This window comes from Candidatus Latescibacterota bacterium (genome assembly GCA_020633725.1).
Taxonomy (GTDB): Bacteria; Krumholzibacteriota; Krumholzibacteriia; order JACNKJ01; family JACNKJ01; genus VGXI01.
The window spans coordinates 57672-114748 of record JACKDC010000006.1 but is presented as its reverse complement, the minus strand read 5'-3'; the positions used below and the strand labels follow the sequence as shown (position 1 = coordinate 114748).

The window sequence follows — 57077 nt, the reverse complement described above, 5'->3', positions numbered from 1 at the left end:
GTGCGCGTCTACGTGGATGAGACCGGGCGCGTCTACGACACCGAACTCGTGGAGAGCGCGCTGCCCGAGCTGTTCATCGTCGAGGCGTTGAAGACGGCGCGGCTGAGCCGCTTCCGCCCGGCCGAGCGCGGGGGACAGGGCGTGCGCAGCAGCCTGACGCTGCTCCTCAGTTTCCCCGCCGCCGAGGCGGCGCCGCCGGCCGAGACTCCGTCGGCCCGGGTGGAGACGAAGCCGGCGCCCGTCGAGAAGCCAGTGGCGACTCCGGTCGAGACCCCTGCCTCGACGCCGCCGGCGCAGCGCGAGGAGCGCGTCACCGAGACGACGCCCCCCGTGCGCGAAAGCGCCCCGCCGGCCGCTCCCGCGTCGAGCACGCTGCGCGTGCTGGACGCCGGCTTCGGCGCCGACGTGGAGGACCGCGTGCTGCGGGGCCGCGGGAGCGTCTTCCACGAGGGGGATCGCGTCTACTTCTGGATGGAGGTGGACGGCGCGCGCCCGGGGCAGGTGCTGCGGCACGTGTGGATCTACCAGGGGCGCGAGGTGCAGGAGATTCCGCTTAGCATGAAGGGCGAACGGTGGATAAGCTGGTCCTACAAGACCCTCTTCGCCGGCCTCGCGGGCTCCTGGCTGCTCGAGGTGCGGGACGAGAACGACCACCTCCTCGGGAGCTGGAGCTTCCACTGCGAGTGAGTTCGCCATGAAAGCCGTGCGGATCCACGAACACGGGGACCTGGACGTCCTGCGCCTGGAGACCCTGCCCGACCCCGCGCCTGGCCCCGGCCAGGTGCTCATCGAGATCAAGGCCATCGGCGTGAACCACCTGGACACCTGGGTGCGACGCGGCGTGCCGGGCCATCACTTCCCGCTGCCGATCACGCCGGGCGCCGACGCCGCGGGCGTCGTGGCCGCGCTGGGCGCGGGCGTCACCGGGCTCGCCGTGGGCGACCGCGTGGCGGTGGCGCCGGGAACGTCCTGCGGGCGCTGCGCGGACTGCCTGTCGGGACGCGATCACTACTGCCGGCACTACGGCATCCTCGGCGAGAGCGGCGACGGCACGGACTGCGAGTTCATCGCGGTGCCGGCGGCCAACGCGCTCCCGCTGCCCGAGGGTCTCGGCTTCCGCGAGGCGGCGGCCGTCTCGCTCGTCTTCCTGACGGCCTGGGAGATGCTCGTCGTGAAGGGCGGCGTGAAGACCGGCGACACGGTGCTCGTGCACGCCGCGGGCAGCGGCGTGAGCAGCGCGGCCATCCAGATCGCGCGGCACTTCGGCGCGCGCGTGATCGCCAGCGCGGGCAGCGAGGCCAAGCGCGAGCGGGCGCGCGAGCTCGGCGCCAGCGAGGTGATCGACTACACCCAGGACGACTGGCCCCGCGAAGTCCGCGCGCTGACAGGCAAGCGCGGCTGCGATCTGGTGGTGGACCACGTCGGCGCGACGACCTTCGCCGGCAGCCTGCGCGCGCTGGCCGGCGGCGGCAGGATCCTCTGCTGTGGCGCGAGCAGCGGGCCCGAGTTCACGGCCGATCTGCGGCCGATCTTCTTCAAGAACCTCGCGATCGTCGGCAGCACGATGGGCAGCCGCGGCTCGCTGCCGCTCATCTACCGCTTGGTCGCCGAGGGAAGGCTGCGGGCGGTGATCGACTCGGTGCTGCCGCTGGACCAGGTGGCCGAGGCGCATCGCCGCATCGCCGATCGCGCGCTCTTCGGCAAGATCCTGCTGGAGCCCTAGCGGCAGCGCTCGGCGCGATAGTGCGTCGGATCCGCGCCGCGGCGGCAGCGCCAGGCCTCGCGCAGCTCCGCGATGACCCAGCCGCCCGTGGCATCCAGCTCCAGCGTGTAGTCGCGGCAGAGGCCGGCCACGCTGTCGTCGGGCAGCTGCTCGAGCAGCACCGTGACCCGCGCGCGGTTGGGCGATTCGGGCGGCGTGCGCTCCACGTCGAAACGCGACTGCGGCGCCTCCCAGAGCCGCTCCCCCAGCAAGGTGCGCACGATGCTCTCCGGCTGCGTGGCCCAGCCCTCGCGCGCGGCGCGCGCCGACTCGATCCGCAGGTTCAGCGAGTCGACGGGCAGGGTCTGCCAGGACAGCACGCGCTCGCGCCACAGGTTCGCGTCGGGGACGTCCAGCCCGCGTGGCCACGCGAGCAGCGCCACCGCCACGAACACCGGCCACGCCAGGTGACGTCCCCGGCTGACCAGCGCCGTGATCGCGCCGCTCACGAGGAAGGTGAGCGAGAGCGCGAGCAGCAGGCGTTCGCGCGCGCTCTCCAGGTCCTCGCCGGCCTGCAGGACGAGCGCGGCGGCCAGGCCCAGCCAGGCCACCGAGCTCAGGTGCCAGGCGAAGCGCAGCGTGCGGCGGGTGAAACGATCGCTGCCGAAGAGCCGGGGCAGATCCTGACGGCGAAGGAGACGGATCAGGATGAAGCGCTCGCCCAAGCTCGAGTGCGCCACCGCCAGCAGCACGGCCAGCAGCGCGGCGAGCCCCAGGCGCGCGCCCTCGGTCATGGCTTGAAGAAGCTGCTGCCGGAGGTGTGGAAGCTGAGCGCGGGCTCGTCGCCGCGCTTGCCGTCCTCGAAGACGTAGGTGCTCGTGCTGCAGGAGCAGTCGCGGTCGTCCCAGAGGAAGACCACCGAGCGGTTCTGCTCCCAGTAGTACCAGGTCTCGGTGACGAGATGGCCGGTCTGCCGCGACTCGGTCTCCTCGGGCGGTCCCATCTGCGTGAGGACGCGGTCCTGCTCCTTGTCGCAGCGCAGGCACTCGCTGCAGCCGGAGGCGGCGGCCACGAGGCCCAGGGTGAGGAGTGTGATGAAAGCGGCGCGGATCATGGACTGAAGCTAGCGGCAGCGGCGGTTCAAGGCAAGGCCGCGTCGCTGTCGAACCAGGCGTCCGGAGGTGTTCGCAGGAACACGTCCAGGGGTATGCCGTCCGCGCCCACGAGAAGCTTGCGACGGATGGCGTGCGTCCCGCTCAGGGCGGCCATGCCCGGAAGGCGGTCCCTGCGGCGGCCGCTCTTCACCTCGATGGCCACCGCTGCATCACCGCGGGCGATGACGAAGTCCACCTCTCGATTGCTCCCCGCCCAGTAGCGCGTGACGATGTCGCGACTCCCGCCCTCGTTGACCAGCCACGCACCGACTGCGGTTTCCACGAGCCTACCCCATGCATCGCCCGCTCCGGGACCTGTGAAGTGCTCCAGTCCCCCCATCGCGGTCATGAGGGCGGTGTTGAGCGCAAGCAGTTTGGGACTCGATCCGCGGCGCCGTGGCAGGTTTCCGGCGTGTTTCTGCAGGCCAGTCACCAATCCGGCCGCCCCGAGGAGGTCGAGATAGTGCGCAATCGTGGTCGCGTTGCCGGCGTCCTGGAGCTGTCCCAGCATCTTCTGATACGCGATGACCTGGCCCGAGTGGGCGCAGCTGAGCTCGAAAACGCGGCGAAGCAACGCCGGCTTGTCCACGCGGGCCATCATGAGAACATCTCGGCCGATGGCCGGCTCGATGAGCGCATCCCTGATGTAGCGCGTCCAGCGCTCCGGGTCCTGGACCAGTGATGCCGCGCCCGGGTAGCCGCCGAAGCGAAGGTACTGGGGTAGATCGAAACCAAAGGCGTCGCGCATTTCGGCGTAGGACCAGTGGCTCAGGGGGACGACCTCGAAGCGCCCGGCCATGCTCTCGCTCAAACCCCGCTGCACCAGCAGCGCGCTCGAGCCGAGGACGAGCACCTGGAGCGGCAGGCCGGTGGCGCTGTCTTCGTCCCAGAGGCGCTTCACCGTTTCCGACCAGTGGGCAAGTTTCTGCGCCTCGTCGAGGATCAGCAGGGCCGGGCGCTGCGGTTCGCCTGGGCGACGGCAGAGCGCGCGACCGGCTTCCCACTGCTGTTCGAGCCAGGTCGAGTCCTTCAGGCTGGGTTCGTCGGCCGACACGTAGCGGGATGGCAGGTCGAGCTGCTCGGCGAGCTGCCGGGCCAGGGTGGTCTTGCCCACCTGACGCGGTCCCAGCATCACCTGCAGAAAGCGCCTGTTTTCCTGTAGGCGCCGGAGCAGCGACTGGCCTTGATGGCGGACGAACATGCCTACTTCCAAGGGATTGCGATTTTACTCAGCATGGTAAGTAAATTAACTCAGTGTGTTGAGTAAATCAAGCAGGGATCAGGCCAGCAGATAGCGGTGGATGGCCTCGGCGAGGCCGTCCTGGTCGTGGGGCGGGGCCACGTGGTCGGCCGCCGCGCGCAGGTCGGCGGCGCCGTTGCCCATGGCGATGCCGAGCCCCACCTCCTGGATCAGCTCCAGGTCGTTGCGCCCGTCGCCGATGGCGGCGGTCTCGGCCAGGGGCACGTCGCGCAGCGCGCACCAGACGGCGAAGGCCCGCTCCTTGGACACCTCGCGCTGGAAGACCTCGAGGAACTGGGCCGGCCCGGTGGAGCCGCGGCCGACGAGCCCCAGCACGGCCACACGGCTGCCGGCCAGGTCCAGCGCCTCCATGGCCTCGCGAGCCGGGGCGATGCGGGCGGGGTGATCGATGCTGGCCAGGGCGAGGGGGGCGTCCTCGAGCCAGGGGGTCAGGCTGTCCACGTGGAGCAGCTCGCCGTCGTGGTCGCGCTCGCGGGCGGCCAGGTACCGGACGAGGGCGACGTTCTCGGCGCGGGGTTCGCCCTCCACCACGCAGGCGCCGCCCCGCGCCCGGGAGGTGAAGAGGAAGGGCGTGAGGCCGTGGGCGCGGTAGCTGTCGAGGGTGCGGGCCGCGTCGCCGCGGTCCAGGCGCAGCTCGCGAAGCGTGGCGCCCGTGGCGCCGTCCACCATGAGCGCGCCGTTGTGGAGGATGAGGTCGCTGGCCGCCAGCTGAGGATCGCCGCAGCGGCCGAGGACGCTCCGCGCCGCGCCCTCGCTGCGCCCCGTGGAGATCACGATGCGCGTGCCGGCGGCCCGCAGTTCGCGCAGGGCCTCCAGGTTGGCCGCGCTCACCGGGTGCTCGGGGTCGTGCACGTTGCTGATCAGGGTGCCGTCCAGGTCCACGGCCAGCACCCGGTAGCGGGGTCCGGGGGTCATGCGGGGGGTCCTCCTCGTCCTCAAGGTACGCCGGTGAGCGCCGTTCGCCAAGATCGCCCCATCAAGCTCGTTGAGGGTTCTGCCGATATCTGCTAGGTCTACGCTGCTCCGTCGAAAGGTCGTGTCCATGTCCCCCTCGATCCACGCGATCGGCCTCCTCACCGGCGGCGGCGACGCCCCCGGCCTCAATGCGGTCATCCGCGCGGTCGTGCGCACGGCGACGCGGCACTACGGCTGGGACGTCATCGGCTTCCAGGACGGCTACGAAGGCCTGGTGACGAAGCAGTACCGCAAGCTGGACGGCGACGACGTCTCCGGCCTCCTCATGCAGGGCGGCACGATCCTCGGCACCAGCAACACGGCCAACCCCTTCGCCTGGTACGTGGGCGAGGGCGAGAACCGCCACACGGTGGACCGGGGCCAGGAGGCCGTGGACGTGGTGAAGAGCCTGGGCCTCGACGCCCTGGCCTGCATCGGCGGCGACGGCACGCTGTCCATCGCCGACGGCCTCCGCCAGCTCGGCGTGCCGGTGGTGGGCATCCCCAAGACCATCGACAACGACATCGAGGCCACGGACCAGACCTTCGGCTTCGACACGGCCGTGTCCATCGCGGTGGAGGCCATCGACCGCATCCACACGACGGCCCAGAGCCACCACCGCGTGATGGTGGTGGAGGTCATGGGCCGCAACGCCGGCTGGCTCGCGCTGCACGCGGGGCTGGCCAGCGGCGGGGACATCATCCTGATCCCGGAGATCCCCTACCAGCTGGAATCGATCTGTCAGAAGATCCTCGAGCGCAATCGCACCGGGCGGCGCTTCAGCATCGTGGTGGTGGCCGAGGGCGCCCACGAGGCCGGCGGCGAGAAGGTGGTGAAGCGGCGGATCGAGGACAGTCCCGACCCCGTGCGCCTGGGCGGCATCGGCCACGTGGTGGCGAGCCAGATCGAGGCGCGGCTCAAGCTCGAGACCCGGGTCACCGTGCTCGGCCACCTCCTGCGCGGCGGCACGCCCACGGCCTTCGACCGCATCCTCGCCTCGCGCCTCGGCGCGGCGGCCGTGCACCTGCTGGCCGACGGCAAGTCCGGCGAGATGGTGCGGCTGGAGGGGACGACCATCACCTCGGTGCCCATCGCCAAGATCGCCAATCGCCAGCGCCTGGTGCCGCCCGACCACGACCTGCTGGACCTGGGCCGCGAGACCGGCGTCTGCTTCGGCGACTGAATGACGAGGCCGGCCTCACTGCGGAGGCCGGCCCCGGGTTCACCCTGTCGGGTCGCTTACTTCACGAAGGCCAGGCCGAAGGGGTTCAGCCCCACGGTGACCTCGCCCACGTAGTCGGGCACGGGGTTCGAGCCGTGAGTGCGGTAGACCGTCACCTTGTCGGACGCTCCGCCCGAGTGGGTGAGGAAGAACTGTTTCCCGTTCGTGCTCAGCGCGAGGTTGTGCGGCACGCCGTAGGGCGAGTCCACCGGCGAGCCCACGAGGGTGTTCGTGCGGGTGCGGATCGTCCAGATGGCGTCGTCGCCGCCGCCCGAGATGTTGGTGGTGTAGAAGTACTGGCCGTCGTTGCGCATGCCCGCGCCGTGGGCGCCGGGGATGTCCAGCGCGGTCTCCTGCTCGAGCGTGAAGCGGTTCAGCACGCGGACCTCGTTCGTGTCCTGGCAGGGCACGTAGAGCCAGGGGCGCTGCCGCGCCACGGACAGGTGCGGGTCGCCGCCGACCGCCGCGCGCGCGGTCTCCTCGAAGGTGTGCGTGTCGAACTTGACCACGTAGCCGCCCTCGGCGAAGCCCAGCATCGTCACGTAGGCGCTGAGCCCCCAGAAGGGCAGGACGACGTCGTGCGGCTTGCCGCCCATGGCCACGAGATCCGCGGGCAGGGGCACGGTGGCGAGCACGGTGAGGCTGTGCGGGTCGATCACGGTCATCGTGTTGTCGACGTCGTTGCTCACCCAGAGCTGGCGGCCGAGGCCGTCGGCCCACATGTGGAAGACGCCCTGGCCCGCGGGCACGGTGCCGATGACGTCGTAGTCGCCCTTGCTGAAGGCCACGACGCGGCTGTTGGCGCGGTCGCCCACGAAGACGCGCTGGCCAACCTGCACCACGTACATGGGCTCGGGCGGGTTGTCGCCGGCGGGCAGGTCGTAGGTCTCGACGTCCAGGGTGCGGGCGTCGATCACGGAGATCGTGCCGGAGCCGCGATTGGCGACGACGGCCTCGCCGCCGTTGCCGTGGTGGCCGTCGTGGTGACCGAAGTTGCGCGAGGCCAGCGCATCCGGCGCGTCGCTGCCGTCCGGAGCAGTGGGTGCGTTGTCCTGCGAGCAGCCGGCGAATGCGACGAGGACCAGCACCATCGCGAGGGTGTGCAGCCAGGCTTTCATCCTAACCTCCCGGTTGGATTTCAGGGTAGTGAGGGCGGCGCGCCCTCCATGGGGGGATCGTGGCGGGAGGTACGGAGGCCGGGGGCGGGCGTGACCGACGATCGGCCGCGTGGGACTAGCCGCCGGCCATCGTCTTGGCGAAGTTGTCCATGACGAAGCCCCACGCGCGCTCGAAGTAGGCGAAGACCGCGTCCCAGTCCTCGCCGACGCCGTAGCCGTGATTGCTGAGGCGCACGTGGCAGCCGGCGGGCGCGTCGCTGAAGGTGAGCACGACCTGCGTGCGCTGCCTGCGGATCGACGGAAACTGCGGCGGCGCATTCCAGCTGATCGCCAGCATGCGCTCGGGCTCGTGGGCCAGCACGGTGCATCCCTCTGAACCGGATTCACCCTCTGGCACTTCTGCGTTGAAGAGGATCTCGAAGGGCCCGCCGACGCGCAGCTCCATCTTCACGCGCGGGCAGAAGAAGCTCGCCAGGCCCTCGGGGGTCGTCCAGGCGCGCCAGGCCTCGGCGCGGGGGACGGGCACGTCCACCTCGCGCACGATGGCCCTCGCCCCCGGCAGGGCGGCGAAGCGCTGCCGTCCCGCCAGGAGCGAGGGCACCATGGGCGTGAGCGTGTAGGTGTGCACGCCCGCCACCACCGACGGTTCCGCGTCCATGATCGCGCGGGCGGCGGCCTCGCCATCCACGTCCAGCAGCACCAGGCCGAAGGGCGGCGTCGCCATGACCGGCCCCGCGAAGAGGCAGCGCCTCTGCCACACGAGCGCGCGCAGGTAGACGTAGTGCGCCTCCATGGCGCGGGTCTCGTCTTCGGTCATGCCTGCGGGCCAGCCCTCGCGGGTGCCCAGGAGCTGGATGAAGAAGCCGCTCACAGTCGCCTCCGGGGTGGGCTAGCCCATGGCCGGCGTGAACAGGCCGATGAGATTGCCGTCGGGGTCGGTGAAGAGAGCGCTGGCGCCCATGCCGGGGATCGGCGTGGGTGGCTGTACGATCGCGCCACCGAGGTGGACGGCCCGATCGAGGCTCGCCTGCAGGTCCTCCACCATGACGTAGAAAGTGACGTAGGGTTTCATGCCCGCCGGCGCGGCGCCGATGCCGCCGCCGATGGCGTTCTTCTCGGCCCCGGCGGCCAGCAGGCCGTAGTCGGAGCCCCCCTCCCAGAGCTGGAACTGCCAGCCGAAGAGCTTGGCGTAGAACTCGCGGGAGGCGGGGCCGTCCTTTGCCGTCACCTCGAAGTGAACGACGGGATTGCTGTGGGCCATGAGGGTCCTTTCGATGAGCGGTCAGGCGGCACGCGCGGGCGTGCGGCCGTAGCGGTGGGTGGCATAGCCGAGGATGAATCCGACCAGGGTCCCGGGCACGATGATCTCGAGCCAGTAGTGCTCGCCATTCTCCCCGGGCATGGCCGCCACGAGGAAGGCCATGGCGAAGCCCAGCAGCGTGCCCACGATGAGCACGGTGCGCAGACTGGCCTTGCGGGCCACGACGCCGATCACGACGCCGACGATCATGCTCTTCATGCTCGAGCCCACCAGGATGCTCGTCATCATGGCCTTGACCTCGGGGCCGTAGAAGAGGGCGGTGAGCCCGTCCAGGAAGCCAAGGACGAGGCCGAGCAGAAGGCCCAGCAGCGGCTTGGGCATGTCAGTCTCCTTTGCGGTTGTGCGGCGCTCTCGCCGCTGCCCTTCTCTTGCGCGTCGTTCCGAGTTCCTTTAGTGGCGAAGCCAGAAAATCATCGCCAGACGCACCAGGACGAAGCCCAGCAGGAGCAGCAGGACGAAGCGGTGCCGGCGGGCCCCGCGTGCCAGGCGCTCTGCGAGGCCCTCCCGATAGGCAGAAACAGGCCCGTCGTCGTTCCAGGCCGCCAGGTCGGCGGACAGTGCGGCGACGCTGGGGTAGCGCTCCTCCCGCTCGGCCGCGCGGGCCTTGGCGATCACCGCGCGCAGCGGCGCCGGCGCGTCGGGGAGCACGCCGGCCATGAGCACGCCCAGCGCGTGGACGTCCGTGCGGGCGTCGAGCGCCTCGCCACGCGCCTGCTCGGGGGCCATGTAGCCCGCCGTTCCGGCGGGACGAGCCGCCGCGCCCCCGCGAGCGGCCAGCCCCCAGTCCATGAGCAGCACCTCGCCGAAAGCGCCGAGCATGACGTTCGCCGGCTTCAGATCCAGGTGCAGCACGCCGCGGTCGTGGGCGAAGGCGAGGGCGTCGCAGAGGCGGAGCAACAGGGCGACCCGCGCACGGAGGCCGGGCTGGGCCGCAGCAAGGTGGGCGTCGAAAGTGAGGCCCTCGACACGCTTCATCGTGTAGTAGACGCGGCCGTCGGCCAGGCGTCCCAGGTCGTGCACTGGCACGATGCCCGGGTGCTCGAGGCTCGCGAGGACGCGGGCTTCGTCGAGCAGGCGGGCGTCGTCGCCCGGCAGGCTCAGCACCTTGAGCGCGACCTCGCGGTCCAGCGCGCTGTCGCGCACGCGGAAGACGGAGCCCATGCCGCCGCGGCCCAGGCGGCCGAGGAGCTGGTAGCGGCTATCCGTGAAGGTGGGTTCGTCCACCAGCTCGCGCAGACGGGCGAGCTGGGCGTCGCTCAGTTCCGGATGGTCTTTCACGGCAGTTCCAGGCCCAGCAGCTCGCGGGCTTCCTCGCGGAACTCGGCGTCGCTGGCGGTAAGGGCGCGCAGGCGCTCGAGCACCGCCTCGCGGAAGACGCGCCGCGCGGCGGCCAGGCGATTGGTGACGGTGATCTCGGTGACGCCCTCGGCCTCCGCCAGTTCGCGGTAGCTCGGCCGCGGGCTGCCCCCGGGGGCGAGTTCCACGCGCGCGAAGAGGCGGTAGTCCAGGGGACGGTCCGCGGCGTCCGCTCGCGCCCGGACGGCCGCGACCCCGTGCGCCATGAGCGCGCGCAGGGTCTCGCGGGCGAAGAGGGCCTCGGGGTCGTCGCCGGCGTCGGCGGGCAGGCCGGCCTCGATGGCGTCCAGATCCACGTGCTCCGCCCCGCCGCCGCGCTTCAGGCGCCCGGCCGACTGGTCCGCGCGCTGGACGTGCCGGTCCAGACAGAGCCGCAGGAAGCTGCGAAAGCGCGAGCGGGCGGGGTCGTAGCCGGCGAGGAAGTCCTTCTCGAGCGCGCTGAGGAAGAAGCTCTGCGCCAGGTCGGCGGCGTCATCCGGGTCGCGGCGCCAGCGCAGGCGCAGGTGCGCGTAGACGGGCCGCCAGTAGGCCTCGGCGAGCAGGTCGCGGGCGCGATCGCGCGCGTCGGGCGCCGCGGCGCCGAGGTCGGCGATGGCCGAGTGGCGCGTGGGGGGAAAGGGATGGCGGTCGTCGGGGTGAAGCATGCGGCGATTATGGGGGACGGCGGCGGCGGCGTACAAGGCATCGGGGGCCGGTTCGCCCTCGCGAATTGTGTGCTGCGTCGGCGCCGCCTTGACCGTCCCGCCCGCGGAGTGCATCTTGAAGTGTCGGGCCGTACTCCTGCGGCGTCGCCCCCACCCCACGCGGCGACAGCGCGGATTCTCTGGGGGTAACACAATGAGATTCAAGCTATTGCTGGTGGCCATGATCGCTGCCATGGGGACCTTCGCGCACGCGGAGACGGTCTTCGTCGCCGCCGATGGCAGCGGCGACTACGCCACCATCGCCGACGCGGTGGCGGCGCTTCCCGACGGCGGGACCATCGAGCTCGGAGGCGGGATCTTCTCCGGCGATGGGAATCGGGACGTCGTCTTGAGCGCACACTACCTGATCAGTGGCACCGGCTCGGCCGAAATGCCCACCGTCCTCGACTGCGACGGGCACCGCGCCTTTGTGCTACAGGGCGGCTCACTCTTCGGCATCGGGCTCACCATCCAGGGGGGGCAGGCCGAGCGAGGTGGCGCGATCCTGGCGGCCGGCGGCAGCGTCGAGCTCTTCCTCTGCCGGTTCGAGGACAACAGCGCCGATCAGGAGGGGGGCGCAATCGCCGCGGACGGGGGCGACCTTCACCTCACGTCCTGCGAGTTCGTGGACAATTCCGCCTCCCAGCGTGGCGCCAGCATCGTGATGCGCGACGGCCTGGTCTGGATGCAGTCGTGCAGTTTCGTGGGCCCCGCCACCGGGGCTGCGGACTGCATCCACATCGAGAACGACTCCCCGAGCGGGGCGACGTCGTGGCTGTGGGACTGCTCCTTCACCGACATGGCAGGGCGCGCCGTCGACATGGTGGGCGCCGGTTCGGTGACAGGACGCTTCACCCGCTGCGGCGGCGGCGCCGTGAGACTGGTGGGCACTCGGCTTACGCCGTCACAGGACGTGGGGAACTGCGAGTTCATCGACTGCACCGGCGGTCCCGCGCTCGAGTTCCACGCCTTCGGGAGCACCATGGCTTCCGTGGAGGATTGCCTCTTCGTGAGCAGCGATCCGGGTTCGGCCGATCTCGGGGTGATCACGCTCTACGGGGAGGGCGGGAGCGTGACCGGCTGCACCTTCGTCGACTGCGCGGGGACCGGCGGGGTGGTTCGTGGGTACTCCGGCGACGGCCCCAGCGGTACCGGCGTGATCGAACGCTGCATCATTGCCGGGGGTGGGGCGGAGCCCGTCCGCTGCGGCGCCGGCTATGCGTTCGCGGTCAGCTGTTGCGACATCGTGGGCGGCTGGACGGGCTGCATCGCAGAACAGCTCGGCGTCGACGGCAACATCGACGCCGATCCGCTGTTCTGCGACCCGCTGCAGGGGGACTACACGCTGCGATCGGACTCACCGTGTCTCGAGGAGGCCAACGGCTGTGGTCTGATGGGCAAGCTCGCGCTGGGCTGCGAGGTCACCACGGGAGTTGCCGAGAGCAGCCTCAGCGCGATCAGGGCGCTGTACTGACCGCTAACCCCGCCGGTAGAGCAGCCGGAAGCGGCGTACCGGCGGGGTTTCGTCATCGAGGCGATCCACGGCCTCGCGCCCGACAAGGCCGCCTGCCTCCAGCCGCCGCAGCTCCGCGCGGCTGAGCGGATAGGGCGGGCCCGGCGCGGGCTCGTGCTCTTCGCGGCCGCGGCAGATCACCAGCAGCTCGCCCCCGGGGGCGACCAGCGCGGCCACGCGGTCCATGGCCTCGGGACGGATCGTCGGCGGCAGCGACTGGAAGGTGTAGATCTCCACCACCAGGTCGAAGGCGCCTTGCCAGTCGGCGGGGAGGTCGAAGAGGTCGGCCACGTGATAGCTCACGGCGCTGTCGGGGAAGCGCTCGTGAGTCCAGGCGATGGCCGTGGGCGAGAGGTCGAAGGCCGTGACGGTGAAGCCGCGGGCGGCGAGGGCTTCGGCGTCGTCGCCCAGGCCCGAGCCCACCACGAGGGCGCGGCGGCCGTCGCCGCGGACGTCCGCGGCCTCCAGCCAGTCGGCAAGCAGCGGCTTGGGGCGTCCCTCGGCCCAGGGCACCTTGTCGGCGTCGCGCGCGGCGGCCTGGTAGGTGGCGTCGTATCTGGAGAGCGCGGCGCGGTCCTGATTCATCGTGGCCTCGGCTTGCTGGCGTGAAGGGGGATCGGTATCATCGCAAGCTCCCTCCCCCGACGCAAGGAGCGGCCATGCACACGCCCGACGGCCTCCGCGATCTTCACGCGCGCACGCATCGCAATCTCGCCGATCTGATCGCGCACTGCCGCGGGCTCGAGGCCGGCGCGCTCGACCGCGTCCTCGAGGGCTTCGGCGACGGCACCGTGCGCCTGCAGATCCACCATGCCATCACCGCCGAGCGCTACTGGGTGGGTGTGATCCACGGGCGTGTGGACGTACGCGAGGACCAGAACGACTACCCCGACCTCGACGCGCTCGAGTCGCTGCGGCAGGAGGTCTTCACCTTCACCGATGGCTACCTCGCGGGAGTCGCGCCCGACGCGCTCAACTCGGCACGCGACATGACCACCTGGGGCGGCAAGGTGCACTCGCTGGTGCCGGCGCAGATCGTGTTGCGCACGGCGACGCACATCTACCACCACATGGGCCAGCTCGCCGCCATGTGCCGGCTGCTGGGACTCCCGGTCTCGCAGGGCGTGAACTACCCGATCGTGGACTAGCTAGAGCGGCTTGAGCTTGGAGTGCTTGCTGAGGGAGTAGCTGAGGCTCTCGAGGGCGATGGACAGGTTGACGTTCCGGATGAACACGCTCTCCGGCTCCTTCAGCTTGACCGGCGCGAAGTTCAGGATGGCCTTCACGCCCGCGGCGACCAGCCGGTCGGCCACGTCCTGACCCGCGGCGGCCGGCACGGCGATCACCCCGATGGCCGCGTCCCGCTCCTCCACGACGCGCCGCATCTCTTCCATGGGCAGGATCGGCACGCCGCTCCAGTTGCTGCCGGCGAGGTCGGGATTGCTGTCGAAGATCGCCACGATCGTGAAGTTCTGCCGCCGGAACTCCTCGTAGTGAAAGAGCGCGTGCCCCAGGTTGCCCGCGCCCACCAGCACCAGGCGCCAGCCGCGGTCGATGCCGAGGATCTGGCCGATGCTGTCGCGCAGCCCACGCACCTGGTAACCCAGGCCGCGGCGCCCGAAGCTGCCGAAGCTGGAGAAGTCCTTGCGGACCTGGGCGCTGGTGGTGCCGTAGCGGTCGGCCAGGGTGTCGCTGGAGACCGTCTCCACGCCCTCGCGCTCCAGATCCTCGAGGATGCGGAAGTAGTTCGACAGCCGCCGCACGGTGGCTTCGCTGATGCCCCCGCGACGGTCCATGTTGCCGCTGCTTTCGCCCCTCACGCGTCCTCTCCCTCGGGCTCGGCGCCGCCGTCGTCGACGCCGTTGTCGCTGCTGTCGTCCGGGCCGACCGGGCCATCGACCTCGCCGTCGTCGTCGCGGTCGCGCGGGATGAGCGCCACCGAGACCACCTTGTCGCCTTCGTCCAGGGCTACGATCTTCACGCCCTGCGTGTTGCGCCCCACGGTGCTGATCCCGCTCACGGCCTGGCGGATCATCACGCCGCCGCGGGTGATGAGGATGATCTCGTCCTCGTCGTCCACGCCGAGCGCCGCCACCACGGGACCGTTGCGCTTGTTCGTCTTGATGTCGATGACGCCCAGCCCACCACGGCCCTTCACCGGGTAGTCGGCCACCGCGGTGCGCTTGCCGAAGCCGTTCTCGGTGATGGTGAGCAGGTACTCCTGCCCGCGCAGGATGACCGTGTCGGCCACCATGTCGCCCGCGCCGCGCAGGGTCACCCCGCGCACGCCGCGCGCGCTGCGGCCCATGGGACGCAGCAGGTCGCAGGCGACGCGGAGGCTCCGGCCGCCGGTCTTGGCGATCAGCACTTCCTGGCCCGGGCTGACCAGGCCGGCGCGTGTGAGCGTGTCGCCCTCGCGCAGGCCCTGGGCGATGATCCCGTCGCGCCGCCGCGTGGCGAAGTCCGCCAGCGGCGTGCGCTTGACCATGCCCTCGTGGCTGGCCATCAGCACCCAGCGGTCCTGCTCCTCGAAGTCCTGCACGCGGACGAAGTCGCGCGGCTGCTCCTCGGAGCGCAGACCCAGCAGGTTGACCAGCGCCTTGCCGCGGCTGGTGCGTCCGCCCAGCGGCAGCTCCCAGACCTTCAGCTGATAGACGCGGCCCAGATTCGTGAAGACGAGCAGCGTGTCCAGGGTCGAGGCCACCATCACCTGCTCGACGAAGTCTTCCTCGCGCGAGTCCATGCCCTTCACGCCGCGGCCGCCGCGGCGCTGGCGGCGGTAGGTGTCCAGCGGCGTGCGCTTGGTGTAGCCGTGGTGGCTGATCGTGATGACCATGTCCTCGGCGGCGATGAGATCCTCGGCCTCGAAGTCGTCCAGGCTGTGGGCGATCTCCGTGCGGCGCTTGTCCGCGTACTTCTCGCGGATCTCGCCGAGCTCGTCGCGGATGAGATCGAGCACCAGGTTTCGATCCGAGAGGATCGCCTTGTAGCGCTCGATGGCCCGCTGCAGCTCCTCGTACTCGGCCTCCAGCTTGCTGCGCTCGAGGCCGGTGAGGCGGGCGAGGCGCATGTCGAGGATCGCGTTGGCCTGCAGCTCGCTGAGCGTGAAGCGCTCCATGAGGCGGGTGCGGGCCTCCTCGGTGTCCTCGCTGGACTTGATGATCTGCACGACCTCGTCGATGTTCTCGACGGCGATGAGCAGGCCCTGCAGGATGTGCGCGCGCTCCTCGGCCTTGCGCAGATCGTAGCGCGTGCGGCGGACGATCACGTCCTCGCGGTGGCGCAGGAACTCGGCCATGAGGTCCTTGAGCCCGCACTGCTTCGGCTGCAGCCCCACCAGCGCCAGCATGTTGGCGTTGAACGCCTGCTGGAGCTGCGTCTGCTTGAAGAGCTGGTTGAGGATGACCTGGCTGGCCGCGTCCTTGCGCAGCTCGATCACCACGCGCAGACCCTCGCGGTCGGACTCGTCGCGCAGGTCCGCGATGCCGCGGATCTTCTCCGCCCGCACCAGCTCGGCGATCTTCTCGATCAGCGCCGACTTGTTCACCTGGTAGGGGATCTCGGTGATGACGATCGCGTCGCGCCCGCGCTTGTACTCGGGCACGATCTCGGCACGCCCACGCACCAGGATGCGCCCGCGGCCGGTGCGGTAGGCCTCGCGGATGCCCTCGCGCCCGTGGATGATCCCGCCCGTGGGGAAGTCCGGCCCCTGGACGTGCTCGATGAGATCGTCCACGCCGATCTCGGGGTCGTCCATGAGGGCGAACATGCCGTCCACCAGCTCGCCGAGGTTGTGCGGCGGGATGTTGGTGGCCATGCCCACCGCGATGCCGCTGGTGCCGTTCATGAGCAGGTTCGGCACCACGGAGGGCAGCACCGAGGGCATCTGGCGGCTGTCGTCGTAGTTGGGGACGAGGTCGACGGTCTCCTTGTCCAGGTCGCGCATCATGTCGGCGGCCACGGGCGTCATGCGCGCCTCGGTGTACCGCTCGGCCGCGGCGGAGTCGCCGTCGATGGAGCCGAAGTTGCCCTGGCCGTCCACCAGCGGGTAGCGCAGGCTGAACTCCTGCGCCATGCGCACCATGGCGTCGTAGACCGCCACCGTGCCGTGCGGGTGGTAGTTGCCGGTGGTGTCGCCGGTGATCTTGGCGCTCTTGCGGTAGGGCCGGCCGGGGCGGAGGTTGAGGTCGTTCATGGCCGTGAGGATGCGCCGCTGCACGGGCTTCAGGCCGTCGCGCGCGTCCGGGATCGCGCGGGAGATGATGACCGACATGGAGTAGGCCAGGTACGACCGCTTCATCTCCCGTTCGATGTCGACCGTGATGATCCGCTCACCCGATGCCATCGTGCTTCCCTTCTAGCCGTCGACTACACGTCGAGGTCGGTGACGGTCTCGGCGTAGGTCTCGATGAACTGCCGCCGCAGCTCGACCTCGTCCCCCATCAGGATCGTGAAGATGCGGTCCGCCTCCACCGCGTCCTCCAGGCTCACCTTGAGGACGGTCCGGCTCTCGGGATCCATGGTGGTCTCCCAGAGCTGGTCGGGATTCATTTCGCCCAGGCCCTTGTAGCGCTGGATGTAGACCTTGCTCGGGTCCACCCCCAGCGACGCCATCTTGGCCTCGCGCTCGTGCTCGTCGTAGGCGTAGATCTCCACCTTGCCCTTGCGCAGCAGATAGAGCGGCGGCTGGGCGATGTAGATGCGTCCCTGCAGCAGCAGGTCCGTCATCTTGCGGTAGAAGAAGGTGAGCAGGAGCGTGCGGATGTGGGCGCCGTCCACGTCCGCGTCCGTCATGATGATGATCTTGCCGTAGCGCACCTTCTCGGGGTTGAAGTCGCCCCCGTAGCCCGCGCCGATGGCGGTGATGATGGTGCGGACCTCGTCGTTGCCCAGCACCTTCGTGGGCGTGGCCTTCTCCACGTTGAGGATCTTGCCCTTGAGCGGCAGGATCGCCTGGAACGCGCGGTTGCGCGCCTGCTTGGCGCTGCCGCCGGCGCTGTCGCCCTCGACCAGGTAGAGCTCGGTGTGCTCCGGGTCCCGGTCGGAGCAGTCGGCCAGCTTGCCGGGCAGGGTGCCGCTCTCCAGCGCGCTCTTGCGGCGGGCGACGTCGCGCGCGCGGCGCATGGCCTCGCGCGTCTTGGCCGTGGACAGGCACTTGGCGATGATCGCCTTGGCCTCGGTCGGGTGCTGGTCCAGGTAGTCGGCGAGGTAGTCGCCCAGCACCGCCTCGACGATCCCGCGCACCTCGCTGTTGCCCAGCTTGGCCTTGGTCTGTCCCTCGAACTGCGGCTCGGACAGCTTGACGCTCACCACCGCCGTCAGGCCTTCGCGGACGTCGTCGCCGCTGAGGGAGGTCTTGCCGTTGTTCTTGCTCTCGCGCTGCAGGTAGTTGTTCAGCGTTCGCGTGAGGGCGCTGCGGAAGCCCGACAGGTGCGTGCCGCCCTCCATGGTGTGGATGTTGTTCGCGAAGCTGAAGACGTTGTGGTTGAAGCCCTCGTTGAACTGGAGCGCCACCTCGACGCGCATGCCGTCGCGCTCCACGTCCACGTGGAAGGGCTGCTCGTGCAGCGGGTTCTTGCCCTTGTTCATCCACTGCACGAACTCCAGGATGCCGCCCTCGTACTTGAAGGTGTTCTTGCTGGTGTCGCGCTCGTCGTGGATGCGGATCTGCAGCCCGCGGTTCAGGTAGGCCAGCTCGCGCAGGCGGCTGCTCAGGACGTCGAAGCTGAACTCGGTGGTCTCGAAGATCTGGCTGTCCGGCATGAAGTGGATCACGGTGCCGCGCTGCTCGACCTTCTCGGCCCCGGAGATCACGCGCACCTCGCCCGTGGGGATGCCGCGCGCGTACTCCTGGAAGTAGGCCTTGCCGTCCTTGAACACGGTGGCCTTGAGCCACTCCGAGAGCGCGTTCACCACGCTGACGCCCACGCCGTGCAGACCGCCGGAGACCTTGTAGCTCTCGCTGTCGAACTTGCCGCCCGCGTGCAGGACGGTCATCACCACCTCGAGCGTGCTCTTGCCCTCGGTGGGGTGCATGTCCACGGGGATGCCGCGGCCGTTGTCCGTGACCTTGACGCTGCCGTCGTGCTGGATCTCCACGAGGATGTCGTCGCAGGCGCCGGCCATGGCCTCGTCGACGGAGTTGTCCACCACCTCGTAGACGAGGTGGTGCAGACCGTCCGCGCTCGTGCCGCCGATGTACATGGCCGGGCGCTTGCGCACGCCCTCCAGGCCCTTGAGTACCTGGATGTTGCCGGATCCGTAGGTTTCGCTCATTCCCTGACTACCTTCCGCCGCCGCGCCGCGAGGCTAGTGCTGCGTGAATCGGATGTCCTTGACCAGCCCGGGCCCGATGACCGCGTCGAAGCGGCCAATGAGCTGCGCCTTGAGAAAGCGCAGCTCCTGACTCCAGGCCGCGCTCTGCACCTGCACGTAGAGGACGCCGTCGCGGATGCGCAGGGCGCGGCTGCGGTGGGCGATCTCCGGTCCCACCACGTCACTCCAGCGTGTCACCGCCTCCCGCTCGCGCAGCCGCTGTCCGAGGCCGAGGCTGTCCAGAACGCCCGCGAGCACTTCGCTCGCCGGGCGGAGCTGATCGGGTCGACGTCGGCCTCGCTGCTCGGTCACGCCATTCTCCTCGTCCTTCAGGCCGCCGTGATCCGGCCCGCGTCCACGCGGAAGAGTCGCAGTTCCGCGAAGAGCTCCCGGCGCAGGTCCTCGACCTGGGGCGCAGCGATGAAGGTCTGGTAGTTCTGGCCGACGAGGTGACAGAGCTTCTCGCGGCGGTCGCCGTCGAGTTCACTGAAGACGTCATCCAGAAAGACGATGGGCCGGTCCCGCCGGACCCTGGCCAGGTACTCCGCCTGAGCCAGCTTCAGGGCCACGGCGGCAGAGCGCTTCTGACCCTGCGAGGCAAATTTTCTGGCATTACGGCCACCGATGTCAATCACCATGTCGTCCCGTTGGGGCCCGGCTAACGTGCGCTTTTTCAACCACTCAGAGTTCTCGAGCGCCTCCAGCGCGGCGGCCAGGGAGGCCGTCAGGGCTTGCTCGTCCTCGCCCTTGATCCGGGTCTGGTAGCCGAGGTCCAGGACCTCCTCGGCAGGCCCCATCTGGGCGTAGAACCGGGCGGCGGCGGCGCCCAGATCCACCAGGCCCCGGCGGCGGGCGAGGATGAGCGCGGCGCCGGTCTCGGCCAGGCGCTCGGTCCAGAGGCGCAGGTGTTCGCGGCCACGGCCGCTGCGCAGGAGGGCGTTGCGCTGCCTGAGGATGCGCCGGAGTTCCAGCAGTCGGCGCAGGTAGGCCGGGTCGGTCTTGGCGAAGGTGTAGTCCAGGAAGCGGCGGCGCAGTTCCGGTTCGCCCGTGACCAGCTCCACGTCGCCCGGGCCGAAGATCACCGTCCCCGTGAGGCCGATCAGGTCCGCCAGCCGCGCCACCTCCTCGCCATCCAGCGTGAGCTTCTTGGGACCTCCGCGCAGGCAAGAGGCGCCGAAGCGGAGCGCGCCGCCGCCGTCGTCGGCCAGGGTGCCGGCGAGGAAGTAGTGTTCCCCGTCGAAGTTCACCAGTTCCTCGTCGCGCGCGCGGCGGTGGCTGCGCCCGGAGACGAGGTAGAGGAGCGCCTCGATCAGGTTCGTCTTGCCCTGGCCGTTGGCGCCGTGGATGAAGTTCACCGCCGGATGGAACTCCAGCCGGCACGGAGCCAGGTTGCGCCATCCCTCCGCACGCAGCTCGAGGTAGCGCACCGCGGCTCAGTCGCTGAGCTTGAGCGGCATCAGCAGGCTGAAGTAGCGCTCGCCCTCGGACTGCTCGCCGGGCTCGATGATCCCCGCGTTGTCCGGTCGGTCCAGCTTGAAGCGCACCTCGTCGCTGCCCACGTGCTTGAGGATGTCGAGCAGGTAGGTCGCGTTGTAGCCGATGCTCATCGACTTGCCGCTGTAGCTGGCCTCGAGTTCCTCGCGCGCCTGGCCGATGTCCGCGCTCGCCACTTCCAGCACCAGCTGGTCCGCGTCGAGCACCAGCTTGATCTGCTTCGTGGTCAGGCTCGCCGCCAGCGTGGAGACGCGATCCGTGGCCATGAGCAGGCTGTCCGTGCTGATGCTCAGCTCCTGGTCGTTGTTCTTGGGCACGACCTGCTGGTAGTTCGGGAAGGGCCCCTCGATCAGTCGGGTGAACAGGCTCACGCCGTCGGTGCGGAAGAAGGCCTGGTTCTCGCCGATGCCCATCTCCAGTTCGCCGTCCTCGGGCAGGAGTCGCAAGAGCTGGTCCAGCGCCTTGGACGGCACGATCACGCCCTTCTGCGACGACACGGGCAGCGATTCCTCGCGCTCGCAGAAGGCGAGGCGATGGCCGTCCGTGGCCACCATGGCGATGCGCTTGCTGTCGAGCTCGAGGAAGATGCCGTTCATCGACGGCCGCGCGAGATCGGTGGAAACGGCGTAGCGCGTGCGGCGGATCATGCCCTTGAGCACGCCGGCCGGCGCGGAGAACGTCTCCACGTCCTTGGTCTCGGGCAGGCGCGGGAAGTCCTCGGGGTTCATGGTCGGGATCTTGAACTTGGCGCGACCGCAGCGGATGGACAGGCTGCCGTCCACGGCTTCGAGGGTGACCTCCACCGCCTCGAGCTTGCGGACGATCTCCGCGAAGCGGCGGGCGGGCACCGCGATGGCGCCAGGGGTGGCCACGTCCGCGTCCACCTTGAGCAGGATGGACAGGTCGAGGTCCGTGGCGGCGATGGTCACGCCGTCCTTCTCCGCGCGGATGAGCAGCGTGGACAGGATGGGCAGCGTCGACTTGCTGGGCACCACGTTCCCGGCCAGACCGGCCAGCCGACTCAGTTCGGGCTGAGACAGCGTGAACTTCACTCCAAGACCTCCTGCTGGCGTTGCGTCGTTCCGGGCGGGCTCCGGGCTCGGGGTCATCCCTCTTCTCCCTGTTTTAGAAGAAGTGCAGAAGCAGTGATAGGGGCTGTGCACAATGTGTAAAACCATGGGCGCGACTTGGCAATCCCCCATTTTCCGCGGTTCTGCGGGCCCTCGGCTTGTCCACTGCGAGTTCCCGGCGCGGGGTCTTCGCGGTGGAAGATCGAGGGCTGTATCCACGGGCGACGGTTTTCCAAAGCGCTGTCCACGGGGTTTCCACCGGTCACTGGGGATTACTGGGCGACTGGACGCGGAACTGCTGCTGCAGCTCCGTGAGGGTGTTGCGCAGATCGTGGTCGTCCTTGATCTGCTTGGCGATCTTGCGGCAGGCGTGCAGAACGGTGCTGTGGTCGCGGCCGCCGAACTCGCGTCCGATCTCGCTGAGGCTCTTCTCGGTGAGGTCCCGGGCCAGGTAGATCGCCACCTGCCGCGGGAGCACGACGAAGCTGCTGCGCTTGCTGGACTTGAGCAGGTCCACCGAGACGTCGAAGCGCTGGGCGACGACCCGCTGGATGTCCTGCAGGTTGGGCTCGCGCGGCGCCGCCTTCACGAAGTCCTTGAGCACTTCCCTGGCCAGGTCGATGTCGATCTTGCTGTTGGTCAGGCCGGAGAAGGCGAGCAGGCGGATCAGGCTGCCCTCCAGCTCGCGGATGTTGCTCCGCACGCTCTCGGCGATGAGGAAGAGCACGTCATCGCCGATGCTGATGTTGTCCTTCTCGATCTTCTTGCGCAGGATCGCCATGCGGGTCTCGAGATCCGGGGGCTGGATGTCGGCGATGAGCCCCCACTCGAAGCGGCTCACCAAGCGCTCCTCCAGCTCGCGGATGTCCTTCGGCGCCCGGTCGCTGGTCACCACGATCTGCTTGCTGGAATCGTGCAGCGCGTTGAAGGTGTGGAAGAACTCCTCCTGCGTGCTCTCCTTGCCGGCCAGGAAGTGGATGTCGTCGATGATCAGCAGGTCCACGTTCCGGTACTTGTTCTTGAACTCGAGCGTCTTGCCCTGACGGATCGAGAAGATCAGCTCGTTCATGAAGGACTCGGTGGACGCGTAGAACACCTTGGCCTTCTTGTGCTCCGCCAGGACGAAGTGCGCCACGGCCTGCGCCAGATGGGTCTTGCCCAGGCCCACGCCTCCGTAGATGAACAGCGGGTTGTAGACCCGCCCCAGCTTCTCCGCCACCGCGAGGCTCGCCGCATGGGCCATGCGGTTGTTCTGGCCGACGACGAACTCCTCGAAGCTGTAGGTGGGATTGAGCTTGAGCCCACCGCTCTTGCTCGGCGGCGGGCTGTAGCGGCGGAAGAAGCTCACGTGGCTCTTCCGGTCCTTCCGCTCTGACTGGCCATCGCCGCCGTTGACGCCCCGGGTGATGAACTCCAGCTCCGCCGGCCGACCCAGGATCTTCGCGCTGGCCGCCTGGAGGGTGGCCAGATGGTGCTCGGACAGCCAGTCCATGAAGAACTGGTTGGGCCCCTCGATGTAGAGCGTCCCGTCCTCGACGCGGGCCAGGCGGGTGGGGAGGAACCAGGTCCGGTAGCACTGGTTGTTGACCTCTGCCTGCACGGCCTCGAGGATGCGCTCCCAGAGCAGGGCGTTGTCCGTGTCCTGGGTGGTCGTCACGCCAGACCTCCGTTATCCACTTCGTGGAAAACCACACAAACAAAACCAAAACAATGGCTTACAGATATAAACCACAGGTACGCACAGACTTATCCACACTCCGGTCGGTGCGGATTACCCACAGCACTTTGTTGAAAAGTGGAAAAGGTCGGGAGCGACAGGCCTGTCACCCGGCGAAATGCGGGCAGGTCCAACCTAGCAAAGGCGACTGTGAAGATTCAACGAAAAAGGGTCAGGCCTGTGGAAAAAGTCACAAGACACCTGTAAACAACAGGTTGCGAATCCCGCTCCGAAAGACCGTTAAGAGCTTTCCACAGCCCCCCGTTTTGCTCTTGACTTCCTCCTTGAGGGTCTTTAAGTTAAGCCACTTTGTTGAAGGAGGTTAGCCTTGAAAAGGACCTTCCAGCCCAGCAACCTCAAGCGCAAGCGCAAGCACGGCTTCCGCAAGCGCATGAGCACCAAGGCGGGCCGGGCCGTACTCAGCGCCCGCCGCGCCAAGGGTCGCAAGCGTCTGTCCGTCTGATCCCCAGGCATGGCCCCGGTGGCGTCCGACCAACGCAAGGTGGGGAAGATCCCCCCTGGACGCTTCAAGTCCGTCTATGCGTCGGGACGTCGAGCCGTCGGCCAGCGGATCATCCTTTTTCACGATGAGCCGGAGGCGCCCATGGCCTTCGCCGCCGTGGCGAGCCGCAAGGTCGGCAACGCGGTCAGACGAAACCGCGCCAAACGGCTCATGAGGGAAGCGTTTCGTCTTCACCTGGGCAGGCTCCGCTGCGGCGGGGCCTACATTCTGGTCGCCCGTGCCGGGATCGAGGGAAGCAAGAGCCCCGAGGTCGCCGGCGAACTCGAGAAACTGCTGACCCGCTTGGAACTCCTATCGGAATCGATGAGCAGGAACGATGATGCTCGCTAGGCCTCTCCTCTTCCTCGTCCGGGCTTACCGCAAGTTCCTCTCGCCCGTCCTTCCCGATACTTGTCGCTACTACCCCTCCTGCTCCCACTATGCGGAGCAGGCCCTCGAGCGACATGGAGCCTTCAAGGGAAGCGTTCTCGCCGTGCGGCGGGTGGCGCGCTGCCACCCCTTCACCGCCGGCGGGAACGACCCGGTGCCCGACTAGGGCCTCGGGTCGGCGGATCTCGCAAGAGGTCGCATGGATCGCAATACCCGTATCGGCTTCGCGCTGATCTTCCTGCTGCTCGTGCTGTGGTCGCTCTGGATGTCGCGCTTCTCCAAGAAGGCGCCCGAGCAGACGCTGGCGATGGACTCGCTCGCCACCATCGAGAGCGTGACGCCGCCGCCCGCCTCGACGGACGAACCCGCGACGCCGCCCGTCGAAACCGGCGCGGCGCCCAGCGTGGAGTCGGCCCCCCGCCAGCAGGTGGTGGTGGAGACCGAACACGCGCGCTACCTCCTGGACTCGCGCGGCGCGGTCCTCCGGCGCATCGAGTTGCTGGACTACGCCGGTGTCGCCTCCGACTACGTCGAGCTGATCGGTGACGTCGCCGAGGGGGATACCGTCTCCGTCCTCGGCGTCGACCTGGATCTGCCCGGCGGCCCCTTCCGCACCGCCGGCGCCGGCTTCGCCCTGCTCGACCCGCCGTCCGGCGGCAAGCTCACCCTCAAGGGCGAGGAGGAGGCGTCGCTGCGCTTCCGCCTCAGCGACGCCGAGGGTGGCGAGCTGATCAAGCGCTACGGCTTCAAGGGCAACAGCTACGACGTCTCCCTGGGCATCGACGCCACCCTGCGCGGCGCCCTGGCCGGCGCCGATGGCGTGACCCTCGACTGGAGCCCTGGCATCGAGGTCACGGAGAAGAACCGCAAGGACGACCTGCGCTCGTTCCAGAGCGTCTTCCGCGTGGGCGAGCAGCAGGAGAAGAAGGGTCTGCGCAACTTCAAGCACGGGGAGGGCGAGCGCGCCCCCGCCCAGCGCTCGGAGGAGGGCACGGTCCAGTGGGTGGCCACCAAGAACAAGTACTTCCTGGCGGCCCTGGTGCCCGTGCAGCTCGAGACCGGGCAGGCGATCCTCGTGGGCGACGAGTCCAGGGACGCCCTGGGCTGGCGGGCGCACTATCCGCTGAACGGCCAGCCCGGCCGCTATGCGGCGCAGTTCAAGGTCTACGCCGGGCCGCTGCTCTTCGACACGTTGAAGGCGCATGGCCGCGGCCTCGAGCACCTGGTCGATCTGGGCAAGCTGATCCGACCCATCAGCCTTGCCATCAAGTGGCTCATGGACTTCCTCAGCCGCTTCATCCCGAACTACGGCGTCATCATCATCCTGTTGTCGCTGTTCACGAAGGTCCTCTTCTATCGGCTGAGCCACAAGAGCCTCAAGTCGATGAAGGAGATGCAGGCCATTCAGCCGCAGCTCAAGGCCCTTCAGGAGAAGTACAAGGGCGACCGCGAGCGGCTGAACAAGGAGACCCTGGAGCTCTACAAGCAGGCGGGCGTCAACCCGCTGGGCGGATGCCTGCCCATGCTGCTGCAGATGCCGGTGTTCTTTGCGCTCTATCGCGTCCTGCGCGGCGCGGTGGAGCTGCGGGGCGCGGGCTTCATGCTGTGGATCGACGACCTGTCCAACATGGACGTCGTCTACCACCTGCCCTTCAACCTGCCGTTGCTCGGCGGGTTCATCGACAACTCGATCAGCGTCCTGCCCATCCTCATGGGCCTTTCCATGTGGGTCCAGCAGAAGCTGGGCGGCTCGGGCATGGGCATGGGCGCGGAGAGCCCCCAGGCGGGCCAGATGGCGGCCATGAACAAGATCATGCCCATCTTCATGACGTTCATCTTCTACCGCATGCCCTCGGGGCTCGTCCTCTACTGGCTGGTCAACAACATCCTCCAGGCCGTCCAGCAGTACTACATCCACAAGGGCCTGGATAAGCCGCGCGTCATCAGCGCCGGCGCCTAAGGAGTGAAATGAGAAGCATCGACGTGGAAGGCAAGACCAAGGACGACGCCCTCGCCAAGGGTCTTGCCAGCTTGAGCCTCCGCCGCGACCAGGTGTCCATGGAGGTTCTCGACGAGGGCGGCCGCGGCTTCCTGGGCCTCGGCGGCAAGCCCGTACGCCTGCGCCTGCGCGCGCTCGAGGACGGCGAGGCGGCCCCCGCCGACGTGGTCCGCACCCTGCTCGAGCTGATGGACGTGAAGTTCGACCTCAAGGTGCAGCAGTCGGGCGAGGAGACGGACATCCGCATCGACGCCCCCGACGACGACGGCCTGCTCATCGGCCGCCGCGGCCAGACCCTCGACGCCCTGCGCCACGTGTCGCAGCGCATCATCGCGGCGCGTCAGGGCCGCAATCAGGTCGTGAACATCGACGTGGGCGACTACCGCGCCCGCCGCGAAGCCGGCCTCACCGAGAAGGCCGAGGAGGCCGCGCAGCTCGCCCTCGACGAGAACCGCAGCGTGACGCTCGACCCCATGAGCGCGCAGGACCGCCGCATCGTGCACCTGGCCCTGGCCGACCGCGAGGGCCTGAGCACCTACACCGTGGGCCGCGGCTCCCGTCGCCGCGTGGTGGTGGCGCCCGAGGGCGCCAGCCCCGACACGGACCACGAGGACGAGACCGCCTACGACCGCGTCCCCGATCCCGGCTTCCGCGCCCAGCGCATGGCCTTCGACGACGACACCGACCCCGACGAGGAAGCCGCCCTCGCGCTCTGGCGCGAGCAGGAGCGGGAGAGCGAGGGCGACGGCGACGGCGAGGAGCGCACCCGCCGCAGCCGCGGTCGCCGCGGGGGACGCCGCGGTGGGCGTGGCCGGCAGGGACGTCGCAACGGTCAGGACGACATGCAGGGAGAGGCCCGGGAGGAGACCCATTCCCATGGGCATGACAGCGCGCCCCGCGACGAGCGGCCGCGCGAGCGCGAGGACGATGGCGAGCGTCACCAGCGCGCCCATCGCGACGACGACCGCGGCCCCCGCCGCGAGCGCTCCGGGCGCGGGCGCGACGACCGCCGCGGCCGTGGCCCCGGCCGGGGGGACCGTCCGCGTCGCCACGAGGGTGACGGCGAGGAGCGTCCCCGCCGGGACGCGGGCGGCTGGCACGACGACGAGGACGGGCAGCCCGCCGGCCCCGCCATCACCAGCAAGGACGAGCTGAGCCGCACCCGCGAAGTCGCCGACGACTCCACGGAGAAGGCCTTCCCGAGCGATCTGGCCCGCCGCATCCTCAAGCTGAACGACGAGGGCGGCGCGGCAGCGTCAGGCAAGCGCCGGTCCCGCCGGCGCTAGCGAGTTCCACGAGGCGGTCCCGGCGCGTCCGGGGCCGCCGTCCCCGCAGCACAGCAGCATGCACCACACCGACGAGACCATCGCCGCGCTGGCCACGCCCCCCGGTGAAGGGGCGCTGGCCGTGCTGCGTCTCAGCGGGCCTGGCGCGCGCGATGCGCTGCTGGCGCTCGCGCCCCCCGCCACCGCGCTGCGCCCCCGCTACCTGCACCATCTCGCGCTCGTCGCGCCGTCGGGCGCCGCCCTCGACGAGGTCCTCGCCGCCTGGATGCCGGCCCCGCACAGCTACACGGGTGAGGACGTGGTGGAGATCTACACCCACGGCGGCCCCGTGACGGTGCGCGCGCTCCTGGACGCGCTCTTCGCGCTGGGCCTGCGCGCCGCCGAGCCGGGCGAGTTCACCTATCGCGCTTTCCTGAGCGGCCGGCTGGACCTAATCCAGGCCGAGGCCGTGGGCGAGCTGATCGGCAGTCGCAGCGATGCCGCGCGGCGCCTGGCCCTGGAGCAGCTCGGCGGCAGCTTGAGCCGGCGTCTCGCGCCGCTGAGCCGGCGCCTGCTCGAGTTGCTGCGCGACCTCGAGGCGGCCATCGACTTCGCCGACGAGGACATCGAGTTCGTGGATCGCGCCACGGTGGCCGCGACCGTCGAGGCGCTTCGCGACGACATGGCCACGCTGCTCGGTGGCGCCGAGGGGGGACGGCTGCTGCGCGAGGGCGTGAGCGTCGCCCTGGTGGGCGCGCCGAACGTGGGCAAGAGCTCCCTCTTCAACGCGCTGCTGGGCGAGGAGCGCGCCATCGTCACGGAGGAGCCCGGCACGACGCGCGACTTGCTGCAGGAGTCGTGGGTGCGGGGCGGGGTCGTCTTCCACCTTCAAGACACGGCGGGGCAGCGCGAGGCCGAAGGCGCGGCCGAGCGCCTGGGTGTGGAACGCGGACGCGACGCGGCGGCGCGCGCGGGGCTGGCGCTGCGCGTCTGCGACGGAACACGAGTCCCCGAGTCCGAGGAACGGGCGGCGATCGCGGCGCTGGATCCCGGGCGCGAGCTGCTGCTGGTGAACAAGGCCGATCTCGCGGCCTGCGATCCCGCGCCCTACGCGGCGCTGGCGCCGGCGGGGACGGTGGTCCTGGTGCTGTCCGCGCGCTGCGGCACGGGCCTCGAAGCCCTGCAGGCGCAGCTGCTCGCGCTCGCCACGGGCGGTCGCGCGACCGACGCGCTGCAGCTGGACTTCGCCCTGAATCGCCGCCAGGCCGCACGGCTGCGGGCCGCGCACGACGTGCTCGCTGCGCTCGACGCGAACACGCTGGCCACGCTCGAGACCGAGCTGCTGGCCCGTGCGCTGCGCGAGGCCCTCGCGGCTCTCGATGAACTGAGCGGACGCGAGCTGAGCGAGAGCGTCCTCGCGGAGATCTTCAGCACCTTCTGCGTGGGCAAGTAGATGGCCACCGACTACGACATCGTGGTGGTCGGCGCGGGACATGCGGGCGTGGAGGCCGCGCTGGCCTGCGCGCGTCGCGGCTTCGGCACCGCGCTGGTCACGCTGAACGTGGAAAGCGCGGCGCGCATGAGCTGCAACCCCGCGATCGGCGGACTGGGCAAGGGCCAGCTGGTGCGGGAGATCGACGCGCTGGGCGGCGAGATGGCGCGGCACATCGACGCGCACGGCATCCAGTTTCGCATGCTCAACACGCGCAAGGGTCCGGCCGTTCGCGCGCCGCGCGCGCAGGCCGACAAGGACAGCTACGCGGCGGGCATGCTGGAGATCCTCCGCGCGCAGCCGGGTCTCGCGCTGGTCGAGGGCGAGGCAGAGGGCCTCGTGGTCGAGGGCGGCCGCTTCGCGGCGTTGCGACTGGCGGACGGCCGCACGCTGCGCGCAGGCGCGCTGGTGCTCACCACGGGCACCTTTCTGCGCGGGCTCATGCACACGGGGGACGAGCGCTGCGCCGGCGGACGGCGCGGCGAGCCCGCGGCCGTGGGTCTCAGCGCGCAGCTCGAGGCGCTCGGCCTGCGCCTGCAGCGCCTCAAGACGGGCACGCCGCCGCGCGTGCGCCGCGCGAGCGTCGACTGGGACCGCTGCGAACCCCAGCCCGGCGACGATCCGCCGCAGCCCTTCTCGTTCTCGACGCGCGCCATCACCCGGCCGCAGGTGCTCTGCCACCTCACGTCCACCACGCCCGCGCTGCACCGGATGATCGCCGACAACCTGTCCGCGAGTCCGCTCTACAACGGGAGCATCGTGGGCGTCGGTCCGCGCTACTGTCCCAGCATCGAGGACAAGGTGACGCGCTTCGCGAACCGTGAACGTCACCTGCTCTTTCTGGAGCCGGAGGGGCTGAGCACGGAGTCGATCTACGTGAACGGCCTCTCGACGAGCCTGCCGGCGTCGCTGCAGCTGGAGATGCTGCACGCGATTCCGGGTCTCGAGCGCGCGGAGATGCTGCGGCCCGGCTATGCGGTGGAGTACGATGCCGTCGACCCGCGGCAGCTCCGGCCAAGCCTGGAGCTGCGCGCGCTGCCGGGGGTCTTCCTCGCGGGGCAGATCAACGGGACGAGCGGCTACGAGGAGGCCGCGGCGCAGGGACTGCTGGCGGGCATCAACGCCAGCCTGCAGGTGGAGGGGCGCCCGGCCTGGGTGCCGGACCGGTCGGAGGCCTACCTGGGGGTCATGGTGGACGATCTCGTCACCCTGGGGGCCGACGAGCCCTACCGCATGTTCACGTCGCGCGCGGAGTTCCGATTGCTGCTGCGCTGCGACAACGCGGAGGAGCGCCTGCTGCCGACGGGCCACGCACTGGGGCTTGTCAATAATGACGCGTTTGTCAGGTTTGAGGGCTCGCGTGCGCTTGTCAATCGTAACTCGTCTAAAATGAACGACTTGATTGTCAGTTTTATGGGTGGGGACGCCGTGCCTGCCCAGCGGCTCCTGCGAAGGCCTGAGGTCCTCCTTGACGATCTGCTGCCGGCGCTCCCCGACCTCGAGCCGATGGACGGCCGGGAGCGCGCGCAGCTGGAGACCCGGGTCAAGTACGAGGGCTACGTCGAGCGCGAACGCCGCGCCGTCGAGAAGTTTCGGCGCCTCGAGGCGATGGAGGTCCCGGAGGCGCTGGACTACGGCGCGGTGACCGGCCTGAGCCACGAGGCGCGAGAGCGATGGGCCCTGGCGCGTCCGCGGAGCCTTGGGCAGGCGAGCCGGGTGCCGGGGGTGCGTCGCAGCGACCTTTCCGTGCTGATGGTCTATCTGGAAGCGCGGCGCCGACGCGGTGCCGCGGAGGGGGCAGCGTGACAGGACCACTGACGGCGGGCGCCCTGGCGGAGGCCTGGAAGCGCGACTGCGATGCCCATCGGCGCTGGGTTGACGCGGGGAACCCCGTTCCCGACGCGTTGCGGGCCCTCGTTTCACGTGGAACATCGACCGCGCCACGCGTGACCCCTCTCTCGCCGTCGGCGCTCGAGCCCGCTCCCTCCACGGCGACCTTCGAGCGCCTGGAGGCCTTCGGCGCGCTCGTCCTGGAGGCGAACAAGAGCCTCAACCTGGTGTCGCGCCGCGATCCTGCGGCCCAGATCGCCACCAACATCCTCGACTCGCTGCCGTTTGCCGCCATCTGGGACGACGTTTCACGTGAAACGGGCCCCGATGACGAGCCGCCGCTCTTCGTCCTCGACGCGGGCAGCGGTTCCGGGGTGCCAGGCATCCCGACGCAGCTGCTCCTCGCCGAACGCGGCGTGGCCCCGGCGCTGCTCCTGGTGGAGTCCCGCGGGCACAAGGCCGACTTCCTGGACGGATGCCTCGACGCGCTCTCCCTCGAACGCGCCGGCGTGTGGGGCGGACGCCTCGAGGACCCCTCGCTCCCCGAATGGCTCGAGGACGAGGGCTGGACCGCCCCGGGTTGCCTGGTGACGCGCGCGCTGGCCTCCGTCGTGGAGACGCTGCACTGGACACGCGGCCTGACCGCCGATGAATGGCTGAACAGGGCCTGCCTGCTCAAGGGGGCGCCGGGTCTCGCCCGCGAATGGGCCGACGAAGGCAAACGGTGGACGAAGACCGGCTGGCGCTGGCCCGGGATCGTGGTCTTCCAAGCCTGTGACCGCCCGCTGTGCCTGCTGAGGGGCGATCGCTCCTGACCTCGCGCCGTTTCACGTGAAACGTCCGGTTGACTTCCCGCCGTGTGAGCGTTACAACGAGCCTGCCCTCTCTCACACCAGCGAAAGGGGCCCTCGTGCCGCGCATCATTGCCATCGCCAATCAGAAGGGCGGAGTCGGGAAGACCACCACCGCGGTGAACCTGAGCGCCAGCATCGCGGCGGCAGGACACCGGGTGCTGCTGGTGGACATGGATCCGCAAGCCAATGCCACTAGCGGAGTTGGCATTCCTCCCGCGGAGCTGGAGCGCTCCATCTACGAGCTGTTGATCGGGGAGACAACCCCGGCGGAGACCCTGCAGGCCACCCCGGTGCCGGGGCTCACGCTGCTCCCGGCAACGCACCGGCTCAGCGGTCTCGAGGTCGAGCTGGTGGATCAGGAGGAGCGTTCGTACTTCCTGCGCAAGGCCCTCGACCCGGTGGCGGAGGGCTACGACTTCTGCATCATCGACTGTCCGCCCAGCCTGGGGTTGCTGACGGTCAACGTTCTCTCGGCCGCCCGCTCGGTGCTCATCCCCATCCAGTGCGAGTACTACGCGCTCGAGGGGCTCGGCCAGCTGCTCAGCGTCGTGACGCGCATCCAGCAAGGGCTCAACCCGAGGCTCTTCATCGAAGGGATCCTGCTCACGATGTACGATCGGCGGCTCAACCTGTCGCGCCAGGTGGCCCAGGAGGCGATTCAGTACTTCGGAGACCGCGTCTACGAGAGCGTGATCCCCCGCAACGTGAAGCTGTCCGAGTCGCCGTCCTTTGGCAAGCCGGTCATCCTCTACGATCTGGAATCCGCAGGGGCGCAGAGCTACATCCGCCTCGCGCAGGAGGTCATCCATGCAGAAAAAGGTCTTGGGCAAGGGGCTTAACGCCATCTTGTCAGGCGGGCCGCCTTCGGCTGCGAGCGCCACGCCATCTCCAGTGGCGACCATGTCGCCATCGGCACCGCATCAAGTCTTAGGAGAGCCTGGAAGAAGCGTAATCGACTTGCCGATCGAGCAGGTGATCGCCAACCCCAGGCAGCCGCGCCGAGTGTTCAACGAGGCCAAGTTGGCAGAGCTTGCCCACTCCATCGCGCAGGAAGGCGTGATCCAGCCGATCCTCGTGGTCAGGCGCGGCCCACGCTACGAGATCGTGGCCGGCGAGCGACGTTTTCGCGCCAGCCAGATGGCCGGCCGCAGCAGCGTCCCCGCGATCCTGACCGAGGTGGACGAGCGCGAGAGCCTGAAGCTCGCTCTCGTGGAGAACCTCCAGCGCGACGATCTGAATCCCATCGAGGAGGCGCTGGCCTACCGCGTCATGGTGGACGAGTTCGCCTGGACCCAGGAGGAGCTCGGCGAGCACCTGGGCAAGGACAGGAGCACGATCTCCAACACCCTGCGCCTGCTCACGCTGCCCGACGAAGTCCAGTCCATGGTGGCGAGCGGCGCGCTCAGCGCCGGCCATGTGCGCGCGCTGATCAAGCTGGACCGCGCGGCCTGCATCGAAATCGCGCGACTCGTGGAGCGCCGACACCTTTCCGTCCGCCAGGTCGAGCGCATGGCGAAGGCGCGCAAGCGCCCGGACCCGCGCCGCGCGGGAGGCGGGGTGGACTCGGACCCGCTGCTGCGCAGCATCCAGGCCGGACTCGAGGCTCGCATCGGCCTGCCCGTGCAGCTAAGCTACAGCAAGGGGCGCGGGAAGCTGCAGGTCAGCTTCGGGAGCGACAGGGAACTGGAACGGATCATGCAGGTTCTTGGTGTCTCTCTGGATGGGATGCACTAGGGACGGATCACCCGCAAGAGCAGGGAGGCGGCTCTGTCAGCCTGGAAGTGGCTCCTGGGACCGCGCAAGCACGCGCCGCGTCGAGTGCGGGTACATCTCGTGCCGGACTCGGGGCAGAGTTCCCTGGAGTGGAACGTACCGTTCATCTACTTCCGGGTGCTGGTGGCGGTCATCGTCGTCGGGCTGCTCGCGCTGCTCTTTCTGATCTTCTCCTCGGGCAGCCTCATCCTCGAGCGGCAGCAGCGGCGCATCCTCGAACGGCGCCTCGACAGCATGACCTCGCGCGTTGCGCGCGTGCACAGCCTCGAGACGCAGCTCGAAGAGACGACACTGGTGCTGCTGAAGGTCCAGGAGATGCTCGGCGTGCGCGAGACCATGCCCGACTCGGCGCTGGCCACGCTCGCGTCGCGCGGGATGAGAAGCGGCGAGGCGATGGCCCTGCTCGAGGGACGCCTCTCCAGCGCCGGACAGCAGATGCTGCACGCGTCGCCGAGCACCTGGCCGCTGCGGGGCTGGGTGACGCGTGAGTTCAACGGCAAGCGTGGGGACGAGTACCACCCGGGCACCGACATCGCCGCCGCCTACGGCAGCCCCGTGCGCGCGGCCGGCGACGGCACCGTGCTCGTGGCGGGCTGGAACGAGGAGTATGGCAACTTCGTGCTGATCGATCACGGCTTCGGCATCACGACCCTCTACGGCCACAACAGCTCCCTTGCCGTGCGCAAGGAAGACCGCGTGCGCGCGGGCGACGTGGTGGCCTTTCTCGGTGACACGGGGCGCAGCACCGGCCCCCACTTGCACTTCGAGGTGCGCAGAAATGGGATCCCCGTGGATCCGCGTACTTTCTTGTTGGATTGAGCTAACGGAAGGACTAGCCTGATGGCGGCCTCTCCTAAGGAACCACTCAAGGAGGACACCATGTTCGGACGTGACGAGGAAAACCTGCCGGGCCGTCCGGCGTCTGGAGGCGGCAACGCCTCGATCCTCGGTGCCGGCAGCCACTTCAAGGGCACGATCAAGGTCAAGGGCACCCTGCGCGTCGAGGGCGAATTCGACGGCGAGGTGGAGTGCCAGGAGACCCTGGAAGTGGGCCGCACCGGCATGGTGCGCGCCAACCTGAAGGTGAAGGATGCCGTGATCGCCGGGAAGGTCTTCGGCAACATCAACGCGACTTCTCGCATCGAGCTGCAGTCGGGGAGCCACCTCGAGGGCGACATCGTGACGAAGCGCCTGGTCATCGACGAGGGCGTCTTCTTCGAAGGGAACTGCAAGATGGGCGAGAAGCCCGTCGGCTCCCCTTCGGGCAGTAAGCCCGCCGGCAACCCGGCGAGCAGCGAGAAGAAGACCGAGGAACTCGCCAGCCGCTAGGGAACCCGGTCAAGGGACGGAATCGAGGGCGAAGCCAGCCGGCTTCGCCCTTGCTGTTTCGATCGTTACAGCCACGAAATGTGGATAACCCGCCCAATCTGTGGATATCACTGCAACGCGCCCATTTGCAGCGGCTTAAATTCAGGACTTAACGGGGATGAACCCGGCTTGTCCACAGGTCATTGAAGGCAGGGGGCTTAGCGCCCCACCCCAAGATCTTGGGCTCGAGGGCCGAAGTGGACACTAGAGTGGACAGGTCTCCCCTCGGTCACACCCTTGCCAAGGTCCCCCGCAGCGGGTAGATTGGCGACTGACACACCCGGAAACCGAGAATCGCTGTCAGCCCGGAGGATGCGGCATGGACGAGGTTCGCAACGTAATCATCATCGGCACGGGCCCGGCCGGGCTCACGGCGGCCATCTACGCCGCCCGGGCCGAGCTCAAGCCCCTGGTCATCGAGGGCCTCCAGGCCGGCGGGCAGCTCACCATCACCACCGACGTGGAGAACTACCCCGGCTTCCCGGACGGCATCCTCGGCCCGGAGATGATGGACAACTTCCGCAAGCAGGCCGAGCGCTTCGGCACGGAGTTCGTCTCCGGCGACGTGGACCGCGTCGACCTGTCCAGCCGCCCCTTCACGCTGCACGTGGGCAGCAAGGTGCTGCGCGCGCGCACCTTGATCATCGCCACCGGCGCGTCGGCGCGCCTGCTCGGCCTGCCCAGCGAGTCGAAGCTCATGGGCCGCGGCGTCAGCGCCTGCGCCACCTGCGATGGCTTCTTCTACAAGGACAAGGAGATCGTCGTGGTGGGCGGCGGCGACACGGCCATGGAAGAGGCGACCTTCCTCACGCGCTTCGGCAAGCGCGTGCGCGTGGTGCATCGCCGCGACCAGCTGCGCGCGAGCAAGATCATGCAGGACCGCGCGATGAACAACGAGAAGATCGAGTTCGTCTGGAACAAGGCCGTGGAGGAGGTGCTCGACGGCGGCACGGGCGCGGTCACCGGCGTTCGCCTGAAGGACACGCAGACCGGCGAGACGAGCGAGATCCAGGCCGACGGCGTCTTCATCGCCATCGGGCACAAGCCGAACACCGAGGTCTTCGGCGATCAGCTGGAGAAGGACGAGAGCGGCTACCTCAAGGCCACCAACACGCGCACGAACGTGACGGGCGTCTTCGCCTGCGGCGACGTGCAGGACAAGGTCTACCGCCAGGCGGTGACGGCCGCGGGCAGCGGCTGCATGGCCGCCCTCGAGGCGGAGCGTCTGCTGGAGGCGGAAGAGGCCGGCGTGGCCGTCTAGCGCGCAAGGACGATATTGACCAATCCACGGCGGGAGCCTAGGCTCCCGCCGTTCGCTTTCACGGGTGTCAGCCCCCAGCCGGTGGAGTGCGCGTGTCCGTCCTGAAGCGCGTCGGCCGTCAGGCCACCTTCTATGCCCTCGCCGAAGCGCTGTCGTCGCTCACCGGCTTCATCTCCTTTCCCATCCTGACGCGCATCTTCACCCAGGCGCAGTACGGCGTCATGGGGCTCGTGGACAGCTCCATCAAGTTCGTCAGCACCGTGAGCGGGATGGGGTTGCGGCCGGCCGTCGTGCGTCTCTGGGGCGAGTTCAAGACGGGCAAGCGCCCCGGCGGGACGGAGGTCCTGTCCTCGTCCATGCTGAACGCCAGCCTCGCGATCGGCGCGACCTTCACCGGCCTGCTCCTGCTGGTGCTGCTCGTGCCGCCGGCCATCCTGGACGCCCGCGCGCGCAACCTGATCGCCATGGGCTCGGGGCTCATCCTCTTCGGCAATCTCACGCAGATGGTCCAGAGCATCCTGCAGAGCCAGGAACGGGCGGCGCTGCGTTCGTCGATCATCCTGGTCCAGCGCTATCTCGCCATGGGCCTGCCGCTGCTCTTCGTGGCGGTCTTCCGCTGGGGGCTGACCGGGTTCTTCGGCGGCGTGCTGGTGGCCGAGGGGCTCATCTTCACCTACTGCGTGCGCTACGCCCGGCGGTCGCTGCACTGGTCGCCGCGCGTCATGGACCTGCCCATCGTCCGCGAGGCCATGCTCTACGGCCTGCCGCTGCTGGGGCTCAACGTGTCGGGCTTCGTCACCGACTGGAGCGACCGCTTCCTGCTCAGCTACTTCCGCGCCGAGAGCGAGCTCGGGCTCTACACCGCCGGCTACAGCATGGCGAACTACGCGGTGATGTTCTTCGTCCCGGCGCTCAACAGCGCGCTGATTCCCGTCACCATGAACGTCTGGAGCGAAGAGGGGCCCGACTCGGCCCGCGACAGCCTGGAGCGCTTCCTGCGCTACTACGCCCTGGTGGCGCTGCCGGTGGTCTTCGGGGTGAGCGCGGTGGCGCCGGAGCTGATCGGACTCCTGGCGAGCGAGAAGTTCGCCGAGTCGGCCACGGTCATCCCCTGGGTGCTTGCCGCCAAGGTGATCCAGGGCGCCTACTATCCCTTCCTGGCGGGGCTCTTCCTCACCAAGCGCACGGGCTGGCTGGCGGCCTTCCTCGGCATGGCCGCCCTGATCAACCTTGGACTCAACTGGCTGATGATCCCCGACCTCGGCATGATGGGCGCGGCCATCACCACCCTCATCGCGTATGGGTTCTACGTCTTCGGTGGCGGGCTGTTCAGCCAGCGCTTCCTGCGCCTGCGCTTCCCGGTTCGCAGCCTGCTGATCTACGGCGCCGCCGCGGCGATCATGTTCCTCGTGGTGCGCGCGATCCCCACGCAGTCGAACCACGCGTTCAGCCTGGGGTTGCGCATCCCCGCCGGCGCGCTCGTCTATCTGGCGTTCGTCGGCAGCCTGGACCGGGACGCCCGCGGCGCGCTGCGCCAGGTGGCCGCCAGGCTCCGCCGCCGCTGACCCCCGCCTCAGGCGCTCCGCGTCTCGGGCAGCTCGCAGAGCGCCGGGCTCTCGGTGGGCTGCGCGAGAATGTCGGCGATGCTCGAGCCGGCGAAGGCCTCCTCCACCGATGCCAGCGCGAGATCCAGGCGGCGGTGCAGCGCGCAGAGACGCTGCCCGTGGGTCTCCAGGCCCAGGGGACAGACGCGGATCCGCTGCAGCGGACTCACCGCGTTGACCACCTCCAGCACCGAGATCGACTCCGGCGGTCGAGTGAGGGCGAAGCCGCCGCCGCGCCCCGGCAGGGAGCGCAGAATGCCCGCGCGGCGCAGGGCGTTGAGCACCTTCGACAGGTAGCCCGGGGGCACGCGCGTCCCCTGGGCGATGGCCTCGCGGGGCAGGGCGTCTCCGTGGCTGTCGGCCAGCCACACGACGGCGCGCAGGGCGTATTCGGCGGTCTTGGGAATCAGCATCGTCTAGCTCCGATCCGGGGTGTCCGGCGAAAAGAGTACCTTGACATCCACGTTAATTGCTATACCCTATAACCACAACCCGTAGGTATTGGTTTTCTTTTGCGGGGCTTCCCCCGCGGGCGAAGGAGGTTCCCCGGTGAAGACGCTCGACTTGCAAAGCACTGTGGGTGAGTGGGTTGCGGAGCGGCCCGCCCGTTCGCGGACCCTCGAGCAGCTCGGGATCGACTACTGCTGCGGCGGCAAGCGCAGCCTGGACGAGGCCTGCCGCACACGGGGGCTCGACCCCGAGCAGGTGGCCTCCAGCCTGCGTGACTCCACGGCGGGCGGCGAGGACGCGGGGGTCGACTGGCGCCTGCAGCCCCTGTCCACCCTCTGCGATCACATCGAATCCACGCACCACGCCTTCCTGCGCGAGGAGCTGCCCCGTCTCGCGGCGCTGGCCCACAAGGTCGCGCGAGCCCACGGCGAGCGGCACCCCGAGTACGCGACCCTGGACGCGCAGTTGGGCGCGTTCCGGGGCGAACTCGAGATGCACATGGTCAAGGAGGAACGGGTTCTCTTCCCCGCCATCCGCGATCTCGAGGACGGCGGCGGCGCCTCCTTCCACTGCGGCGACCTCTCCGCGCCGATCCAGGTGATGGAGATGGAACACGACACGGCCGCCGGCTTCCTGCGCGAGTTCGCGAGGCTGACCCAGGGCTACCAGCCGCCCACCGACGCCTGCGGCTCCCTGCTCGCCCTGCTCGACGGCCTGACGACGCTGGAGGACGATCTCCACCTGCACATCCACAAGGAGAACAACATCCTCTTCCCGCGCACGCGCGCCCGACTCGGTGCTGGCGCCGGCGACGACGACGGACGCCAGCACGTTCGCTGAACTGGAGGTGACCATGAAGTCCTGCCGGGTAGATCGACTCGCGCGAAGCGCCGCGACGCTCGCCCTCACGCTGCTTGTGCTCACGCCTCTCGCCTGTGGGCGAGGAGAGGCCACCGACCCCGACGGCCGCGCCGACTGGGGCCTGTCCCCGGTCGAGCGCGCGCAGGTTCGCGGGCAGGAGGTGGCCACGCTCACGCATGCTCCGCAGGTGCCGGCCCCCATCGCACGGGACCACCCCACCCACGTGCGGGTCGATCTCGAGGTGCGCGAGCACGTGGGGCGGCTCGCCGACGGCGTCGAGTACACGTTCTGGACCTTCGGCGGCACGGTGCCGGGACCCTTCATCCGCGTGCGTCAGAACGACGTGGTGGAGGTGCATCTCAGCAACCACCCCGACAACAAGATGCCGCACAACATCGACATGCACGCCGTCACCGGCCCCGGGGGCGGCGCCACCTCGTCCTTCACGGCGCCCGGCAAGAGCACGCAGTTCTCCTTCACGGCGCTGAATCCAGGCCTCTTCGTCTACCACTGCGCGACGGCGCCCGTGGGCATGCACATCGCCAATGGAATGTACGGGCTGATCCTGGTGGAACCGGCCGGGGGCCTCCCTCCGGTGGACCGGGAGTTCTACGTGATGCAGGGGGAGTTCTACACGACCGGCTCCTACGGCGAGGCGGGGCTTCAGCCCTTCGACATGGCCAAGGCCCTGCGCGAGGAGCCGGACTACGTGGTGTTCAACGGCTCCGTGGGCGCGCTCGCGGACGACCGGGCCCTGCGCGCCAGCACCGGCGAGACGGTGCGCCTGTTCGTCGGCAACGGCGGACCGAATCTCATCTCGTCCTTTCACGTCATCGGCGAGATCTTCGATCTGGTGCACACCGAGGCGGGGAGCCGCGCCGACCAGCGCAACGTCCAGACCACGCTGGTGCCGGCCGGTGGAGCGGCCCTGGTGGAGTTCAAGGTGGACGTCCCCGGCACCTTCCTCCTGGTGGACCACGCCATCTTCCGCGCCTTCAACAAGGGCGCGCTGGGCATGCTGAAGGTCGAGGGGCCCGGGGATCCCGCCATCTACTCCGGACAGCAGGCCGAGGGCATCTACCTGCCGGAGGGGAGCGCGGTGCAGGCGATCGAGAGCGAGGCGACGCCCTCGCCGGCGCGCACGCTGACCAAGCAGGAGCGCATCGCCGCCGGCGAGCGCCTCTTCGCGCAGAACTGCGCGGCCTGTCACCAGCTCACGGGCCAGGGCATCCCGGCGGCCTTCCCGCCGCTCGCCGGCTCCGACTACCTGCTGGCCGACAAGACACGCGGCATCCATGCGATCCTGGAGGGCAAGCAGGGCGAGCTGGTGGTCAACGGCAAGACCTACAACGGAGTCATGCCGGCGCTGCATCTCAGCGACGATCAGATCGCCAGCGTGCTCACCTACGTGCTGAACAGCTGGGGCAACGACGGCGGCGTCGTGGAGCCCGGCGACGTGAAGGCGCTGCGTCCATGAGGACCCGGGCCTGGACGCTGCTGCTGCTGCTGACCGCCGCGCCGGCGGGCGCCACGCCTGCCGGTGGGATGTGCCGCGTCGAGGGCGGCGACTACCTGCCCCTCTACGCCCGCGACGCGGCTGCCGACCGGGTGCACGTGGGCGGTTTCCTGCTCGACACGCACGCCGTGACCAACGCCGAGTACCTCGACTTCGTGCGCGCCTGTCCGGAGTGGCGCCGATCCCGGGTCAGCCGGCTCTTCGCCGGCGAGAACTACCTCGCCCAGTGGGCCGGGGATCTGGATCTCGGCCCACGGGCCGCGGCCCTGGAGAGGAGCCCGGTCACCCAGGTGTCCTGGTTCGCGGCCCGCGCCTATGCGCAGTGGCGCGGCAAGCGCCTGCCCAGCGTCGCCGAGTGGGAGTACGCCGCGGGCGCGGGGGCGAGCGGGACCGATCCCGAGACGCAGCAGCGCATCCTCGACTGGTACGCCCGGCCCGGGCAGCTGCCCCTGCCGCCCGTGGAATCGACCGCGGCCAACCGCTGGGGCGTCTGGGATCTCCACGGCCTGGCCTGGGAGTGGGTCGAGGACTTCAACTCGGCCCTCGTCACCGGCGAGTCCCGCGCCGACAGCGATCTCGAGCGGCGCTTCTTCTGCGCCGGCGGCGCCGTGGGCGCCACCGACCTCACCGACTACGCGGCCTTCATGCGCTACGCCTTCCGCAGCAGCCTGCACGGCGCCGACTGCCTCAACAGCCTCGGTTTCCGCTGTGCGCGCGACCTGAACACCGATCCCTCGCCAGGAGGTGAACCGTGATCCGCTTCCCGCTCCTGCTGCTGCTACCGCTGCTGGCCACGGCGGCCGACGCGGCCGATCCGCCGGCCACGCCCCCCTGCTGCCAGCCCTCCGCGCATGCCGCGCCGGCGGCCGAGACGGCGCCCGCGCTGCCCGCCACGTCGCTCTACGCCCTGCACTCGCCCTGGACGGACCAGGACGGCCACGCCCTTCAGCTCGGCGACCTCGCCGGCCGCGTTCGCGTGGTCGCCATGATCTTCACGCACTGCCAGTACGCCTGTCCGCGCATCCTGAGCGAGCTGCGCGAGCTCGAGGCGGACCTGCCCGCGGCTGACGACGGCGGTCCCGGCTTCGTGCTGATCTCCTTCGACAGCGCCCGCGACGACCCCGCCGCCCTGCGCGAGTTCGCCGCGCAGCAGCAGCTGCCCGCCGCCCGCTGGACCCTGCTGCACGGCGACGCCGCGGCGGTCCGCGAGCTCTCGGTGCTGCTGGACGTACCCTTCCGCGAGGATCCTGACGGCAACTTCTCCCACGCCAGCGTGATCAGCGTCCTGGACCGGGAAGGACGGCTCGTGCACCAGAAGCGCGGGCTGGGCGGGCCGCTGGAGGACTGCCGCCGCGCGATCACGGCCGCGCAGTCCGACACGAGGCTCGCCACCTCGGGCTAGCGCTCAGTCGTCGGCCAGCGCCGCCAGCGAGTCCAGCCGCGCGCCCACGGAGTCGGCCGCCGCGACGCGTCCCAGCGCGCGCAGCGTGCCCTCGAGGTTGCGCCCCACCTGGAGCGTGGTGGGATGCCCGGGCGGGAGCACCTTCGCCAGCGTCGCGAAGGCCCGGACGAAGTCCGCGCGGGCCGCCTCGTGGTGGCCGCGGAAGTAGGCGACCACGCCGCGCTGGTTGACGGTCATCGCCGTGCCGCTGTGCGCCTCGCCCAGAAGCCGCTCCTGCATGTCCAGCGCCGCGGAGAAGAGGCTGTCCGCGGCGGCGAGGTCTCCCGCGCTCATCCGCAGCGCTCCCAGCTCGCGCAGCGACCCCGCCAGCAGGGGGTGGCCGTCGGGGTAGATCGCCTGGCGCCGGGCGATCGCCTCCCGGTAGAGGCTGTCGGCCTCTTCGCTTCGCCCCAGCTTGGAGAGGGCGTAGGCCAGGTTGTGCAGGCTGGCGGGCGTCACGGTGTTCCCGGGCGGCAGCAGGCGCTCGCGCAGGTCGAGCGCGCGGCGGTGGACGTCGACGGCCTCGTCCCAGCGCCCCTGGTCGATGTACAGCGTCCCCAGGTTGTTGAGATCGGCCGCGACCTCGGGGTGCTCCGGTCCGTAGCGCTCCTCGTCGAGCGCGAGAACCTCGCGATCGAGGCGCTCGGCCTCGTCGTAGTGGCCGCTGCGCTGCTCCAGCACCGCGCGGTTGCTCAGCGCCAGGATGCGCTCGGGATCGAGCCGCTCCGTCTCGGGGTCGAAGCGCGCCAGGGCCGTCCGCAGTAGTGAGTCCGCGCGCTCCAGGTGCATGGCCTCCACCTCGGCGCCGCCCAGGGCGATCTCCGCCTGGCGCACGTCGCCGCCCACCGCGTGCTCGAGCGCGAGGGAGCGCGCCAGGGGCGGCAGCGCGGCCGGGTACTCGCCCAGCGCCACGTAGGCGCGCCCGATGATCCCCAGCAGCTCGGCCTGCAGCGCGGGCTGACCGGCCAGCTCCCCATCCACGCGCGTGACGCCGCGCGCCAGCAGATCCTTCACTTCCGCGGCGCCGGTCTCGTCCGGGTTGGCGTCGGTGAAGAGGCTCGTGACGAACTGCCGCACCGCCTCGGCGCGCGCGGCCTGCTGGCGCGCCACGCGTCCCTGCCAGGCCGTGGCCGCCAGGCCCAGGGCCAGGGCGATCACCACGGCGGCGCTCGCGCCCATGGCCACCCGGTGGCGGCGAAGGTACTTGCGCAGGCGATAGCCCGCCGAGGCCGGGCGGGCGAGCAGGGGACGTCCCTCGCGCAGCCGCCGCAGGTCCTCGAGCATGGCCTCGGCCGAGGCGTAGCGGCGCTCGGGCTCGGGGCGGAGCGCCGTGTCCACCAGCGTGGCCGGCTCGCCGCGGAGCTGGCGGCGCAGGGCCGCCGGGCTCGAGCGGCGCGCGGCAGCGGTGGCCATCTCCTCCTCGCGCGACGCCCGGCTCAGCGCCTGGGCCAGCGGCCGCGCTTCGCGCTCGCCCCCCCTCACGATCAGGCCGCGCAGGGCGCTGTCCACGGCGCGGCGTCCGGCCAGCAGCTCGTAGAGCACGAGGCCGAGGGCGTAGACGTCCGTCGCCGTGGTCACCGGCTCTCCGCGCAGCTGCTCGGGCGCGGCGTACTCGGGCGTCATGAGCGCCACGCCCGTGCGGGTGCGGGCCTCGCCGTCCTCCGCCTCGGCCAGGAGCTTGGCGATGCCGAAGTCGAGCAGCTTCACCTGGCCCTCCGGCGTGACCAGGATGTTCGACGGCTTCAGGTCCCGGTGCACCACGAGGTGCTGCTGCGCGTAGCCCACGGCCTCGCAGACCTTCTCGAAGAGCCGCAGGCGCTCGCGCAGGGTGAGCCGGCGCGCGTCGGCATCGTCCGTGATGGGCTGGCCCTCGATGTACTCCAGCGCGAAGTAGGGGCGGCCGTCCTCGCTCAGGCCCCCGTCCAGCAGGCGCGCGATGCCGGGGTGCTCGAGCCGCCCCAGGATCGCGCGCTCCTGCAGGAAGCGCGCGCGCAGCTCGGGGGTGTCCACGTCCAGGGCGAGCAGCTTGAGCGCGACGGGCCCGCCGAAATCGCCGTCCGTGCGCTCGGCCAGGTAGACGTTGCCCATGCCGCCGCGGCCCAGTCGCCGCAGGAGGCGGTAGCGCGCGACGCGGGGCAGGGGCGCCTCGGGGTCGTCGGCCTCGGCGCGAGAGGGCTGGGCGGCCAGCAGCGCCCGGGCCAGATCGTCCGCGCCGGTCTCCAGGATGCCCCGCGGGCGGGCGTCGGCGGCGAGGAGCTCCTCGAGCGCGTCGCGGAGCGCGGGATCCTGCCGCCCCAGCGTCGCCAGCGCGCGCGCCCGGGCGGCGGGCTGGAGCTCGAGCAGCTCCTCCAGGGCCGTCTCGAGGCGCGGCCAGAGGGCGGGATCGACGGGCTTCACGGCGCGACCTCCCCGCCGCCCTCGGCGTAGAGCTCCGCGTAGAGGAAGGCGCGGGCCTTGCGCCAGTCGCGGCGCAGCGTGCGCGCGGTGACGCCCAGGATCGTGGCCGCCTCCTCCATCTCGAAGCCGCCGAAGAAGCGCAGCTCGATCAGGCGGGACAGGCGCGGGTCGAGCGCCTCCAGGCGGACGAGGGCCGCGTCGAGGTCCAGCAGGGCCGCGGCGCTGGCGTCGGCATCGGGGGCGGCGGCCAGCAGCTCGTCGAGGGGCAGGTGCGCTGCACCGCCGCCGCGCTTCTGCGCTCGCTGGGCCCGCGCGCGGTCCACGAGGATCTGCCGCATCACGCGCGAGGCCAGCGCGAAGAAGTGCCCACGGTCCTGGGCCGAGAGGCCCTCGCTGCCGAGCAGCTTGAGGTAGGCCTCGTGCACGACGGCCGTCGTGCCGAGGGTGCCGCCGCCGAGCTGGCGATGCGCAATCTCGCGCAGCTCGCGGTAGAGCAGGGTGAAGAGCGTGCCGAGCGCAGCGTCGTCGCCGTCGCGCACGGCCTGCAGGAGTAGGGTGACCTGTCCATCGCCGGGCATGCCTCCATGATAGCGCATGCGCTTCGGGGGGGAAGCGACGAAGCGTCGGCCCGGGTTCTGGACCCGAAAGCCCGCTGAGAGAACCACGCGAAATGCGCCCGGGGGCGGACAGGCTGTCCGCTTCGCGCCGTGAATCTCGTGATCGAGGCAACCCCCTCCCCGGAGGTCCGCCATGCGTGGAGTCCTCGGCTGCTTGCTCGTTCTCGTCCTCGGCCTACCGTCCGCCGCGGCGGCGGGAGGCTGCCCGCCCGAGCCCGCCGTCATCTCGCTCGACGGCTGGACCAGCGAGGGGGTGGACACCATCCAGGGCTTCGGCCACGGCGTGGCCATCACCGAGGACTGCTTCGTGGTCGGGGCGCCGGGGACGGTCTACGACGACTGGCTGAATCACTCCATCGGTGCCGCCGTCGTCTTCGAACCGAACGGGGACGACTGGCAACCGACGGCCTTGGTCCAGCCGCCACTGCCCTGGAGCCAGGACGAGACCTTCGGCAACATCCTTGCCCTGCGCGACGACGTCCTGGCGGTGGGCGACGCCGACTTCACGGGCGGCCTGCCTTACTCGGGGCGCGTGCTGGTCTACGCGCGGAACGGGGGTGCCTGGACGCTGGAGAGCGACGTCCGGCCGGCCTGGGAGACCTGGAACGGCCACTTCGGCCGGGCCATTGCGGTGGACAACGCCTTTCTCATGGTGAACACGCCCGGGGCGATGGCGGGGAGCATGGTCCAGGTCTACGCGCGCGACCCGGGCGGCTGGGTACCCATCCAGTACCTCGAACCCGGCGACATTCACAACGCGCAGTCCTTCGGCGCCAGTCTTGCCCTGGACGGTGAGTGGGCCATCCTGGGGCAGCCCAAGTTCAACACCGACACCGTGGACGAGGCTGGGCGCGTCTGCTTCTACCGCAAGGTCGGGGGCCTCTGGATCTACTGGAGCGAGCTCTCCGACCCGGATCCGAGCCCCCAGGACCACCTGGGCACGGTCGTCGCCATCGCGGGTGACCAGGCCATCGCCGGCGTGCCGCGCGACGGCGGCGGCGACACCAATGGCTACCTCCAGGCCTTCCGCTTCGACGGCAACACCTGGATCCTGACCAGCCAGCTGCCGCTGCTGCCGCCCGGCGAGCACCGCAACCTCGGCAGCAAGCCCATCGTCATGGACGGCAAGCGCGCCCTCGTCGAGAGCAACTACGAGGACAGCTCGATCGAGCAACAGCGCCTTCACCTCTTCGAGTACGACGGCGTCCAGTGGCAGCGCTTGCAGTCCTTCGACATCGACACGTACATCAACTCCTTCGACATGGCCGGCGACCGCATCCTGGTGGGCGGTCCGTCCCACGCCTTCCTCTACACCTACGATCCCTATCCCTTCGAGGAGGCGGGCATGCTGGCCAGCGGCGCGCCGGGGGGCTACTACGGCAGCAGCGTCGCGCTGGACGGCACGCGCCTGGTGGTGGGCGCCCAGCAGGAGACCAACATCTTCAACCATGTGGGGGCGGCCTACGTCTACGAGTCCGACGGGGAGACCTGGGCGCTGGGCGAGCATCTCGTCCCCGCCGATGGCGGCGTGGGCGACAAGTTCGGCGCCGCGGCGGCGGTGGAGGGCGACCGGATCGCCGTCGGGTCGCCGTCCAACGACGAGGCGGCCTCGGGCGCCGGCGCGGTGTACCTCTACGAGTTGCAGGGCGGCGCCTGGACCCAGACCGACAAGCTCATGCCCGCCGAACTCAAGGCCAACGACAGCTTCGGCGCTCCGCTGGTGATGCAGGGCGACTGGCTCTTCGCCGCGGCCACCGACGACGACAGCCTGGGCTCGAAGGCGGGGGCTGTCTACGCCTACCACCGCGAAGGCGGCGTCTGGATGGAGCAGCAGAAGCTCCTGGCGCCGGACGGCTACTACCAGGACTTCTTCGGCTACGCGCTGGCGCTGGATGGCGACCGCCTGGCCATCGGAGTCCCCCGCGACGACGACACGGAGACCGACTCCGGCGCCGTCTGGATCTACGAGCGCGACGGCCTGACCTGGCTGCCCACGCTGAAGCTCCACGCGAGCAACCCCGACTACACGGACGGCTTCGGCGAGGGCCTGGCCCTCCAGGGGAACCGCCTCGTGATCGGCACTCCGGGCGACGACGACGCCGCAAACGCCGCCGGGGCGATCTATGTCTACGAGTTCGACGGCGCCGACTGGCAGGAGACGGACAAGCTGGTGCTCGAGAACGCCGCCGTCGCGGACGGGCTGGGCAAGGTGGTCGCGCTGCACGGCGACCTCATCGTCGCGGGGGTGCCGAACGACGGGGAGGCCGGCTACGTCGCGGGCGCCGCGCACGTCTTCGTCAGAGAGCCCGCGGGCTGGATCCATCACAAGAAGCTGATCGCCGCGGACACCAGCGACTACGATCGCCTCGGGTTCAGCGTGACGACCGACGGCCTCCAGATCGCCGTCGGCGCGGCCACGGACAACCTGCCCAACGGCTCCAACCTGGGCTCCGTTCGCCTCTGGGGCCTGCCCTGCGAGCCCATCTCCACCGCCGTGCCGCCGCTGGAGGCCGCCTTCGGCGACGGCCCCGCGCCGCTCGTCGCCTGGCCCAATCCGCTGCGCCGGGGGCAGACGCTCGCGCTCGAGGCGCGGGCCGGGGCCGGCCCCGCCGTGCTCGAAGTCTACGACGTGGCCGGCCGCCGCCTGCGCCGGCTCGCCGTGCCGTCCACGGCGGTCGCCACGGTCGACCTGGGCGAGCTTCCCGCCGGCGTCTACCTGGCGCGGCTGCAGCAGGCCGGCGAGAGCCGCACGGGAAAGCTCGTGCTGCTCAGGTAGCCGCCGCACGAAACCCGTGACCGGAACCCGCCGCCGCGCTACAGTCCTGCCGCGGCGGCGGTCCGGCATCGGGCTTGCTCCGCTTGATGGACCCCCAAGCGAGAGTGAGACGTGAGCGCCATCCCCAAGCCCCCCCGCTGGTTCCGTGCCGAGGACCTGTCCCCGCGTTTCCGCCTGGACCGCGCCACGCGGCGCGTCACGGCGCCCGACCGCGGCGCGGCCGACCCTGACGCCCTGTCCCTCTTCGCCAGCGGGGACATCATCTGGGAACGCGACCTTCAAGAGCACCTGCTCGGGCAGCCCCCGGAGCACCCGCTGGGCGCGATGAAGCGGCTCTGGGCGGACGGCGACCTGGTCTTCGCGCAGCTGGAGACCGTCTTTGGCCCGCGCGACGGCGCCGAGATGTGGGAGCCGGACAAGCGCATCAGCTACCTAACCGACCCGGCGCTGATCCCGCACTTCGTGGCAGGCGGTTTCAATCTGGCCTGCCTGGCCAGCAACCACACCATGGACCACGGCCTGGAACCGATCACCTTCACGCGGGAGCGGCTGGCGGAGGCGGGGATCGTCACCAGCGGTAGCGGCGCCACCCTGGCCGCGGCGCGCGAGCCCGCCTGGATCGAGCGCAAGGGTCGCAAGGTGGCGCTGCTCTCCTACGCGACCGATGACGCCAACACCAACGCGGGCGAGTTCCGCCCCGGCAACGCGTTCTTCCGCCGCGACCTGGTGATCGAGGACGTCCGCCGCGCCGCCGCCACGGCCGACCACGTCCTGGTGTCGGTGCACAAGGGCCGCGAGTTCGTGGACTTCCCCTCGCCCGAGCACCAGGAGGACTGCCGCGCCATCGTGGATGCGGGCGCGGACGTCATCCTCGGCCATCACCCCCACTTCCTGCAGGGTGTCGAGTGGCGGCGGCGTCCCGACGGCCGCCAGGCCCTGATCGCCTACAGCCTCGGCAGCCTGCTCGTGGACTACGAGCCCTTCCTGTCCCAGGCCGAGCTGGAGCTCTTCCGGCGGAGCCAGCGCAACAACGTCGTCTTCCGCCTCCTGCTGGACGCCCAAGGCGTGGCCGAGCTTGCGCTAACCCCTGTGCGTCAAACACAGGATTGGTCCGTGCGTCTCGAGACCGACGCCGAGGCGGCCGTCACGCTGAGCCAGTTCGAGTGGTGCAGTCACCCGCTCAACCACGACGAACCCTGCCGTAAGTTCTGGGTGAGCGGCTGGCCCTACCTGTCGATCCAGTATCCGAGCATCTGGATGCACCTGAAGCGGCGGCCGCTCTACATCGCCAGCGCGCTGCGCTGGTGGTTCCGCGAGGAGACCTTCCGCCTGCACTGGGGCCACCTCTTCGCCCGCGAGGCGCCCCGGGCCGTGCTGCTCGCGCGGCGCGCGGTCTTCGGCCTGTTCCGTCTGCCCTTCCGCCTCGCCAAGGCCCTCTTCACTCGAGGACGCTGACATGGACACGCCGCGCCTGCCGGCCGAACGCCTGCACCACCGCCTCTACTGGAAGCTGCCGCCGCCCTGGCGCCACCGCGGTGCCTTCGCCGACACCTGGCGCTTCATCATGCGCAGCCAGCGCTGGAGCGCCGAGCGCATGGCCGAGTGGCAGGAGCGTAAGCTGGTGGAGATGGTGCGCCACGCCGCGCGGAACACGGCCTTCTGGCGGGAGCGCTTCGCCGCGCTGGGCATGACGCCCGAGGACTTCCGCACGCGCGAGGATCTGGCGCGCCTGCCCTTCGTGGACCGGGAGACGTTGCGGGACAACGTCGAGGCCATGGTGCCTGACGGCCAGGACCGCGGCGCGCTGAAGTACGCCAGCACCGGCGGCTCCAGCGGCATCCCCGTGGGCTTCTACCGCCACGCCACGCGCACCTACCCCACCGAGATGGCCTTCGTCACGCGCTTCCGCAGCTGGGCGGGCCTCAGCGACACGAGCCGCGAGGCCATCTGCGCCGGCAGCACTGGCCAGGAGGACGGCAAGCGCACCGTGTGGAGCCGCGACCTGCGCCGCAACACACTGGCCATCAGCAGCGACGACCTCACCCGCGACAACTTCCGCTGGATGCTCCCGCTCCTGCGCGAGTACAAGCCCGAGATCTTTCGCGGCTACCCCTCGGCGGTGAGCGCCTTCGCGTCGCTGCTGCTCGAGGCCGGCGAGCGCCTGCCCGTGCGCGCGGTCATCACCAGCAGCGAGACCCTCTACGACGCCCAGCGCTCCCGCATCCACGAGGCCTTCGCCGCGCCGGTGCTCGACCTCTACGGCCACAGCGAGCGCGTGATCTGCGCGGCGCAGTGCCCCGCGGGCGAGGGCTATCACGTGTTCAGCGAGTACGGGGTGCTGGAGTTGATCGATGCCGAGGGGCGGCCCGTCACCGAAGAGGGCGCGGCCGGCGAGGTGGTGGGCACCACGCTGCTGCACGACTACTTCCCGCTCATCCGCTACCGCACGGGCGACCGGGCGCTGTACACGGCGCGGCGCTGCTCCTGTGGCCTACCCTTCCCGCTGATCAAGCAGCCCGACGGCCGCCTGCAAGAGCTGCTCGTGGCCGCCGACGGCCGCCAGATCTCCATGACCAGCATCAACCGCCATGACGACCTCTTCGTCGCCGTGGATCAGTTCCAGTTCCATCAGAAGGAGCCAGGGCGCGCGGTGCTGAAGGTGGTGGCGGGGTCGCGCTTCGACGCGGCGGAGGAGCGCCGCATCGTGTCGGCGCTGGAGCGTCACTGCGGCGACGGGGTGGCGCTCACGGTGGAGCGGGTGGTCGACATCCCCAAGACCCGCATCGGCAAGCACCGCTTTCTGATCCAGGAGATCGAGGGGCTCTGAGCGGGGACCTAGAGTCCCAGATCCGCCTTCTTGCCCTCCGCGCTCGGCAGTGGATCCTCGCGCTCGTTCACCACCGGCAGGCCCGGCGCCTTCTCGGCGTTGATGGCGATCCATTTCTCCTGGTCGGCGGGGACGTCGTCCTCGGCGTAGATGGCCTGGACCGGGCACTCCTCCACGCAGGCCGCGCAGTCGATGCACTCCTCGGGGTCGATGTAGAGCATCGTGTCGTCGCCGTGGAAGCAGTCCACCGGGCAGACGGTCACGCAGTCGGTGAAGCGGCAGTTCTCGCAGTTGCCGGTGACGATGTGGGCCATGGACGTCCTCCTGAGCATCGAACGCGTCGCGTGGCCTCAAGCTGCACGGCGCGGGCCCGTGAAGCAAGTGCAAAGATCCTCGCGGATTAGCCGGCCCGCAAGACGGAAAGGCCGCCCGCGGCATCAAATGTCTGCAACAGGCCGGGTTTTTCGTGGCCGGCCCCCGGCGGATCGCACTATCCTGATGGAAGGCTAGCCAGTGAGGACGCCCGTGGACGACTTCATCTATCTCGACTACAACGCCACGACGCCGGTGGATCCGCGCGTGGCGGCGGCGATCGTGGCCACGCTGCAGGAGGACTTCGGCAATCCGTCCAGCAGCCATGCGCTGGGCCGGCGCGCGCGCCAGCACGTGGAGCAGGCGCGCGAGCGCGTGGCGCGGCTGATCGGCGCCGCGCCCGAGGAGATCGTCTTCACCAGCGGCGGCTCGGAGTCCAACAACGCGGTAATCTTCGGTGTCGCGGCGGAAACGCCCCCCGAGCGCCGTCACCTGGTGATCAGCGCGGTGGAGCACCCCGCGATCGTGGAGCCCGCGCGGGCGCTGGCGGCCCGAGGCTGGCGCGTGAGCACGCTGCCCGTAGACGGCGAGGGCCGGGTGGACCCCGACTCCCTCGCCGAGGTCCTCACGCCCGACACGGCGCTGGTCTCGGTGATGCTCGCCAACAACGAGGTCGGCACGCTCCAGCCCATCGCCGAGTTGTCTGCGCTCTGCCGCGCGAACGGCGTGCCGCTGCACACGGACGCCGCGCAGGCGGTGGGCAAGGTGCCCGTGGACGTCGCCGCGCTCGACGTGGACTTCCTCAGCCTCGCCGGCCACAAGTTCTACGCCACGAAGGGCGTGGGCGCGCTCTACCTGCGGCGCGGGCGCACGCTGCCGCCCTTCGTGCTCGGCGCGAGCCAGGAGGACGGCCGCCGCGCCGGCACGGAGAACGTGCCTGCCATCGTGGGGCTGGGCCAGGCGGCGCATCTCAGTCACTCGCTCATAGACGAGGACATGGCGCACAGCCACTCGTTGCGCAAGCACCTGCTCGAGAACCTCAGGCAACGCTTCGACGTCGAGCGCATGCGCGTGAACGGTCCCGCCGAGCGCGGCGGCGCCGCCGCGCTGCCCGGCACGCTGAGCGTGGCCTTCCGCGGTCTCGCCGCGGGCGATCTGCTGCGCGCCCTCGCCGACCGCCTTGCGGCCAGCGCCGGGGCGGCCTGCAACAGCGACGGCGGCAAGATCTCGGCGGTGCTGACGGCCATGGGCGTCGCGCCCGAGTGGGCGCGCGGCACCCTGCGCCTCAGCGTGGGGCGCATGAGCACCGGCCGCGACGTGGACCGCGGCGTCCAGCTCCTCACCGAGGCCGTCACGCCGCTCCTGGCCTGAATTCCCGCGAACCCATCCCGACCCCCACGGCATCGAATCCGCAATTGCCGTGGGGGCCGGCCGCGAAGCCCAGCGTGTCCCGCAGCCACGCGGGGTGGAGGGCCGGCACCCGCGCTTTCTCGTGCGCGAGGTTTTCGCTTGTGGTCATGGCCGTCAGCGCGTTGAATTCCGGCATGCTCCTCTTCGTGACGTGGACGGTCGGCGAGGACGGCCAGCCCCATCCCCGCATCGACGCCCGCCTGGGCGACGACGAGCGCGAGCTGCTCGCCCGTCTCGCGGCCCGTGACGAGGCCGCCCTGCAGAGCGTGCTGGCGGCGCACGAGGGGCGCATCTACCAGCTCGCCCTCAAGATCACCGGTTCGCCCGAGGACGCCGAGGAGGTCACCCAGGACACCTTCCTGCGCCTGCTCGACAGCCTCGAGCAGTTCGAAGGGCGCGCGAGCCTCGGCACCTGGCTCTACAAGCTCGGCCTCAACCTGTCGCTGATGCGCCGGCGCTCGCTATCCCGCCGCCGCGAGCAGGCCTGGGAGGATCCGCTGCTCGCCTTCGACGAGACCGGCCACCACCTCCATCCCGTCGGCCGCTGGAGCGGTTCGGTGCTGGACATCGAGCGCGAGCAGACGCGCCGCCAGGTGCGCGAGGCCATTGCCGAACTGCCCGACGACTACCACACGGTGCTCGTGCTGGCCGACCTGGAGGGCCGCAGCCGCCAGGAGATCGCCGACATGCTGGAGCTCAGCATCCCGGCGGTGAAGAGCCGCCTCCACCGCGCGCGACTCATGCTGCGCGCGCGGCTGGCCCGGGACTTCGAGGCTTGAGGAGGAACTGATGCAGCGCCTGCGTCTGTGGCTGGCCATGATGGGCATGATGCTCGGCCGACCCTTCGGCCTGCGCATGCGCAGCTGCCGCGAGGTCGTGCAGCTGTTGTCGGACTACCTCGACGGCGAGCTCTCCCTCGAGCCGCGCCGCAGCCTCGATCTCCACCTGCTCGCCTGCCCCGCCTGCCAGAACTACGTCGACACGCTGCGCCAGACGCAGACTCTCGTGTCCGCGATCCGCTACGAGGAGATCCCCACGGAATTCCGCAGCCGCCTGCACGCCGTGCTCGCCGAGCGCCTCGGCGGCAGCGCCTAACCCGCCAGCAGGTCCAGCGCCTCGAGCAGCCGGGTGACGTCCTCCGCGCGGTTGTAGTAGTGCATCGCGATGCGGATGCTGCCCTCGCGCGGGTTCACCGCGATCTTCCGCTCGGCCAGCGCGCGCCAGAGGCCGATGGCGTCGGGACAGGCCAGCGCCAGGATCTGGCTGCGCCGCCCGCAGGCCTCCTCCGAACAGCAGGCGCTGTAAGGCCCGTTCGGCCGGAGCAGATCGCGCGCGACGAGGCCGTCCAACAGCTGTTCGCGTAGCGCGTCGCTGTGCGCGGCCACGGCGTCGAGGCCCAGGGTCTCGAGCAGTTCGAGCGAGTGCGAGAGGCAGATGAGATCGTGGAAGGCGTAGGTGCCCACCTCGAGGCGACGCGTGTCCGCCGTGAGCGGCCGCGTGTGATCGAGCAGCGCGGTGAACTGCCAGCGCTCGGTGTTGAGCCAGCCCAGGTAGGCCTGCTTCAGCACGCCGGCGTTCAGCGCTTCGAGCGCGCGGTCCGAGAGGTAGAGCAGGCCCGTGCCCCGCGGTGCGCAGAGCCACTTCTGTCCCCCGGCGGCGAGGAAGTCCACGCCGAGCTCGGGCAGATTCCAGGCGCGGTTGCCCAGGCCCTGGATGCCGTCCACGGAGAGCCAGAGCCCGCGCTCGTGGCAGAAGCGCGCGAGACGCGCGAGGTCCGGCGCGTAGCCGTTGTGGAACTGCACGCCGCTCACCGCGATGGCGCGCGTACGGGCGTCGCAGGCCTGCACGAGCGCTTCCGCGTGCGCCTTGCTGTCGGCCGGGCGCACCCAGCGCAGGTTGACGCCCTGCGCGGCCAGGTTCTGCCAGGGCGCCACGTTGGCGGGGAACTCGCAGTCGGCGAGCACCACGCTGTCGCCGGCGCGCCAGTCGATGGACGTCGCCGCCGCGTTGATGCCATAGGTCGTGTTGGGCATGAGCGCCCAGTTGGCGGCCCGTCCGCCGAAGAGCCGCGCGGCGCGTTCGCGCAGGGCGACGAGGTCGTCGAACATGCGGTAGTGCTGGCCCAGCTCCAGGTAGTGGTGCTCGGCGAAGTAGCGCTCCAGGTAGCGACGGCTCCGCTCGGGCAGGATGCCGTTGCTTGCGCTGGCGAAGTAGGTCCACTCGCCGCAAAGCGGGAATTCGTCACGGATTAGGTCTGCGTCGAGCATGGCGGCCTCCGCCGCGGAGGATAGCCTGCGGGGGTCCCGCCGTCACCCTCTCCCTGCGGCCGTTGCGCAACCTGGAAATCATTCCCTATCCTTGCGCTTTTACTTTCAAAGTTCCCTGAACATGCGCATAATCAGAGCCCTCGCACCGAAAGCAGGTCCCAACCCCGGAGGTCGCCCCCATGAGGACAATCGCTCGGATCCGCGCACTCGCCGCGCTCTGCCTGTTGCTCGCGCTGGCGCCCTCGCTCGCCGGCGCCGCGATGCCGGAGGGCGCCTCGTGGCGCTACTACCGCGCGGGGAACACCGGCGTCCAGGGCGACGCCTCCAGCGCGCTCTGGATCGACGACAACGACCTGCTCTACGCCTGCTGCTACGTCGCGTCCTGGGAGGAGGGCGGCTTCGCCCACTTCGTTCCCGGCGAGAACCGCTGGGTGAACGTCTCCAACGTCGACTACCCGGTGCTCGGCGATCCGAGCATCGTCGGGTCCTCCCGGATCAGCGACATCGAGGCGGCCGCGGACGGCACCCTGTGGATGGGCACCTGGATCGGCGCCCTCCACTACGATCCGGCCATCGGGCCCGGGTCCCTGGTGCGCTACGACGGCGCCAACTCGCCGCACCCCGGCGGCAGGACCTTCGACGTCAGCGTGGCTCCGGACGGCTCCGTCTGGTTCGCCGTCTACTCCCTCGGTCCGAACAACGGGGGCGTCGTTCGCTACGTCCCGGGCACCGACACGTGGACGGTCTGGGGCTACGGCTCGAACGCGAACGGCTGGCCGGGCTGGAACACCACGCGCACGGCCTCGGTGCAGCCGAAGCCCGGCGGCGGCTACGTGGTGTGGATCGACGACGCCTTCGGCCGGGCGAGCTTCGACAGCGACACCCAGCAGTTCACGACGCTGGCGAACAACTCGCAGGCGGGCGACATCATGTCCATCGTCAAGAACGGTGTGGACGCCGCCGGCAATGCCTGGATGCTGCGCTACACCACGCCGGGACAGCTCTACACGCTCGAGTTCCGCCGGCCCGACGGCAGCTGGGGGGCGCCCAGCACGCCGCTCGGCGCCATCGAGCTGGACGCCTTCCGCGCGACCGGTCCCGAGCAGTTCCTCGTGGTGCTCGGCGACGACGTCTGGCAGTACGACGGCGCGCTCTGGCACAACCTCGGCGCCTGGGGCGGCGCCGGCGCCTTCACCGCCGGTCTCGACATGGACTCCCAGGGCGACGTGTGGGTCTCGGGCAACGGCGGCGTGGCGCGCCGCAGCGCGGAGACGGGCGACTGGCAGCGCTACCGCGTCACCAACACCTCGCAGATGGACTACTGGGTGCGCGACATCAGCTTCGGCGCGAACGGGGAAGTCTGGATGACCGGCAACGCCGCGCCCGGCATCGGTGGCATCGCCATGTTCGACGGCCTGCGCTGGACGAACTGGAACGTGCTGACTTACGGCCTCGGCGGCGACTGGCCCTTCGCCTGCGACAACGCCGACGCCATCACCTATCGCCCCTCGACCGGCAACGTGGGCCTGAACCCCACCAACCACGGCCTCCACGACTGGAACGGCTCGACCTTCCTTCCCTGGGAAGCCAACAGCAGCTCCGAGGGCCTGGCCGAGGACTCCCTCGGCAGGCTGTGGACCGTGGGCACCTACTTCAGCCTGCGCTACTACGCCGACGGCGCGTTCACGAGCGTGCCCATCGCGGGCTGGGGCGCGAACGTCGTGCGCGATCCGGATCGCCCGGGCACGGTCTGGGCCTGCGCGAATCTCGAGGTCGTGCGCACGGACGGCAACTACCGCTACTCCCGGCTCAACACCGAGCTGCCCGAGCTCAACCCCCTGCACGATGTTCTCACCAAGGTCGCCGTCGGCCGCGACGGCGTGGCCTGGGTGGGCAGCACCGAGGGCCTGTTCCGGCTGGACGCCGAAGCTGGCACGCACCAGTGGTGGCACTCGAGCAACTCCGCGCTGCCGGGCGACCAGGTCACCCCGCTGGCGGTCACGCCCGACGGCCGCGTCTGGTTCACCAACTTCAACAGCAACGGCATCGAGGCGTCGCTGGTCTGGTTCGACGGCAGCGAGTTCGGCACCGTGACGCGCGCCGACGGTCTGCCCCACGCGCAGATCTACGACGCCGAGCAGCGCAACGTCGAGGGTGGCTACGAGCTCTGGCTCTCCTGCGCGAGCATGGGCGTCGCGGTGCTGTCCGTGCCGCTGGCCGACCCGACCTCAGCGCCCGGCGGCGACCTCGCGCTCGAGGTTCTCACCGGTAGCCCGAACCCGTTCCGGGAGACCAGCGCCGTCCGCTTCGCGCTCACCGAGAGCGGTCCGGTGCGCCTCGACGTCTTCGACGTGCAGGGGCGTCACGTGCGCACGCTGGTGGACGGCCTCCGCCCCGCCGGCGAGCAGCGCGCGATCTGGGATGGCCGGGACGACGCCGCGCGGCCCCAGCCGAGCGGGGTCTACTTCGTCAGGTTGCGTGCGGGAGCGCGCGAGGCCAGCGGACGGCTGGTCCTGCTTCGCTAGGAGCTCAGACGTCGCGGGCAGCCGCGGCGAGCACGCCACCGTCGACGAGGCGCGTGTCGCCGCTGTCGACGGTCAGGTGGCAGGCGGGCAGGATCAGGTCGATGGTGCTGCGGACGTCGCCGCCCTGCAGCTCGTTGTTGCCGAAGTGAAGGGTCACCGCGCCGGCCAGGCACGCGTCGAGGATCGGCTTCCCCGTGGGGCCCTGCCCCGCGGGGTTGATCCCGAAGCGCACGCCGGAGAGCAGGTCCGCGTCGCCGGAGGCCGATTCCAGACGGCGCTTGAGCACCTCTTCGTTGCGCTCGGCCTTGAGCTCGACGATGCGCCCCTCGCGCAGGGTGAGGAACACGCTCTCGATGTGCGCGCCGCCCTGATAGGTGTAGTCGGCGCGGTAGACACCCTCGGCCGTACCCTTCACGGGAAAGAAGTTGAGCGTGCCCGCGGGCAGGCCCTCGAAGGAGCG

At 70.1% G+C, this 57077-nt stretch carries 54 protein-coding genes and 1 pseudogene (2 of these 55 cut by a window edge); 30 read left to right on the top strand and 25 right to left on the bottom strand.

The window, feature by feature from the left end; translation table 11 throughout:
- Positions 1–687: the 3' portion of a TonB family protein gene (locus tag H6693_12930; GenBank protein ID MCB9517086.1), read on the top strand. 204 nt of this gene lie to the left of the window's left edge; the window shows 687 of its 891 coding nt (coding positions 205–891); its start codon lies beyond the left edge, outside the window; it ends in the stop codon at positions 685–687.
- Between the two features lie 7 nt (positions 688–694).
- Positions 695–1723 (top strand): zinc-binding dehydrogenase, encoded by a 1029-nt coding sequence (locus H6693_12925; protein ID MCB9517085.1) that lies wholly within the window; start codon positions 695–697, stop codon positions 1721–1723.
- Between the two features lie 413 nt (positions 1724–2136).
- Here the strand turns inward: H6693_12925 and H6693_12920 are convergent.
- From H6693_12920 to H6693_12905, 4 genes and pseudogenes are all read right to left on the bottom strand, one after another.
- A pseudogene (locus H6693_12920) lies at positions 2137–2496 on the bottom strand (hypothetical protein).
- Positions 2493–2816 carry a hypothetical protein gene (locus H6693_12915; protein ID MCB9517084.1) on the bottom strand — a complete coding sequence of 108 codons (324 nt, stop codon included), beginning with the start codon at positions 2814–2816 and terminating at the stop codon, positions 2493–2495. Before H6693_12915 ends, H6693_12920 begins: the two are co-directional and overlap by 4 nt.
- 26 nt (positions 2817–2842) lie before the next feature.
- Complete coding sequence (locus tag H6693_12910; protein ID MCB9517083.1) at positions 2843–4057, bottom strand: ATP-binding protein; 1215 nt, start codon at positions 4055–4057, stop codon at positions 2843–2845.
- A gap of 78 nt (positions 4058–4135) precedes the next feature.
- Positions 4136–5032, bottom strand: a complete 897-nt coding sequence (locus H6693_12905) for an HAD family phosphatase (GenBank protein MCB9517082.1) — start codon at positions 5030–5032, stop codon at positions 4136–4138.
- Between the two features lie 127 nt (positions 5033–5159).
- Between H6693_12905 and H6693_12900 the strand changes: the two genes are divergently transcribed.
- Complete coding sequence (locus tag H6693_12900; protein MCB9517081.1) at positions 5160–6254, top strand: 6-phosphofructokinase; 1095 nt, start codon at positions 5160–5162, stop codon at positions 6252–6254.
- Positions 6255–6310: 56 nt separating this feature from the next.
- Here H6693_12900 and H6693_12895 read toward each other — a convergent pair whose 3' ends face one another.
- The 6 genes from H6693_12895 to H6693_12870 all read right to left on the bottom strand — a co-directional run bounded on the left by H6693_12895 (position 6311) and on the right by H6693_12870 (position 10732).
- Complete coding sequence (locus tag H6693_12895; GenBank protein ID MCB9517080.1) at positions 6311–7411, bottom strand: YncE family protein; 1101 nt, start codon at positions 7409–7411, stop codon at positions 6311–6313.
- Between the two features lie 115 nt (positions 7412–7526).
- The gene (locus tag H6693_12890; GenBank protein MCB9517079.1) at positions 7527–8282 is read right to left on the bottom strand and encodes an SRPBCC domain-containing protein; all 756 of its coding nucleotides are present in this window, start codon (positions 8280–8282) and stop codon (positions 7527–7529) included.
- A gap of 18 nt (positions 8283–8300) precedes the next feature.
- Positions 8301–8672: a VOC family protein gene (locus H6693_12885; GenBank protein ID MCB9517078.1), complete on the bottom strand. Its 372-nt coding sequence runs from the start codon at positions 8670–8672 to the stop codon at positions 8301–8303.
- 21 nt (positions 8673–8693) lie between these two features.
- Positions 8694–9053 carry a hypothetical protein gene (locus tag H6693_12880; protein ID MCB9517077.1) on the bottom strand — a complete coding sequence of 120 codons (360 nt, stop codon included), beginning with the start codon at positions 9051–9053 and terminating at the stop codon, positions 8694–8696.
- A 69-nt stretch (positions 9054–9122) separates the two neighbouring features.
- Positions 9123–10010 carry a serine/threonine protein kinase gene (locus tag H6693_12875; protein ID MCB9517076.1) on the bottom strand — a complete coding sequence of 296 codons (888 nt, stop codon included), beginning with the start codon at positions 10008–10010 and terminating at the stop codon, positions 9123–9125.
- Positions 10007–10732 (bottom strand): hypothetical protein, encoded by a 726-nt coding sequence (locus H6693_12870; protein ID MCB9517075.1) that lies wholly within the window; start codon positions 10730–10732, stop codon positions 10007–10009. Before H6693_12870 ends, H6693_12875 begins: the two co-directional genes overlap by 4 nt.
- Before the next feature lie 193 nt (positions 10733–10925).
- On the opposite strand from H6693_12870, the gene H6693_12865 reads away from it, so the two are divergent.
- Positions 10926–12245, top strand: coding sequence for a hypothetical protein (locus H6693_12865; GenBank protein MCB9517074.1), 1320 nt, complete (start codon positions 10926–10928; stop codon positions 12243–12245).
- 3 nt (positions 12246–12248) lie between these two features.
- On the opposite strand, the gene H6693_12860 is transcribed toward H6693_12865, so the two are convergent.
- Positions 12249–12869, bottom strand: coding sequence for a class I SAM-dependent methyltransferase (locus tag H6693_12860; protein MCB9517073.1), 621 nt, complete (start codon positions 12867–12869; stop codon positions 12249–12251).
- A 74-nt stretch (positions 12870–12943) separates the two neighbouring features.
- Between H6693_12860 and H6693_12855 the strand changes: the two genes are divergently transcribed.
- Positions 12944–13432 carry a DinB family protein gene (locus H6693_12855; GenBank protein ID MCB9517072.1) on the top strand — a complete coding sequence of 163 codons (489 nt, stop codon included), beginning with the start codon at positions 12944–12946 and terminating at the stop codon, positions 13430–13432.
- Here H6693_12855 and H6693_12850 read toward each other — a convergent pair whose 3' ends face one another.
- The 7 genes from H6693_12850 to dnaA all read right to left on the bottom strand — a co-directional run bounded on the left by H6693_12850 (position 13433) and on the right by dnaA (position 22820).
- A complete protein-coding gene (locus tag H6693_12850) occupies positions 13433–14080 on the bottom strand; it encodes a redox-sensing transcriptional repressor Rex (protein MCB9517071.1) in 648 nt (215 codons plus the stop codon).
- Between the two features lie 20 nt (positions 14081–14100).
- Complete coding sequence (gene gyrA / locus H6693_12845) at positions 14101–16629, bottom strand: DNA gyrase subunit A (GenBank protein ID MCB9517070.1); 2529 nt, start codon at positions 16627–16629, stop codon at positions 14101–14103.
- Between the two features lie 23 nt (positions 16630–16652).
- Positions 16653–18560: a DNA topoisomerase (ATP-hydrolyzing) subunit B gene (gene gyrB, locus H6693_12840; protein ID MCB9517069.1), complete on the bottom strand. Its 1908-nt coding sequence runs from the start codon at positions 18558–18560 to the stop codon at positions 16653–16655.
- Positions 18561–18593: 33 nt separating this feature from the next.
- Complete coding sequence (locus H6693_12835) at positions 18594–18911, bottom strand: DUF721 domain-containing protein (GenBank protein MCB9517068.1); 318 nt, start codon at positions 18909–18911, stop codon at positions 18594–18596.
- A 17-nt stretch (positions 18912–18928) separates the two neighbouring features.
- Positions 18929–20026 (bottom strand): DNA replication/repair protein RecF, encoded by a 1098-nt coding sequence (locus H6693_12830; protein MCB9517067.1) that lies wholly within the window; start codon positions 20024–20026, stop codon positions 18929–18931.
- A gap of 6 nt (positions 20027–20032) precedes the next feature.
- On the bottom strand, positions 20033–21145 hold the full coding sequence (dnaN, locus tag H6693_12825) for a DNA polymerase III subunit beta (protein MCB9517066.1): 1113 nt from the start codon (positions 21143–21145) through the stop codon (positions 20033–20035).
- Positions 21146–21425: 280 nt separating this feature from the next.
- Complete coding sequence (gene dnaA / locus H6693_12820; GenBank protein ID MCB9517065.1) at positions 21426–22820, bottom strand: chromosomal replication initiator protein DnaA; 1395 nt, start codon at positions 22818–22820, stop codon at positions 21426–21428.
- A 388-nt stretch (positions 22821–23208) separates the two neighbouring features.
- On the opposite strand from dnaA, the gene rpmH reads away from it, so the two are divergent.
- The 14 genes from rpmH to H6693_12750 all read left to right on the top strand — a co-directional run bounded on the left by rpmH (position 23209) and on the right by H6693_12750 (position 37179).
- The gene (rpmH, locus tag H6693_12815; GenBank protein MCB9517064.1) at positions 23209–23343 is read left to right on the top strand and encodes a 50S ribosomal protein L34; all 135 of its coding nucleotides are present in this window, start codon (positions 23209–23211) and stop codon (positions 23341–23343) included.
- 9 nt (positions 23344–23352) lie between these two features.
- Positions 23353–23733 carry a ribonuclease P protein component gene (gene rnpA, locus H6693_12810; protein ID MCB9517063.1) on the top strand — a complete coding sequence of 127 codons (381 nt, stop codon included), beginning with the start codon at positions 23353–23355 and terminating at the stop codon, positions 23731–23733.
- Positions 23723–23938 (top strand): membrane protein insertion efficiency factor YidD, encoded by a 216-nt coding sequence (yidD, locus tag H6693_12805; protein ID MCB9517062.1) that lies wholly within the window; start codon positions 23723–23725, stop codon positions 23936–23938. The genes rnpA and yidD overlap by 11 nt, the downstream gene beginning before the upstream one ends.
- A gap of 33 nt (positions 23939–23971) precedes the next feature.
- A complete protein-coding gene (gene yidC, locus H6693_12800) occupies positions 23972–25732 on the top strand; it encodes a membrane protein insertase YidC (GenBank protein MCB9517061.1) in 1761 nt (586 codons plus the stop codon).
- A gap of 8 nt (positions 25733–25740) precedes the next feature.
- A complete protein-coding gene (locus tag H6693_12795; protein MCB9517060.1) occupies positions 25741–27057 on the top strand; it encodes a Jag N-terminal domain-containing protein in 1317 nt (438 codons plus the stop codon).
- Positions 27058–27115: 58 nt separating this feature from the next.
- Positions 27116–28489: a tRNA uridine-5-carboxymethylaminomethyl(34) synthesis GTPase MnmE gene (mnmE, locus tag H6693_12790; protein ID MCB9517059.1), complete on the top strand. Its 1374-nt coding sequence runs from the start codon at positions 27116–27118 to the stop codon at positions 28487–28489.
- Positions 28490–30334: a tRNA uridine-5-carboxymethylaminomethyl(34) synthesis enzyme MnmG gene (gene mnmG / locus H6693_12785; protein ID MCB9517058.1), complete on the top strand. Its 1845-nt coding sequence runs from the start codon at positions 28490–28492 to the stop codon at positions 30332–30334. It abuts the gene before it with no gap.
- A 140-nt stretch (positions 30335–30474) separates the two neighbouring features.
- Positions 30475–31173 carry a class I SAM-dependent methyltransferase gene (locus tag H6693_12780; protein MCB9517057.1) on the top strand — a complete coding sequence of 233 codons (699 nt, stop codon included), beginning with the start codon at positions 30475–30477 and terminating at the stop codon, positions 31171–31173.
- Positions 31174–31268: 95 nt separating this feature from the next.
- Positions 31269–32051: a ParA family protein gene (locus tag H6693_12775; protein ID MCB9517056.1), complete on the top strand. Its 783-nt coding sequence runs from the start codon at positions 31269–31271 to the stop codon at positions 32049–32051.
- Between the two features lie 118 nt (positions 32052–32169).
- Positions 32170–32946: a ParB/RepB/Spo0J family partition protein gene (locus H6693_12770; GenBank protein MCB9517055.1), complete on the top strand. Its 777-nt coding sequence runs from the start codon at positions 32170–32172 to the stop codon at positions 32944–32946.
- Positions 32947–33030: 84 nt separating this feature from the next.
- Positions 33031–33804, top strand: a complete 774-nt coding sequence (locus H6693_12765; GenBank protein ID MCB9517054.1) for a M23 family metallopeptidase — start codon at positions 33031–33033, stop codon at positions 33802–33804.
- 60 nt (positions 33805–33864) lie between these two features.
- Positions 33865–34314, top strand: a complete 450-nt coding sequence (locus H6693_12760; GenBank protein ID MCB9517053.1) for a polymer-forming cytoskeletal protein — start codon at positions 33865–33867, stop codon at positions 34312–34314.
- Between the two features lie 358 nt (positions 34315–34672).
- Positions 34673–35614 (top strand): thioredoxin-disulfide reductase, encoded by a 942-nt coding sequence (gene trxB, locus H6693_12755; protein ID MCB9517052.1) that lies wholly within the window; start codon positions 34673–34675, stop codon positions 35612–35614.
- Between the two features lie 92 nt (positions 35615–35706).
- The gene (locus H6693_12750; GenBank protein ID MCB9517051.1) at positions 35707–37179 is read left to right on the top strand and encodes a flippase; all 1473 of its coding nucleotides are present in this window, start codon (positions 35707–35709) and stop codon (positions 37177–37179) included.
- An 8-nt stretch (positions 37180–37187) separates the two neighbouring features.
- Here the strand turns inward: H6693_12750 and H6693_12745 are convergent, their stop codons facing one another.
- Positions 37188–37628: an Rrf2 family transcriptional regulator gene (locus tag H6693_12745; protein ID MCB9517050.1), complete on the bottom strand. Its 441-nt coding sequence runs from the start codon at positions 37626–37628 to the stop codon at positions 37188–37190.
- 139 nt (positions 37629–37767) lie between these two features.
- Here H6693_12745 and ric point away from each other — a divergent pair, with 139 nt between their 5' ends.
- Genes ric through H6693_12725 form a run of 4 tightly spaced genes read left to right on the top strand, consistent with a single transcriptional unit; the run spans position 37768 to position 41447 of the window.
- Positions 37768–38508, top strand: coding sequence for an iron-sulfur cluster repair di-iron protein (gene ric, locus H6693_12740; protein ID MCB9517049.1), 741 nt, complete (start codon positions 37768–37770; stop codon positions 38506–38508).
- A gap of 13 nt (positions 38509–38521) precedes the next feature.
- The gene (nirK, locus tag H6693_12735; protein MCB9517048.1) at positions 38522–40006 is read left to right on the top strand and encodes a nitrite reductase, copper-containing; all 1485 of its coding nucleotides are present in this window, start codon (positions 38522–38524) and stop codon (positions 40004–40006) included.
- Positions 40003–40800 carry a formylglycine-generating enzyme family protein gene (locus tag H6693_12730; GenBank protein ID MCB9517047.1) on the top strand — a complete coding sequence of 266 codons (798 nt, stop codon included), beginning with the start codon at positions 40003–40005 and terminating at the stop codon, positions 40798–40800. The genes nirK and H6693_12730 overlap by 4 nt, the downstream gene beginning before the upstream one ends.
- Positions 40797–41447 carry an SCO family protein gene (locus H6693_12725; GenBank protein ID MCB9517046.1) on the top strand — a complete coding sequence of 217 codons (651 nt, stop codon included), beginning with the start codon at positions 40797–40799 and terminating at the stop codon, positions 41445–41447. Before H6693_12730 ends, H6693_12725 begins: the two co-directional genes overlap by 4 nt.
- 3 nt (positions 41448–41450) lie before the next feature.
- Here H6693_12725 and H6693_12720 read toward each other — a convergent pair whose 3' ends face one another.
- Together H6693_12720 and H6693_12715 are read right to left on the bottom strand one after the other, a co-directional pair.
- On the bottom strand, positions 41451–43883 hold the full coding sequence (locus H6693_12720; GenBank protein MCB9517045.1) for a serine/threonine protein kinase: 2433 nt from the start codon (positions 43881–43883) through the stop codon (positions 41451–41453).
- Positions 43880–44461, bottom strand: a complete 582-nt coding sequence (locus tag H6693_12715; GenBank protein ID MCB9517044.1) for a sigma-70 family RNA polymerase sigma factor — start codon at positions 44459–44461, stop codon at positions 43880–43882. Before H6693_12715 ends, H6693_12720 begins: the two co-directional genes overlap by 4 nt.
- 172 nt (positions 44462–44633) lie before the next feature.
- Between H6693_12715 and H6693_12710 the strand changes: the two genes are divergently transcribed.
- From H6693_12710 to H6693_12700, 3 genes are all read left to right on the top strand, one after another.
- The gene (locus H6693_12710) at positions 44634–47276 is read left to right on the top strand and encodes a T9SS type A sorting domain-containing protein (GenBank protein MCB9517043.1); all 2643 of its coding nucleotides are present in this window, start codon (positions 44634–44636) and stop codon (positions 47274–47276) included.
- 111 nt (positions 47277–47387) lie between these two features.
- Complete coding sequence (locus H6693_12705; GenBank protein ID MCB9517042.1) at positions 47388–48731, top strand: CapA family protein; 1344 nt, start codon at positions 47388–47390, stop codon at positions 48729–48731.
- Between the two features lies 1 nt (position 48732).
- Complete coding sequence (locus H6693_12700) at positions 48733–50103, top strand: phenylacetate--CoA ligase family protein (GenBank protein ID MCB9517041.1); 1371 nt, start codon at positions 48733–48735, stop codon at positions 50101–50103.
- Positions 50104–50111: 8 nt separating this feature from the next.
- Here H6693_12700 and H6693_12695 read toward each other — a convergent pair whose 3' ends face one another.
- Positions 50112–50417, bottom strand: coding sequence for a ferredoxin family protein (locus tag H6693_12695; GenBank protein MCB9517040.1), 306 nt, complete (start codon positions 50415–50417; stop codon positions 50112–50114).
- A gap of 211 nt (positions 50418–50628) precedes the next feature.
- Between H6693_12695 and H6693_12690 the strand changes: the two genes are divergently transcribed.
- A complete protein-coding gene (locus H6693_12690) occupies positions 50629–51786 on the top strand; it encodes a cysteine desulfurase (GenBank protein MCB9517039.1) in 1158 nt (385 codons plus the stop codon).
- Here the strand turns inward: H6693_12690 and H6693_12685 are convergent.
- Complete coding sequence (locus tag H6693_12685) at positions 51767–51961, bottom strand: hypothetical protein (GenBank protein MCB9517038.1); 195 nt, start codon at positions 51959–51961, stop codon at positions 51767–51769. The genes H6693_12690 and H6693_12685 overlap by 20 nt on opposite strands.
- Between H6693_12685 and H6693_12680 the strand changes: the two genes are divergently transcribed.
- Entirely contained in the window at positions 51960–52604 is a 645-nt protein-coding gene (locus tag H6693_12680; GenBank protein MCB9517037.1) for an RNA polymerase sigma factor, read from the top strand. The two genes, H6693_12685 and H6693_12680, sit on opposite strands and share 2 nt — an antisense overlap.
- A 10-nt stretch (positions 52605–52614) precedes the next feature.
- Positions 52615–52920 carry a zf-HC2 domain-containing protein gene (locus tag H6693_12675; protein MCB9517036.1) on the top strand — a complete coding sequence of 102 codons (306 nt, stop codon included), beginning with the start codon at positions 52615–52617 and terminating at the stop codon, positions 52918–52920.
- Here H6693_12675 and H6693_12670 read toward each other — a convergent pair.
- A complete protein-coding gene (locus H6693_12670; GenBank protein ID MCB9517035.1) occupies positions 52917–54092 on the bottom strand; it encodes an aminotransferase class V-fold PLP-dependent enzyme in 1176 nt (391 codons plus the stop codon). The two genes, H6693_12675 and H6693_12670, sit on opposite strands and share 4 nt — an antisense overlap.
- Positions 54093–54271: 179 nt before the next feature.
- Between H6693_12670 and H6693_12665 the strand changes: the two genes are divergently transcribed.
- Entirely contained in the window at positions 54272–56617 is a 2346-nt protein-coding gene (locus tag H6693_12665; protein MCB9517034.1) for a hypothetical protein, read from the top strand.
- A gap of 4 nt (positions 56618–56621) precedes the next feature.
- Here the strand turns inward: H6693_12665 and H6693_12660 are convergent, their stop codons facing one another.
- Positions 56622–57077, bottom strand: partial view of an aminopeptidase gene (locus H6693_12660; GenBank protein MCB9517033.1) — the end only. The gene runs 1047 nt beyond the window's last position; only the last 456 of its 1503 coding nucleotides appear in the window; the start codon falls outside the window, past its right edge; its stop codon occupies positions 56622–56624.

Bases quoted from the DNA above. Each gene is read 5' to 3' on its own strand.
- H6693_12925 (MCB9517085.1), top strand. From the start codon at position 695: ATGAAAGCCGTGCGGATCCACGAACACGGGGACCTGGACGTCCTGCGC.
- H6693_12915 (MCB9517084.1), bottom strand. From the start codon at position 2,816: ATGATCCGCGCCGCTTTCATCACACTCCTCACCCTGGGCCTCGTGGCC.
- H6693_12910 (MCB9517083.1), bottom strand. From the start codon at position 4,057: ATGTTCGTCCGCCATCAAGGCCAGTCGCTGCTCCGGCGCCTACAGGAA.
- H6693_12905 (MCB9517082.1), bottom strand. From the start codon at position 5,032: ATGACCCCCGGACCCCGCTACCGGGTGCTGGCCGTGGACCTGGACGGC.
- H6693_12900 (MCB9517081.1), top strand. From the start codon at position 5,160: ATGTCCCCCTCGATCCACGCGATCGGCCTCCTCACCGGCGGCGGCGAC.
- H6693_12895 (MCB9517080.1), bottom strand. From the start codon at position 7,411: ATGAAAGCCTGGCTGCACACCCTCGCGATGGTGCTGGTCCTCGTCGCA.
- H6693_12885 (MCB9517078.1), bottom strand. From the start codon at position 8,672: ATGGCCCACAGCAATCCCGTCGTTCACTTCGAGGTGACGGCAAAGGAC.
- H6693_12880 (MCB9517077.1), bottom strand. From the start codon at position 9,053: ATGCCCAAGCCGCTGCTGGGCCTTCTGCTCGGCCTCGTCCTTGGCTTC.
- H6693_12870 (MCB9517075.1), bottom strand. From the start codon at position 10,732: ATGCTTCACCCCGACGACCGCCATCCCTTTCCCCCCACGCGCCACTCG.
- H6693_12865 (MCB9517074.1), top strand. From the start codon at position 10,926: ATGAGATTCAAGCTATTGCTGGTGGCCATGATCGCTGCCATGGGGACC.
- H6693_12860 (MCB9517073.1), bottom strand. From the start codon at position 12,869: ATGAATCAGGACCGCGCCGCGCTCTCCAGATACGACGCCACCTACCAG.
- H6693_12855 (MCB9517072.1), top strand. From the start codon at position 12,944: ATGCACACGCCCGACGGCCTCCGCGATCTTCACGCGCGCACGCATCGC.
- H6693_12850 (MCB9517071.1), bottom strand. From the start codon at position 14,080: ATGGACCGTCGCGGGGGCATCAGCGAAGCCACCGTGCGGCGGCTGTCG.
- gyrA (MCB9517070.1), bottom strand. From the start codon at position 16,629: ATGGCATCGGGTGAGCGGATCATCACGGTCGACATCGAACGGGAGATG.
- gyrB (MCB9517069.1), bottom strand. From the start codon at position 18,560: ATGAGCGAAACCTACGGATCCGGCAACATCCAGGTACTCAAGGGCCTG.
- rnpA (MCB9517063.1), top strand. From the start codon at position 23,353: ATGGCCCCGGTGGCGTCCGACCAACGCAAGGTGGGGAAGATCCCCCCT.
- yidD (MCB9517062.1), top strand. From the start codon at position 23,723: ATGCTCGCTAGGCCTCTCCTCTTCCTCGTCCGGGCTTACCGCAAGTTC.
- yidC (MCB9517061.1), top strand. From the start codon at position 23,972: ATGGATCGCAATACCCGTATCGGCTTCGCGCTGATCTTCCTGCTGCTC.
- H6693_12795 (MCB9517060.1), top strand. From the start codon at position 25,741: ATGAGAAGCATCGACGTGGAAGGCAAGACCAAGGACGACGCCCTCGCC.
- mnmE (MCB9517059.1), top strand. From the start codon at position 27,116: ATGCACCACACCGACGAGACCATCGCCGCGCTGGCCACGCCCCCCGGT.
- mnmG (MCB9517058.1), top strand. From the start codon at position 28,490: ATGGCCACCGACTACGACATCGTGGTGGTCGGCGCGGGACATGCGGGC.
- H6693_12760 (MCB9517053.1), top strand. From the start codon at position 33,865: ATGTTCGGACGTGACGAGGAAAACCTGCCGGGCCGTCCGGCGTCTGGA.
- trxB (MCB9517052.1), top strand. From the start codon at position 34,673: ATGGACGAGGTTCGCAACGTAATCATCATCGGCACGGGCCCGGCCGGG.
- nirK (MCB9517048.1), top strand. From the start codon at position 38,522: ATGAAGTCCTGCCGGGTAGATCGACTCGCGCGAAGCGCCGCGACGCTC.
- H6693_12730 (MCB9517047.1), top strand. From the start codon at position 40,003: ATGAGGACCCGGGCCTGGACGCTGCTGCTGCTGCTGACCGCCGCGCCG.
- H6693_12715 (MCB9517044.1), bottom strand. From the start codon at position 44,461: ATGCCCGGCGATGGACAGGTCACCCTACTCCTGCAGGCCGTGCGCGAC.
- H6693_12710 (MCB9517043.1), top strand. From the start codon at position 44,634: ATGCGTGGAGTCCTCGGCTGCTTGCTCGTTCTCGTCCTCGGCCTACCG.
- H6693_12700 (MCB9517041.1), top strand. From the start codon at position 48,733: ATGGACACGCCGCGCCTGCCGGCCGAACGCCTGCACCACCGCCTCTAC.
- H6693_12695 (MCB9517040.1), bottom strand. From the start codon at position 50,417: ATGGCCCACATCGTCACCGGCAACTGCGAGAACTGCCGCTTCACCGAC.
- H6693_12680 (MCB9517037.1), top strand. From the start codon at position 51,960: ATGCTCCTCTTCGTGACGTGGACGGTCGGCGAGGACGGCCAGCCCCAT.
- H6693_12685 (MCB9517038.1), bottom strand. From the start codon at position 51,961: ATGCCGGAATTCAACGCGCTGACGGCCATGACCACAAGCGAAAACCTC.
- H6693_12675 (MCB9517036.1), top strand. From the start codon at position 52,615: ATGCAGCGCCTGCGTCTGTGGCTGGCCATGATGGGCATGATGCTCGGC.
- H6693_12670 (MCB9517035.1), bottom strand. From the start codon at position 54,092: ATGCTCGACGCAGACCTAATCCGTGACGAATTCCCGCTTTGCGGCGAG.
- H6693_12665 (MCB9517034.1), top strand. From the start codon at position 54,272: ATGAGGACAATCGCTCGGATCCGCGCACTCGCCGCGCTCTGCCTGTTG.